The following is a 51,444-nucleotide window of genomic DNA, read 5'->3' on the forward strand; positions in this document are numbered from 1 at the left end:
CTTTAAGAAAATATAAATTACCCGAAGGACTATACCGTCGTCATGGTGACCCATAATATGCAACAGGCTACCCGCGTTTTCGATAGGACCGCCTTTGACCCGACAGAGCCATAAGTGGGAGAAATAGGCTTGCTTCTAGCAGAAGGTCACGGTGATTTCCGTGCCTACGCCTATGGCGGATTGTAACGAAATCTCTGCATGGTGTACTTCGGCGATATGCTTAACAATGGCAAGGCCCAATCCCGTGCCACCTGTAGCCTTGGAGCGACTCTTGTCCACACGGTAAAACCGTTCAAAAATGCGTGGCTGATTTTCTTCGGGAATGCCAATCCCAGTATCCTTCACAGCAATGGATTTTTGTTGCACTAGAATACTCACGGAACCGCCCGTTTCTGTATAGCGAATGGAATTGTCGACCAAGTTGTAAAGCATCTCGAATAGGAGCCGACGATTGCCGTAAACCTCTGCGGTTTTACAACCTTCCAGCGCCACACGAACACCCTTCTTTTCGGCGTTAAAGGAGAGTTCGTCAATACAGTTTGAAGCCAGTGTCCACAAATTCACGGATTCGTCCAGTCCAATCGCAGATTCTCCCGAGGAGTCAAGTTTGGAAAGGGTCATAATATCGTTGGCGATAGAAAGGAGACGGCCAGCTTCTTTGTGAATTTTTCCAGCAAAGCGCTTTACGTCTTCGGGTTTCGCCATACCATTTTCGATGAGTTCCGCATATCCAGAAATGGATGTCAATGGCGTTTTGAGTTCATGGGAGGCGTTAGCCGTAAACTCATCTCGCATCTTGGCAGTTTTCTTTTTTTCTTCAGAAAGTTGTTCAATGGTGAGTTGAAGTTCCCGATTCTGCTTACGGATAGTTTTGACTAATGGTGCAATTTCCTTGTATATCCCTTCGTCATCCATAAGTTCTGGCTGTCCTAAGTTTTCAGCCAATTTTTGCACAGGTCGCACAAAAGCGCGGCTCAAGCCAAAAGCAATTAAAACAGCCACAACAACAATACCTGTCAACAGCGCTAATAGGTAAGGCATGGTCTTAGATACGGATTCGTGAAGACTCGCTTGACGACGACTTAAACGCAGAATTTTGCCGTCTGACAGTCGTTCTGCAAAATAGAACACTTGGGCGTTCAAAGTCACTGAATAGCGGAGGTTTTCACCTATTCCTTTGGAATTTGCGTCCATGATTTCGGGACGACTCCTATGATTTTCCATTTTGCCAGCTTTTGCGTCACTTTCGTAGAGGACCATTCCGTCCCGGTCCACCAGAGTTACGCGCAAACGTTTGCTGGCAATGGAATCCAGATTTTTTCGGAAGTTCTCAGAAGGAATCTGTCCATAGAAATTTTTGATAAGGGAGGCTGTTTCCCTCAAATCTCGCTTCTGCTGTTCGGACATTTCATTTTCAAAAACGCGAGCCGTAAAATACACTGCAAAGAGGGCGGCGAGTACTCCGACATAAATCAAGCTGAAACGGAGACTGTTTTTCATTGAACTTTGTACCCCACGTTTCGCACGGTCTGTATGATAGAGGCTTGTACCCCTAACTTCTGCCGAAGCGTTTTTATGTGCATATCCACGGTGCGTGTATCCATATCAAAATCCACACCCCAAATCTTTTCTAGAATCTGTTGCCTAGAGAAAACAGTTCCCGGTCGGGACATCAGGAGTTTCAAAAGTTCATATTCCTTAAAAGTGAGTTCTACAGCGATTCCGCCAACAGTTACCGAACGACGCTGGTCATCGAGTGTCACTCCTCCTAGAGCCAGGTTCAACGCTTCCGTACTTTCGGATGAGCTTCGTTCAGAACGGCGTAGCACGGCTCGCACACGTGAAATGAATTCTAGAACGCCAAATGGTTTTGCTATGTAGTCGTCCGCTCCCAAGTCAAGTCCCTTCACTTTGTCAAGTTCAGTTCCTTTCGCCGTAAGCATGATGACAGGGATGTCCTTTGTGTTTTCTTGCACTCGCAAGCGTTTGAGAATGTTTAAACCATCTTCGCCAGGGAGCATAATATCCAAAATAAACAAGTCTGGCACCCTAGTCTTAACTTGTTCGTCCATAACTTTACCGCATTCGAAAGCCATCACGTCAAAACCGCTGCTTTTTAAAGCATAAGTTTCCATTTCCCGAACTTCGATATCGTCTTCCACAATATAAATCATAGGACCACACACAAATTATTGTTTTACAGTTAGGAATTTTCTGCTGGCTTTGGCTACAGAACTGACCGCATCCAACAATGCCCAGGACTCATAAAGAATAGTTAAATAAAGGATCTCCGCGCGGATGTTTTCGGAAACCCCCTTCATCATTTCCGTTTTACGCGCGTCAAATATCCTCGTCCCTTCTTCCCGCAATTGTTCGCGGACCTCGCTATAGTTCCTGAAATCCATGGTTTCTATCATCGAGGCAGTCTTTTCAATCCGTATCTTCACACGGGATACCGTACGCAAAAGCTCTTTTCTTTTTTCGTAGTCCAAGGGACTGAAAGCGTTATCCACGTGGTTCTTGCATGGCGAAGAAATCTGTTCCAGACTAAACAATGCATCTCCCATAAAATCATTTGCCTGGTACAAAAAGAAATTCTTTACCACCATATCCTCCTGGGCAAGTCTTTCCGTACATAAGGTTCCATGGCGACGGTTCCTCTGGATATGTTTTTTCAGAATTTTAATTTGTTTGTTCACGGAGCGTAGTTTACCCAAGTTTTCTCGCAAAAGTCCCACAATTATCTTTTCGTAGCAGTCAGCGCACCAACGGAGTATTTCGCTCCACTCACCTCGACTGTATTCCTGTATAAGGGGGTATACCTTTGTCTCGGGGGGAGCCGTCAGGATGTTATCAAACAATTCCTCCGCCTTACCCTTCTTGTTTTCTCGGTATTTCAGGTTGGAACGGACCAGCACGAAAATAACCACGGCAAACAGGGCAAATATCACCGGGAGCCCGCCAAAGTGAAGCACCATAGCCACCACCGAGGCACTGGCAAAAGCCGCAAAAGCTGTCAGGAACCAGCCTCCAATAACCGAAAGAACCCCTGTGATGCGGTACACCGCAGTTTCACGGTTCCACGCCCTGTCGGCAAGGCTTGTACCCATGGCCACCATGAAGGTCACGTAGGTGGTAGAAAGGGGAAGTTTCAGTGAAGTTCCGAGGGCTATGAGAGAACTGGCAAGCATCAGGTTCACGCAGGCCCGCAACAAATCAAAGGCTGCCCCATCCTCTTCCAGAATCATTTCCTTGGTATTAAAGCGGGTGTTAATTTTATCCGAAATTTTCTTTGGAACAAATTCTGTTACAAATTTTACGACACCATTAGAACTGCGAACTAAGGCGCGAGCTACCGGATTTGTACCAAAGATTTCTTCAGAAGAATTTTGGGCCGCTAGGGATACGGAAGTCTTCACCACATTCCGGGCCTTCTTGGAAAACACAAGGGAGAATACCATGGTAAGCCCAGCAACCATCAGCAAGTACCACTGTCCTGGTTCCGACTCCAACAAGAAGGACATATTGAAATCCTGAGGATTGCCCCCAGCAGCCATCAAATGCTGCACCGAAGAAAGGCTGGTGAGGGGTACCCCCACAAAATTCACAAGGTCGTTTCCGGCAAAGGCAAGAGCCAGAGAAAAAGTCCCAAAAGCAATGATTACCTTGAGCACGTTTACTTTTACCGCATGGAGCAAGTGACAAAGGATGAAAAATCCGACGAACATGCCAGCCATAAGAACGGTCTCATTTTCCGCGAGAAAAGTCTTGTAGCCTGCTCCCACAAAACTCATATTTTTGAGGCCCTTGATGAGGATAAAATAAAATATGGACGTCAGGGAAACGCTTCCAAAAACACCAATAAAGTATCGAATATTTTTCTTGTAGCCAAAGGAGAAAACCAGGCGCGTCACATACTGCACCGCAAGGCCAACTACAAAAGCGATGGCCACCGAAAGGAAAATGCCCAAAATCACCGTCAGAGCCTTAGAGGTGTTGATGAGGTCTCCCAGTTCCAGGGTATCGTCAGAAAGAATCTTGATACTGGCGATAGCCACAGAGGCGCCCAAAAGTTCAAAGACCATTGATACCGTAGTTGATGTCGGCATACCGTAGGAATTGAATATGTCAAGGAGGATCACATCGGTAAACATCACCGCCGCATATACGCACATAAGTTCTGCAAAGGTGTAATACTGGGGCGTATAAATGCCATGCCGTGCGATATCCATCATGCCACTACTGAATGTGGCGCCACAAAAGACTCCTGCTGCAGCAAAAAACATCAGTGTTTTGTATTTAAAGGCCTTGCTCCCGACAGCAGAACTCAAGAAATTCACGGCATCGTTACTGACACCCACGAACAAGTCCATCAAGGCGAGCAGAAGCAGCATTGCCACAAGGATGATATAAAACGTAGTCATAAAATCTCCTAGGCGACAAACTAAAAAGCCTTGCGACAATACGCAAGGCGATGGAATGAAGTTTTCCAAAGGTTTTATTAGGACTTTACAAAGGCTTTACGCCGCTTTACACAGATTTTACTTTTGGCGGTGTAATAAGTTATAAAGGCCCAAAAGGAAGTCGACAAGTGGGTGAAGTAGGCTTGCGCCTTACTTAGAATCGCCAGTCTGCTTCTTTTTCAATTCAATCAAATCGAAATACATCAGACGGCTATTCAATGGCCTGTCAGGACCGAGGCAACGGAATTCGCGTTCTTGTTCTTCGGTGCTGAACAGGAACTTGAACTCATTGTTCTGGTAGAACTTGAGGTTTCGTTCCTTGTTGTAGGAATCTACCAGCAGAAACCGGCAACCAGTCTTGTTGAGCGGATCGACGAACCAGGCCTTTATAAAACTGAGAACGTCACTCCCCAGATGTTTGCTCTGAAAACCAAGGCTTATGCCGAGTCTGCCTATCATGACTGCCGGATAACTGCTGTATATCTTTTCGCGGGGGATGTTTTTCTCAACTTTCTTCTTGCGTGACCCCGGAATTTTTTTGATGCTGTCATTGGAAAGAGTGAAAACCGCCACCAGTTGTGCCGGGTCATCGACAAGGGAAAAACAATAATTCTTGCAAAGCAACTCTTCACTCTGCAAAAAGGCGTCCTTTGTGAAGAAATCATCCAAATCGTTGTCCCCGCACTTGAATGATTTGCATAGGGCGGCCTTGCCTTGGGTGTAGAACCCAAAGCGGCATTTTTGTTGGAGAAAGTTCATTACTTAAATTCTCTAAAATCGGCCTTGGAGAGAATGTCTCTGGCCTGTTCAATTTGCTTGGAGAAATCAATGGAACCGCGACGCTTTTCGCTTTCTTCCATCATGAGGTCAAACCTGTCCGACGCTTCGCCGGTCAGTATCGGTACCGATGCGATTGCTAGTGCCATGATGACCTCCATTGTTGAATTGAACTATAGTCAATATACATTTTTCCTCGTGCTGGTGCAAGTGGTGAAACTTGGGCCAAAAGGCTTATTTGAAGAAAAAGAAGCCTTTTGACCGTGCTAGAGCAAAAATATAATTTTAGCATGTCATAAAATGACAAAATGGAAAAGAAACGAGTTTTTTATAAAGGCCCAGAAAGAAGTCGATAAGTGGGTGAAGTAGGCTTGTGCCTTATGGGCGGAACTGGCTTATTGTTTCCACTCTTCGGTGATGGCACAGAAAAAGCTCTCGCTCCAGAGATTCAGTTTGTCGCTGTCGGCAATGAACGGGCGGACATCCCTTTTCGCCTCCTCGAAATCGACGGAGTGGAAACGTTCCTTTAGTAGATCCTTGAGTCCATCAAAAGTCAAGGTGTCCGAACTTTTCCAGTGCCCGGTCTGTTCCATTCTTTTTTGCAGGTGCGGCAAGTTTACGCCCGTGTTCTGCGAGATATACCATACAAAGTCGTAGAAATCGCGACCCTTGACCCTGCTTTTCCATCCGCGACAAAGTAACGCGTGGAGTTTGCCCGCAAAAAGCGAGGGCCTGTCGTAGAGGCGAACCATGAAAGGTGATGGCAGCAGCCGATACTTGCTTTCGTAGGTGGCTGACTCTGGCGGATTCGTGTCCACCTCGAATTTGATTTTCAGGATTTCGTTCCCGGGAACAGGCAAGGGAGAGTGCTTTGCGGGAACAATTTTAAGCAAGTGCTTGAGCGTGTTGCCCTTGAGAAAGGCCGACTGCACCGGAGATCCGTGCGGCTTGCTTTTCGCTTCGACAGACATCTCCAGGCCGACAGAGTAGAGTTCTTCTTCAAGCACGCCAAAATAACGTGAAAGCTCGAAACCTTCGTCTGGCTTAATCAACGAAAAGTCCAGGTCCTCCGAAAAACGGTCCAGCCCATAGAATATGCGGAGCGCCGTGCCGCCATAGAAGGCTGCCTTGTCAAAGAACCCTCCACGTGAAAGTCCGCACAGGGCGACTTCCTGCGAAATTTCCTTGAGGGCGTTCCTGTAGTCCGAAACGTTTTTGCAATTATATTTCGCAAGCATTGAATCAAGTACGTGAGCCATGCCTACCTCATCTTGGACAGTATTTGTAGATTCTTCTTTCTGTACAGGGGGGCAACCTTTTCGATGAAGTCGAAATCCAGGTTCCGAAAATCACCGACTTCGATGCGCAAGTTTTCGAACAGGAACGTTTCCATGGCGCGCTTGCCTGCAATCGGATGCTCCTTGTAGAGCTTGTCGCAAAGGGCCTTTTCGCAGGTGGCCATTGCGTAGGGCCTGTCTTCTGCGTTTTCGATATTGACTCCGTGCGGAAAGACGTCGGGCGGGACATCGGAATACGAAAACTCGCCGAAGGGCGTCTTGTACAGTTTGGTCTTGTTCTTCTTGAACGATGCGGAAGTAAAGAGATGGACGGCCTCGGGAATGAGCCCGTGCCTTGAAAGGGCATAATCGAAGGAAAGATACGATGGGCCGTAAATCGCCCCTGCAAGGGCTTCGCCCGGGGTGTTCTTGTCGGTCTCGTACAGCCCGCGGATAACTTGCGTTATTTCGCCGCGCAGGGTCATTTGACGCAACTTCATTTGGGGCTGCCTGTATTTTTGACCAAGGTCTGAAAGGATTTCTGATACGGTTCTTATCACGATTTCCTCCAATAACTATAAAAATAATATATTAACTGGAGAAAATCAAGTGGTTTTTTGAAAAATATGTTTTTTACGCTTCTCTTATGACATACAGACGTATTTGGTGTGGACGATGGTTGAAACGATTTTTCACTATGCGTTTCGTGCATACTGAGCATGAAAATTTGGTATTTTGCGGGCTAAACGCATTTATTTATATTAAAGGCGTAGATAAAAAAGGAACAAACCATGAAACTAGGGACGATTATGACGATGCTTGGTATGGGTGCGGTGCTTGCCGCATGTGACTGCTGCCCGCAGGGCGGGGCGAAGGCGCTTTCGCAGGACAAGGAACTGCGTGCCGTGATGGACAACTTCACGCAGAACGAGGTTCCGGCGGCGACTCCGCTTGTGGAAAAGCGCGAGGTGGAATTGATTCGCCTGGTGTCGCTTGTGACGCAGCAGTCGGGCGCTCTTTTGCAAGAAGAAGTGGCGACGGCGCTTGCGCAGGGGCTTGCTCCCGAAGAGATTCTCGAGGCGATTTACCAGTGTGCCCCCTACACCGGGTTCCCGCGGACGGTGGATGCGGTTGAATTTGCCCGCAGCGTGTTCAAGGCGAAGAACGTGAAGGTGGATGAAAACCGTGGGACGGTGACGGCGCAGTCCCGCTTGGAGACGGGTGCCGACGCGCAGGGAACGCTGTTCGGCCAGACCTTCCGCGACATGGCGAAGAATGGAAAGGACGGGATGCCGACCATCAATTACTTCTTGGCGAGCAACTGCTTTGGGGATTACTACACCCGCAAGGGGCTCGACCTGAATACCCGCGAACTCCTGACGATGGCGATTCTCGTGAACTTGGGAACGGAGCCGCAACTCAAGGCGCATATCGGCGCGAACCTGAAGATTCGCACGGCCGACTACGTGGAACAGGCGATTTACAACTGCTTGCCGTATTGCGGTTACCCGCGCACGCTGAATGCGCTGCGACTGCTCAAGGAAGCGGTGGCGGAGGCGAAGGTCGCGGCGGACGCAAAAACCATGCCAAACAAGGACTGGAGTGTGTTCCCGGTGGGCAAGCCGAACGACGCCTATGCCAAGTATTTCGTGGGCAAGAGCTATCTCGACATGATCAGCAAGGAACAGGTGGGCGTCGGGAACGTGACTTTTGAACCGGCGTGCCGCAACAACTGGCACATCCATCATGCAAAGAAGGGCGGTGGCCAGATTCTCATTGCGACGGCGGGCCGCGGCTACTACCAGGAATGGGGCAAGCCGGCGGTGGAACTGAAGCCCGGCGACGTGGTGAACATTCCGGCTGGCGTCAAGCATTGGCACGGGGCGGCTCCGGATTCCTGGTTCCAGCATTTGGCGATTGAAGTTCCCGGCGAAGGAACGAGCAACGAATGGCTCGAGCCCGTGAGCGACGAAGACTACGGGAAGTTGAAATAATGTTTGCCAGAATTCTCGCTTGCGCATTTATTGGCCTTATGACGGTAGGAACTTTTGCGGCGGCACCTGCGCCCGAGGGCTTCGTGCTTATCAAGGGCGGGACCTTCGACATGGGAAGCCCCGCAAACGAGGACTGGCGCGTCAACGACGAGACGCTCCACAAGGTGAAGGTCTCCGATTTTTACCTGGGCAAATACGAGGTGACGCAAAAGCTTTACCGCGAGGTAATGGGCGAGAACCCCTCCAGTTTCAAGGGTGACGACTTGCCCGTCGAAAACATCACCTGGCTTGATGCGGCTCGAGAAAAACGGCGTGAAGACGAAATAATGTATATTCCTTGATATGACTATTTCCGCCAAAATCCGTATGCCGCTTGACATCGCGATGACGGTCGCGACGCTTGTGCTGATGGGCGGCAATTACTTCTTTGAATCGACTGTCGTTCACGAGATTCTGGGCGTGGTGCTGCTCGCTTTGTGGGCGGTGCACATCACGCTGAACCGACGATTTTTCCTTTCGCTGTTCAAGGGCCGCTACAACGCATTCCGCATCTTGCAGGCAGTCGTGAATTGCGGGATTCTTTTGTGCGCGATTTTCCTGATGGTGAGCGGAATCATGCTTTCGAACCATGTGTTCGCCTGGCTCGGGATTGAATCGGGTGCAAACTTCGCCCGCACGGCGCACCTGCTTGCAAGCCACTGGTATTACGTGTTCATGTCGCTCCACATCGGGCTGCATGTGAGCCTGATTGCAAACCGCTTGGGACTTGCGGGCGCTTTCAAGTCAAAAGTTGGACTTGTCGCAACCCGCGTGATTGCCGCTCTCGTGGCATGCTACGGAATATACGCCTTCGCCATTCGCGGGCTTTGGAAATACATGTTCCTGCAGCAGCCGTTTTTCTTCTTTGACGCGGAACGCGGTTACGCACTATTTTTCGCAGACTATATCGCCATCGTCGTGTTGTTCGCCGTCGCGGTGCATCTTTTTAATGCAATAATTTCAACCCGACAATCCCGGATAAAATAAGCAAAACGCAAATGGCTTTCGGGATAGAGAAATGCTCCTGAAATAGATGAACGCCCGGGGAGCGGTTCAAATTATGGAATAAAGATAGTTATTCCGCAAAAAAAAATTCTATCTTATTCAGCGATGAGGTCCGTTAAACAAAATGTTTCTTCGATGATTGCGGTCGCGTTGTTCGCGATTCTTGCTGCCGTTGTCGAGGGTTCTTTTGTTTACGATTACGGAACCGAAATGGGGCGGGCTTCGGAATATGGCAAGGTCTCCGCCGACAATGTGCATGCCGAAAGTCTGCTGTTCCTGTTGCGGGAATCGACTGCCGAGGCCATGCAGTTTACACGCAGGTCGGGCCAGCAGGTGTCCTTGCGTGCATCGCGCGGCAACGGCCTTCAAGGGGACGGCGGACGCAGTTCGGTAACGTTCAAGCAGGCTACGCCATTTTCGACTAAGATCGCGCGGCCAACTGTTTGCGCCCAATGCGGCTTCCCTTTGCCGCTAGTTTATCGGAAATCAAAAGAGTATTACGTTTATACGCTAGAGCGAATGCTCTGTTAGCAAGTTCTTTCTCCGAAAACTCAGTCACAGGTAAATTGCCGCGGCCCCTGCCGGGGTGCGCGATAGCATTCATTTTAAAAAAGAGAAAGAACATGGAAAACATTTCCAAGATGGAGATGGCTAACGCCCTCTTCAATAAGCCCTATATCAAGACCGAAAAGAAGTTTTTCGGATTCAAGACCAACGTCACCTACACCAGGACGAATTCACCCGTTGTGGGAACTTGTCTGGACTACAGCCCTACGGAGGGCCAAAAGGTCAAGGAAATTGTCGAGGCTTCTCCAAGCGCCCTGGATGCGGTCGTTCAAAAAAATGGCCATCCGAAAACAGGCGACAACGGGAACTTCCGCCTGAATCTCTGCTATTCGCAGGACCGCGAATTTGCGGCACTGCACCTGCAGCAGTTCTCGGGATTCGAGTACCATACCGTAGGTGAAATCCGTTTTGCCGAAGGCGACGAGGCGCATAAACTTCTCGCCGTTTTCGTGAAATAAACGGACATATCGTCAAAAAGGCTCCCTCGGAAAAACGAGGGGGGCTTGATGCAGCACCCGACCCGGCCCTTGGCCGACGCTGGGAGATCCCCGCCTTCGCGGGGATGACAAGTTGGGGCCGGGGAACGCCCAATAAATGGCTAAATTTCGAAAATTATTTAGTAGGAAAATTATTTTTCTGCTAAATAATTTGTTATATTAGGGGTATGGAATTCCTAGATCGTGAAGAAGAATCGAAAAGGCTGAAGGCGGAACTCTCCCGGAAGGGGGCGTCTTTTGTCGTTGTCTATGGCCGTCGCAGGTTGGGCAAGTCCACCTTGTTAAAGCGCGTCTTGAAGGAAAACGATATCTATTTTATGGCGGACCGTTCGGAAGAATCCGCCCAGCGCCGTTTCCTGGCCATGGCGATTGCAGTCCGGTATGAGGGTTTCGATTCCGTTGCTTACCCCGACTGGGAGTCGCTTTTCAGGGCTTTCAACTACAGGTGCGCGAAGGGTTCTACGCTCTGCCTGGACGAGTTCCCGTATCTTGTGAAGTCGTGCGAGATGTTGCCCTCTACACTGCAGAAACTGCTGGACGAAAAGTCCTTGAACTTCAACCTGGTGATTTGCGGCTCGTCGCAACAGATGATGTTCGATGTCGCTCTTGACGAAAAATCGCCATTGTATGGGCGTGCCCATGAAATTCTCCGGTTGAAGCCTATTCCGGTTTCTTACTTGCCTTCTGCGTTGAAAATTACGGCAAAGGAGGCAGTTTCTGAATATGCCGTTTGGGGCGGGGTGCCCCGCTATTGGGAATTGCGTGAACGGTATCGGAATTTCAAGTCGGCCCTGAGGGAATTGGCCCTTTCTCCCATGGGCGTCCTTCATGACGAGCCTGTGCATATTTTGCGCGACGACATGCGCGACCTGGTGCAGGCTTCCACACTTCTTGGAATCATCGGGAATGGCGCAAACCGAATTTCGGAGATTGCGGCGCGTGCCGAAAAGAATGCGGCGACTTTGAGCGCCCCTTTAAAAAGGCTCGTGACCATGCAGCTTGTGGACCGGGAAATCCCTTTCGGTGAAAATCCAAAAAACAGCAAGCACGGCATTTACCACTTGTCCGACCCGTTCATTAATTTCTATTACCGGTTTATTAGCCCGTATCGCTCGCTGTTGGAACTGGGGCGTATTGATTACGTGGAAGAAATTGTCCAACAGCATTTCCCTGAATTTGAAGGATTTTGCTGGGAACGCCTTTGCCGGCAGGCGGTTAGCGGGCAGGTTGTCGGTGGCGAGATGTTCAATGTAGCTTCCAGGTGGTGGGGCAATGTCGGCAAGTCAGAACGGATCGAAATCGATGTCGTTGCCGAAAGCATGGACAAGAAAACGCTACTTGTCGGGGAATGCAAATGGACGAATGGCGAAAATGCGGGGCGCCTGTTAGCCCATCTGAATGAGCAGGTCCAGAAATTGCCGTTCGTCCACAAGTATAAAAAAATCGTCCCGGTTCTTTTTTTGAAAGAAAGACCTCGCGACAAGACGGATGGAATTGTCTTTTTGCCGGAAGATGTCCTTAAAATTATTTAGTAGAAAAATTATTTTTCTACTAAATAATTTATTTTGCCCAAATCTACCATAAAATGCCTACATTTGGCAAGTTATGACTCCTATATGTCCCAGGTTGAGTCATATAGGAAATTTTTGACGGAAAACCTTGAAAAAAAGTTGTTTTTCTGCGTTATTCTGGACTTTTGTCTTGTTTCCTAAATTTTACAATGGGGGGGGGTATGGACTTTGGCAGGGGCATTACCTATATTTAACAGGATAAACTATAGACGGGGATGTTTTATGAAAAATTTCATTGCTCCAAGGTCCCTGAGCTTGCCGAAGGGCCGGCTCATAACCATCTTTATGTTGGCGGCATTCTTTGCCCTTTCCGCCTGTGACGATTCTTCGTCGGCGGGTGACGATGACAATAACGTCATTCTGAGCGGCGATAGCCGCGAAGAATCCAGTGATTCTCGTTCCAACGATAAGGACGAAGCAATCTCCAGTAGTGGCAAGTCCAACGATCCCGCCGAAGTGACCGACGACTCCAGCGACAGCAAGGACAATCTTTCTTCGGCAGGAACATCGACCAAGTCCAGCAATTCGAATACATCTGGAAATGACGCAAAGTCAAGCAGCTCTGCGGGCAAGGAGGTGTCTTCGTCTAGCGAAGAAATGAAAACCGCCTGGGATTACTTGAATCCGGACATCGATTATGGAGAGTTTACCGATGAACGTGATGGACAAGTCTATAAGACGGTTAAAATCGGTGGCCAGGTGTGGATGGCGGAGAACTTGAACTACGCCTACACCGGCGTTCCCTTTGATAACGACTACTATACCTCCGATTCCACCAGTTGGTGCTACGACAACGACCCTGCCAATTGCGACAAATACGGTCGTCTTTATACCTGGGCTGCGGCCATGGACAGCGTGGGTGAGTGGAGCACGAGTGGCAAGGGCTGCGGCTATGGCGAGAATTGTAGCGTCGCTTTGGCGGGCTCAGCGACCTTGGTGCGGGGCGTCTGCCCCAAGGGCTGGCACTTGCCAAGCAATGATGAATGGAAAGCCCTGTTCACGGCGGTGGAAGGCTCTTCTACGGCGGGTGCCATGCTCAAGTCCGCGACAGGCTGGAGACGTAGCGGCAAAGATAGCGGCAACGGAATAGATACCTTCGGGTTCTCGGCGCTTCCTGCCGGCATCAGGTACAGCCTTGGGGATTACAACAGCGAGGGCTACGGCGCGTACTTCTGGAGTTCTACTGAGGACGACAGCGACGACGCGTACGTCATGAATTTGTACTACAGCGGCGCCGGTGCGGGCCTGGGCGGCTACAGCAAGGACCGTGGTTTCTCCGTCCGTTGCGTCAAGGACTCTGACTAACCCGCCGACGGATTATCAAATCCGAATGGCAATGCTGCCTTAAAACCGCGTTATCTTGCCAAATCTATCATAAAAAAGATGCTTTTGGTGAATTATGCCGTATAACTTGCCAAATCCATGTGTTTTTATATATATTTGGTAAAGTATAGGGAGGTCCTATGTCCGAAAAACTGATTGTTGGCAGAAAACGCGAAATATCCCTGTTGAACAGGTTCATCGATAGCGACGAAGCTGAATTTGTCGCTGTCTATGGTCGTAGGCGAGTCGGCAAGACTTATCTCGTGAAGGGCCTTTTCCATAAAAACTTTTCTTTTTACATGACGGGGTTGGCCAATTCCGATCTCAAAAAGCAATTGCAGAATTTTACGGATGCCTTTTCGCAATATTTTTCAAAGAAGGCAACCGTCAAAAATTGGTTTGACGCGTTCAATCTCTTGCGCGACGAACTATCGAAATTGCGTAAAACCAAGAAAATCATTTTCATTGATGAACTGCCGTGGTTCGATACCGCACGGTCTGACTTTGTAAGCGCCCTGGAACATTTCTGGAATTCGTGGGCCTCCGATGACCCGACCATAAAGTTGATTGTCTGTGGTTCTGCCACGTCGTGGATGATGAACAAGCTCATCAACAACAAGGGTGGTCTGCATAACCGCGTAACGCACCAGATAAAACTTTCTCCGTTCACCCTTGGCGAATGCGAAGAATTTTTGAAGGCAAAAAATTTCACCATGGACCGTTTTGAAATCGCTCAGTTCTACATGGTTTTTGGGGGGATTCCGTATTACTTGAAACTCCTGGACAAAGGCGAAAGCCTTGCACAGAATGTGGACAGACTTTTGTTCAGCGAAGATGGCGAACTCCGCAACGAATTTCACAACTTGTATCACGCGTTGTTCCGCAATTCCGAAAAATACATTGCCATCGTAGAAGTTCTTGCTCAAAAGAAAAAGGGGATAACCAGGAACACGTTAATCAAGGAACTTTCAGTCGAAAGTAGCGGGGGCGTGTCCAAGGCCTTGGACGATCTTGAAAATTGCGGATTCATTAGGCGTTATAGTCCCTTTGGCAAGAAGACCAAAGACGAACTGATTCAACTCGTCGATTTCTACACGCTTTTCTATTTCAGGTTCCTCGCGAAACGGGCGAAGGGTCGCCGCAACCAATGGCTGCAAATCCAGGGTAAGCCTGAATACAACAGTTGGTGCGGCTACGCATTCGAAATGCTGTGCCTTCAGCATTATCCGCAAATCCTGAACGCACTCGGAATCTCTGGAATAGAAAGTGCCCCATGTAGCTGGATATATACGGGGAAAGACGGCGCACAATTCGACCTTCTGATCGACCGCATCGACAACGTCATCAACATCTGTGAAATGAAGTTTTCGACCAGCCCCTACGAAGTCACGCAGCATTACTTGACGGAACTCCTCGAAAAAGTCAAGCTGTTCAAGGAATCCACTAAGACCCGCAAGTCACCGATGCTTACCTTCGTGACATCGCTCGGTCTAAAACCCAATTCCTGCGCCAGGCAGATTCCAAAATCAATCTCTTTGGATGTCTTATATAATTCGCCAAATCTACCATAAAATGCCTACATTTGGCAAGTTATGACTCCTATATGTCCTAAGTTGAGTCATATAGGAAATTTTTGACGGAAAACCTTGAAAAAAGTTGTTTTTCTGCGTTATTCTGGACTTTTGTCTTGTTTCCTAAACTTTACAATGGGGGGGGGTATGGACTTTGGCAGGGGCATTACCTATATTTAATAGGATAAACTATAGACGGGGATGTTTTATGAAAAATTTCATTGCTCCAAGGTCCCTGAGCTTGCCGAAGGGCCGGCTCATAACCATCTTCTTGTTGGCGGCATTCTTCGCCCTTTCCGCCTGCGACGATTCGTCGTCGGCGGGTGACGATGAAACAGGTGTTTCCAGTTCGTCTGTAGAGTCGCCTGATTCGAGTGTCACCCTGAGCGGAGCGTCAGCGGAGTCGAATGGGTCTAGTAACGAAAATATGGAAAAAGACAAGTCTTCCAGTAGTGTCAAGGGTTCCGAGCCCGCCGAAGTGTCCAGCAGTTCCGCAAAAGAAATAAAGAACTCGTCCGACTCCAAGAGTTCAAGTTCTGTGAAGACTGGTGGTTCTTCCAGCAGTAATAAGGATAAATCTAGTTCGTCGGTGAGTTCGTCTTCGAGTGAAAAGCAAAGTAGTAGTTCTGTAGGATCGTCTAGTTCTTCTGTGAAGCGTTCTTCGTCATCAGTCGCTTCGAGTAGTAGCTTCGTAAAACAGGACTATACTAGTCCAAATCTTTCGTATGGTGTATTTGAATATGAACAACGCAAATACAAGTATTTGACTGTGACAGGAAAAGATACTAATAATAAAGCTGCAACAATCGATGTTATGGCGGAAAACCTGAATGTTGGTATAATGATTGATGGTTCTGAGAATCAATCAGACAACTCTAAAGTTGAACGCTATTGCTATGACAATGATACCACAAAATGTGCAAATTACGGTGGACTTTACCAATGGGCAGAAATGATGGGCTTCAACGATAGTTGTAATACCAAGAGTTGTGCTCACTTGATTCAAAAAAACCACCAAGGGATTTGCCCAGATGGTTGGCGTTTGCTTACATACAATGACTTCAATATTGTCATGAAGGCTGAAAATAATGATGCTGGTTGGAAAGGGGTAAATACCACTGCGTTTGGAGGATTAAATTATACGGGATATAGTTTGGTTGGCGCGGGATATAATTGGAGACACACTTTTACAGGACTAAAAGAAGGAACATACTGGTTTTATCCTGAAGAATCTAAAACATATACTAAAGAAGCTGCATATTGTGGTTATGCGATAAAAGGTGATGGTGGAACGAGAATTGAACAATACAAAACGGAAGGATTTTCCGTCCGTTGCGCTCGAAATTAACTTTTTACTGAAATCACTTTACATTGGGTAAAAAATGGATAAACGAAATTGTAAAAAAGGCTCTAGCCGTAATAATTTCAAAATCGAACAACTCGAACCCCGCATGATGATGAATGCGGATGTTGTTTTAGATGACTTTGGGGACAATATATCCAATGTTTCAACTACAGTTGAAAGTGCCTTGAATGAAGTTGATGATTTGCGGTTGTCTGGACTTGGCTTGAATGAGTCTCTTGATTCTGCTTCTGCATATTTTTCTGGTGTCGGCTCAAATATACGGTCTTTGGTATCTACGGCATTCGAGAACTATAGAGATGCATTGCCCGATGGGACAACATCTGTCCCCTTGGCTGCACTTGTTTCTGGATTGAACACGAATCTCCCAGATCAGTTACCGTCAAATATTGGAAATCCCGTTTTTAGTGCCCCAAATAATGATACACTCAAGCTAGATTTTGATGTTCTTGCCGCCTAGCGGGATAATTCCACACCCCACACTACACATTGCTTCTGCCTGTTGATTCTGGGTAAAAAAATTTATATATTGACGGTATGGCGCAGCCTTTGTCGAAAATCAGCATCCTTGAACCCCTTTGCTGGGATTCAAGCGTGAGTGCCGAGACGCTCCTTCCCCTGGTGGACGGGACGGTGTCTTCGGTTGGGGGCATATCCCGTGAAGCCCTGTTCCTGCGTTCGCTGGAGCGGGTGCCGTGGCACAACCTGGTAGTGCTGTGGGGCGGGGCGGAAAACTGTGCAAAACTTTATACGGAAAAGGTCCGAAGGGGGCTTCGCAATGGCGACTTCAGACAAAAATACGATTTCGCTTTCGGAATTCTACGAGGAGAACCTGTACAGGCTCCAAGATGGGGTTCTGAATATTGTGAAAAACTGCGGCACACCTTTGTATCTGACCGGTGGAACCGCGCTTAGCAGGGCGTATTACCGCCACCGCTATTCAGACGACCTGGATTTCTTTGTCAACAACGACAATTCCTTCAATCAGTATGTCGACGCCGTTCTAGATGGTCTTCGAAAGGCCGGCTATGACTGGAGTGTCGAAACGGGATTTGTCAAGTCTCCCGATTTCAGGACCCTTGTCTTAAGACATCCCGATTTCCAGATGGGGCTGAAACTCGATTTCGTAAACGATGTCGCCGCACACTATGGCGAGATAACCGAAACGGACCTGTTCTACAGGACGGATTCTGTCAGGAACATTCTTTCGAATAAGGTGACCGCGATTTTCAGGATGTCGGCAAAGGACATTGTGGATATCCATCGGATATGCCTGAACGAAAAATTCGAATGGCGGGAAGTCTTTGAAGAAGTCAGGGAAAAGGAACTGGGCGTAGAACCATTAGATGTTTCCCAGGTCATGCAGGGAATAACGCAGGCTGCGTTTGAGAGTATCAAGTGGAAATGCGGATTGACCTTTGCCGAGTTCAAGCGGGACATCGATATGATTGCCGCCGACATGCTTTGCCTGAAGGACAACGGCTTGAACGACAGGAGTATGAAATGAAAACGATAAAGAAAATTGGCTTGGTGAGTGCTGTCGCGGTTGCGATGCTTGCGTTCTCGGCTTGCGATGACTCTTCGTCGGCGGGTGGCGACGAAACGGGTGTTTCCAGTTCGTCTGTAGAGTCGCCTGATTCGAGTGTCACCCTGAGTCCTTCGACAAGTTCAGGACAGGCTCCGGAGTCAGCGGAGTCGAATGGGTCTAGTGACGAAAATATGGAAAAAGACAAGTCATCGAGTAGTGAGAATAAGTCTAGCAGTTCCGCAAAAGAAACAAAAGTATCTTCTGATTCCAAGAGTTCCAGTTCCGTAAAGTCAGGAGATTCTTCAAGCAGTAAGAAGGACAACTCTAGTTCGTCGGTGAATTCATCTTCTAGCGAAAAGCAAAATAGCTCTTCTTCTACAAAGCAATCATCATCGTCAGTTGTTTCTAGCAGTAGCGGAGAGTATGTTCCATATGATCATTGGGCTGTTCTTGGTCCCCGTCGTGCTGACAGTGTGTTTAAACAATTTGTGGACACAAGGAATAATCGGTCCTACTATTATTTAACCATTTACAACAAGGTTCATTCAGATTCGTTGACTGTGTTTGCGGAAAATCTGAATATTGGTGAAATGGTTGATGGGGCAAAGGACCAATCGGATAACGATAAAATAGAACGCTACTGTTATGACAACGATACGACGAATTGCGACCGATACGGGGGGCTTTACCAGTGGGCGGAAATGATGGGCTTCAATGATAGTTGTAATACCAAAAGTTGCGCTCATTTGATTGATGAAAATCATCAGGGAATTTGTCCGCAAGATTGGCGAATAATGACATATGATGATTTCCAATTTATTTTGAAATCAGAAAATGTTACACATGGCATTGATGACCTAAAAACGCAAAATGGTTTTGGGGGGTATAATACCACTGGATTTAGTGTAGTCGGACCGGGATATAACTGGGATCATACATTTAGGGGTTTCCAAGAGTCAACTTACTTCTTCTATCCCCAGGAACGTGATGATTCGACGACAATTCCTTCTGGTATGTCGCGAGGAACAACATCAACTTCTCATACATGGAAATTGAAAACACATGGTTTTTCTGTTCGTTGCGTGATGATTTATAAGAAGTCTGAAAATAATTAAAAAAATAAAGGTTTCATATGTTTAAAGCAAATAACAAAAAGAATAGAAACAATAAGAATCGCATGAACAACTACCGCATTGAATCTCTTGAACCGAGATTCATGATGGATTTTGCGGTATAAATTCCACATTCCATATTTCACATTGCTTGGTTTGTGGGTGGTGAAAATTTTTACAGGAGATAATGGTATGAAGTGTGTCAAGGGTCTTGGTTTCTTGTGGGTGGCGGTGCTCGCGGCATTCTTCGCCCTTTCCGCCTGCGATGACTCTTCGTCGGCTAGTTCCGATGAAACAAGTGTTTCCAGTTCGTCTGTAGAGTCGCCTGATTCGAGTGTCACCCTGAGCGGAGCGTCAGCGGAGTCGAATGGGTCTAGTAACGAAAATATGGAAAAAGACAAGTCGTCTAGTAGTTTCAAGGGATCTGAACCTGTCGAAGTATCAAGCAGTTCCGCGAAAGAATCAAAGAACTCGTCCGACTCCAAGAGTTCAAGTTCCGTAAAGACTGGTGATTCTTCAAGCAGTAAGAAGGACAACTCCAGTTCGTCGGTGAATTCGTCTTCGAGTGAAATAACCGACTATGTTGGGTTGCCCTGTGAAGGCATACTTTCAGATGGAAATACGGGAAAAATATATTTGTGCGTAGATGGACGATATGTGCTCTACGTGCCTACGGAAAGTTCCAGTTCTGGGCCCTATGAACCGTTCGATCAAACACTGCCTTTGAGGGGGCTATTATCCGATAAATATAAGACCTTTACTGACACGCGTAACGGACGTGTTTATAATTACTTGACGATTGTCGGCCGTGATACGAATAATGTCAAGGACTCCATACAAGTCATGGCTCAGAACTTGAATATCGCCGATGTCACCTTGAAGGTTGGTGAAAACATGACCAATGATGATAAAATTGAGCGCTATTGCTACGATGATGATACCACAAACTGTGACCGTTACGGAGGACTTTACCAGTGGGCGGAGGCTTTACAGTTGCCGAGTCGTTGCAATACCGAAAGCTGTGCAAGCCTTATACAGCCCAACCACCAGGGCATTTGCCCCGATGGTTGGCGCATGATGAATGCAAATGATTTTCGAATCGCTCTGACGAGTACCGATGACTTTGCGAATGGCCTTCGTTCCGGTTATTATTTCTCCGGCAGCAACAAAAGTGGACTTTCGCTTACTGGGTCGGGCAGGTATTTTCACCAAAAAGGATATGAAGATTTAGATGAAGCTTTTTATATGTATTACCCTGTGGAATATGTATTTGGAGATGTTATTCGAGGTTCAATGCAGTACGTGACTCGTTATGAGAATAATGTAGGACCTGGTGGGCTTGAAAAATACTGCGCCCTTTCCGTCCGTTGTGTCAAATTAAAATAAATTTCAACAAAGACATCCAAGATGAAAAACATATCTAAGAAATCTTCCAAGAAGAACTCTCAAAATAATTTCAATATTGAACCCCTTGAACCGCGCCTGCTTATGGCTGCCGTCGAATAATCACTCCACACCCCACACTACACACTTCACATTTCACACTTCACATTTCACATTGCTTCTGCGTTAGGGGGCGTCGCACCGCCGTGCGGTGGCGAGACGCGCAAGCGGCTCGATGAGCCGACCCCGGATCAGGTCCGGGGTGACGAGAGGCGAGCAGCACCCGCCCCGGCCCCTGGCCGGGGAACGCCCAATAGTGGGCTATACTTACTTTTACTGCTTTAGGTTATTTACTTGTTCTCGCCGAAGAATCCGTGTTCCGAATGCTGAGACCACATTTCGAACATCGTCAAGTAGTTGTTCTTGATGTATTTCTGGATGGTCAGAAGATCCTTGTCGGAAAGAGAGCCGCGTTTCTGGACAACGGTGTCGCCGTTTGATTTGATGAAAAGTTTTGCGGAACCGGCTTCAGTCAATTTTGAGTCGCTCGCGTGTGCGTGGATGCATTCGACTATGCAGGCCATGGTAAAATACAGATAGTAACCGGCGATCTTGAATGGAAAATATTTCGGCATTAGTCGTTCCCGATCAAATCTTTGTTTTTCAGGTAGTAGGCCTGGACGAGGGCTAACTGTGCGTCGCACATGGAGGACTTGATCATGTCTCCGTCCTTGTTCAGGACGCAGGCTTGCTCCGGGTTGCTTAAATAGAGGATCTTGACATCGCCGTTGTCTGTAACGGTGAAACTGTAGTTGGCGATAATCATGTCGGCCTTGTCGGCGATTTCATTAAGCTGTTGCTCGGACATTGTCCACCTCGACGGATGTTATCGGTTGCAAGAAAATTTTCGGGTCGATGTAAAGGTCTTCAAGGATAGGGACCAGGTCGATATAGTCTTCGACGAGTTTGTCCTTGTTCTGGCTATATACGGCATCGACCACCAGGTAGCCGTTGTCCCATTCCTTCACCTTTGCAATCTTGACAAGGCTATACGGCCCCTTGAACCGTATAGTCCGCCCGTTAAAGGAGAAGGATATGTAACATCCATCATTTGACAGGATTGCCTTAGAATTGACCATGTCCACAATATACATTATTCTGTCGCCAAAGGCAACCTGGGCTGGCTCGGTTTTACAGGGGGAACGCCCATGAAAAAAAAACAGGCTTTCAAAAAAGCCCTATTCGTCAGACAAGTTTGGCCAATCAGAACCCCTTTTCCGCAACGACATTTTTTTGTTTTTGCTGCAAGATGATGTCGAAAGCCTTGGCGAAGAATTCCGCTTCTTCTGCCGATGCCGCGCTTTCGATAACATCGGAAGTTTCCGAAAGACCGATGTGCTTGCATTCTTCGTAAAGTTCGTGCATTCTTTTCGCTTGCTGAGTCATATCATAAATATACAAACATTTTTGAAAAAAAACACTTCGAATAATCACCCCACACTTCACATTTCACATTGCTTCTGCGTTAGGGGGCGTCGCACCGCAATTTGTATATTTTAGTACAATGAAGCGTATTAAACAAAATATTCTGTCGATGATTGCGGTCGCGTTGTTCGCGATTCTTGCTGCCGTTGTCGAAGGTTCTTTTGTTTACGATTACGGAACCGAAATGGGGCGGGCTTCGGAATATGGCAAGGTCTCCGCCGACAATGTGCATGCCGAAAGTCCGCTGTTCCTGTTGCGGGAATCGACTGCCGAGGCCATGCAGTTTACACGCAGGTCGGGCCAGCAGGTGTCCTTGCGTGCATCGCGCGGCAACGGCCTTCAAGGGGACGGCGGACGCAGTTCGGCAACGTTCAAGCAGGCTACGCCATTTCCGACTAAGATCGCGCGGCCAACTGTTTGCGCCCAATGCGGCTTTCCTTTGCCGCTAGTTTATCAGAAATCAAAAGAGTATTACGTTTATACGCTAGAGCGAATGCTCTGTTAGCAAGTTCTTTCTCCAAGCCTTAAACACTAGTAAATGGCCGCGGCCCCTACCGGGTGCGTGACATCATTCATTTTAAAAAAGAGAAAGAACATGGAAAACATTTCTAAGATGGAGATGGCTAACGCCCTCTTCAACAAGCCCTATATCAAGACCGAAAAGAAGTTTTTCGGATTCAAGACCAACGTCACCTACACCAGGACGAATTCGCCCGTTGTGGGAATATGCCTGGACTACAGCCCTACGGAGGGCCAAAAGGTCAAGGAAATTGTCGAGGCTTCTCCAAGCGCCCTGGACGCGGTCGTTCAAAAAAATGGCCATCCGAAAACAGGCGACAACGGGAACTTTCGCCTGAATCTCTGCTATTCGCAGGACCGCGAATTTGCGGCACTGCATCTGCAGCAGTTCTCGGGATTCGAGTACCATACCGTAGGTGAAATCCGTTTTGCCGAAGGCGACGAGGCGCATAAACTTCTCGCCGTTTTCGTGAAATAAACGGACATATCGTCAAAAAGGCTCCCTCGGAAAAACGAGGGGGCCTCGTTGCAGCTCCCGCCCCGGCCCTTCGGCAGGCTCAGGGACCTGGCCGGGGAACGCCCAAGGAAGGGCTAAATTTCAAAAATTATTTAGTAGGAAAATTATTTTTCTGCTGGATAATTTTCGTAACATCCGTTTTTGTAATTGGTTTGGCTCGATGAGCCGGGGAACGCCCATGGAAGCGTCTGGCCGCCAAGAGTCCTGCTTCAAAGAGCAGGTAAGTCGGTGCGCCCAGAAGTAGTTGGCTTATGATGTCGGGTGGAGTAAGGAATGCGGCGAACAGCAGGATTGCCACCACCACGTAGGGGCGCTTGCTGCATACGGTCTCGTAGCTCACGATATCCGCACGGATAAGCGCGTAGGTCACCAGCGGGAACTGGAACATGCATCCGAACGCAAGGGAAAGCCAGAGCGCGAGTGTTACCAGGTTAGAGATGCCAAATACGGGCTGTAGGGTCGTGCTTGCAAAACTCATGCCGAACTGCACAATCAGCGGGAAGCAGACGATTAGGCAGAACGCGACGCCCGCGATAAAGAGCATGCTGGTCAGCGCAACGATGGAACGGATGAAGCGTTTCTCGTTGTCGTATAGGGCGGGAAGCACGAACTGCCACATGTTCCAGGCGATGTAGGGCGAAAACAGCACGCAGTCCAGCAGTGCAGAAATCTTGAGCTGCAGCAGGAACACTTCCATCGGGGAAAAGTAATGGAGCGTGACGCCGCCCTGCAGGGCAATTTGTTCACAGAACCAGTCCAGAACGTAGGGCGAAACAAGGAAAAGGGGCACGATGCCGATGGCAAGGGCGACAATAGAACGCAAAAGCGCCCGTCGGAGCGCTTCCAAATGCGAAATCAGCGTAGCCTCTTGATCCTGTTTGGAGGACATTAGCCTTTCTTTTCTTCTGCCTCGGCGGCTTTTTCCACCGTCTTCTGCAGGTCTTCGGCTTCTTCCTTCAGGGCGTCTTTCGCCTTCTTGTACTCGTTCTGGGCGCGTCCCAGGGAACGCGCAAGTTCAGGAATGCGCTTTGCTCCGAACAAAAGGAGCACCACGACCACAATCAGGATTATTTCTGGAATTCCAATGGACATTTTTTACCTGCCTTTTCGTAGAAATATAACATAATTTCTTTGTATATTTTAGGCAAAAGACAAAGGAGTTTATGATGAAGGTCGTTTTATTTAACGGTAGCCGTCGCGAAAAGGGCTGCACTTATACGGCGCTGAACCTGGTGGCTGGCGAACTCAAGGCCGCGGGCATCGAGACGGAAATTTTCTTTGTGGGTGGTCGCGTGCTGAAGGGCGAAATTGACGCCGTGGTTCACGAGGCCAAGGAAAGCCTTAAAACGGCCGACGCCGTCGTCTATGGCTCCCCGGTTTATTATGCATCTCCCAGCGGTGAAATGCTGATGTTCCTGGACAGGCTTTACGGCATTGCCGAAGCGGAACTGCTCTTTAAGCCCGCCGCAACGGTTGCTTCTGCCCGCCGCGCAGGGACTAGCGCTACTCTTGATGCTCTGAATAAGTATCCGGCGTTTGCACAGCAGCCTATGGTGGCGTCGCGCTACTGGAACATGGTCCACGGTTCTAGTCCCGAAGATGTGCTGAAGGACGAGGAAGGCGTGCAGATTATGAAGGAACTGGGCCGCAACATGGCTTGGATTCTGAAGAGCATCGAAGCGGGCAAGAAGGCGGGTGTCGTGCAGCCTGTTGCCGAAAAGAAAATCTTCACGAACTTTATCCGCTAGAATAGGAACGATGCGCTTGCGTTTTGCAAAGAACAAAAAACTCATGATTACGGCGATTATCTTATCTGTACTTTTTATTTTAGGAGATGTGGGCGTGTTGTTCTTATCGCAGGCGAGCTTCGGCCATATTCCACAAGGCAAGCGCCTTGAACGCATCAAGCAGTCGCCGAATTACGACGGCAAGCAGTTCGTAAACGAGGTCGAGACCGTCACCATGACGGGAGACAGGAGCGTGTTTGCCGTGTGGAAGGATTTCCTGTTCGGCGACAAGAGTCAGACCGTTCCCGATACCGCATTGAGCGTGCTCAAGACCGACCTGAAGTCGCTACCGCAGGGCCGCGATTGGATTGTATGGTTCGGACATTCCTCGTACCTGCTTAATTTATCTGGAAAGAAGGTACTGGTGGACCCGGTTTTTTACCAGGGCTCGCCGGTGAGTTTCGTGAACAAGATGTTCAAGGGAACGGACATCTACAAGCCCGTCGACATGCCGGATATTGACTACCTGGTGATTTCGCACGACCACTGGGACCACTTGGATTACCGGGTGGTTACGGAACTGGAACCTCGCGTAAAGCGCGTGGTGACTGGCCTTGGCGTGGGCGAGCATTTTGAATACTGGAAGTATCCCGTTGAAAAACTTACGGAACTTGACTGGTGGGAATCTGTTGATCTGGGCGAAGGATTTTATGTGACAGCGACTCCGGCAAGGCATTTTTCGGGCCGCGATTTGCACCAGAATAAGACCCTGTGGGCGTCGTTCGCGTTCAAGTCTCCTAAGCGCACTATATGGATTGGCGGTGATTCGGGTTACGGTCCGCACTTCGAAAAAATCGGAAAGAAATTTGCCGACATCGATTTGGCGATTCTTGAAAACGGGCAGTACAATAAGGACTGGTCGCTTATCCACACCATGCCGGAATACCTGGGCAAGGAAATGGTGGAACTGGATGCAAACCGCTACATGACGGTTCACCATTCCAAGTTCTGCCTGAGCAAGCATTCGTACACGGAACCGCTGGAAAATGCGAAACGTGCCGCCCAGGAATCGGGCAAGCCCGTGCTTATGCCGCAAATGGGCGAAGTCGTGTATTTGGAATAATACGGTTGTTTTTACACACTTCCTAAACGGATATTTTAAGCAAGCACCCGCAAAAAGGTGCTTTTTTTGACGTTTTTATCTAATTATGTGGGTGCGGGGTTGGTGTTCCAAGAGGTTTGTGTATGGATTGTTTGGCACGGAGGCTTGCTCCGGTTGTTTTTGCGAGCGTGCTTGTTGCATGCGGTGAGAGTTCCGTCAGTGTTGATGCTGGCGTTGGCGTCGAATCGAGTGACGCGATGTTTTCTGAACCTGTTTATTTCGCTTCGTCTTCAAGCACTGGAGAAGCGCCTGCGGGAACGCCGAAGTATTCTTTTGCGGAACCGCCTGAAGGAGGCGCTTCTTCAATTGCACAAGAATCCAAGTATTCTTTTGCGGAAATGCCGGCGGTTGGCGTTTCGAGTAGCAGTTATTCTGCGGATCCCATGCCAAATAACGGCGTGCCTTATATTCGCATTGTCGCGGAAGATGCGACAGTACTTACGCGGACGGACAGTCTGGAAAAACCCGAGTACATCGGGTGCACCATTGAGGTCGCGGGGAACGGAAAGTATACCGATATTCCACTACGCGCCGCAAAAATAAAGCAACGCGGGAACTCTACACGGCTCTGGTATGACAAGAAGCCTTACCGCATCAAGTTTCAGGAAAAGACCGAAATGCTCGGGCTTGCCGCGAACAAGGACTGGGTGCTGTTGGCAAATTTTCGCGACCCGACGAACCTGATGAATGCGCTTGCTTTCGATATCGCGCGGGAGATGGGTAATTTCAATTTTGTGAATGCGAACCGCTTTGTGGAAGTTGAAATCAACGGCGATTACAAGGGGTTGTACCAGCTGACGGAACAGATTGAACAGGCGGAAAACCGCGTGAATGTTGCCGCAGACGGGGTCCTCCTGAGTTTGGACCAGGATGACGGTCCGGAACTTTCCCCCGATGCGGCGGACAACTTCTGGAGCGCTACATACAAATTGCCTGTTGCCGTAAAATACCCGAAGACGCTTGCAGAAGGTGACTTGGAACGAATCCGGACGGATTTTAAACGACTGGAAGATGCGATTGCTACTGCCGATTACGATGCGGTGCAGGCGTTACTTGACGTGCGCACGTTTATGGATTTCTTGATTCTGCAAGAAATCACACGCAACGTGGAACTCGAGGCCCCGCGTAGCATGTACCTGCACAAGGCATCTGCGGAAGGCAAGTACGTATTTGGGCCCGTGTGGGATTTTGATGGCGGTTTTGGTTACAGCTGGAACGAAGAGACGAAGGAATACTTTGGCAGTCAATCGTGGATTCTCGGGAGTACGAACCCGAGCGGAAGCCCGTTCAACTGCACGGCCGACAAGAAGAATGACTGGGGAATGTGCACTGCGGGAACATCCGGAGGCCGAGGCGGGTTTGGCGGCTTTGGTGCTAATGCCTGGGACGGTTCGGGAGCATCTGGTTTTTTCACGAACCTTTTCTCTAATGCGCAATTCCTTGCAGATTACAAGGCGCGCTGGGCGGAACTTGCACCGAAACTCTCTGCGCTTGTTTCGGAGCGCCTGAACGTGTACCTTACAGAAAATGCGGTGGCGATGGCGAATGATGCCGCCCGCTGGCCCTGGCCCGAAAGCAAGAATAATACGGGGAAAAATTCTGCTGCTGCGGCCCAAGATTTGGAAATGTGGATGCAGAAGCGAATTTCGGACTACGGTGCCGTGGTGGATGGATATTATTAGTTATATTGACTTTTTGGAATGAGAAAGTCTATTGTATTTTTGCTTGTCCTTTTGCTTGCGGTGGCTGCCCCGGCGGCTGTCAAGAAGAAACGTTTTGACGTGGGCGGGGGCGATGCGCCTGCCGCGACGGAAGTGGTGACGCCTGCTGAAGAATCTGCTTCTGCTGTGCCGGAGACTGCCGCGGAACCTGCTGTTGAAAAAACTGCGGCTGTTGTGCCTGCGGTGGGGCCTGAAAAACCAGCGGAAAAAACGCGGTCTCTCTATACGGTAATTGCGGAGGAACAAAAGGTCCTTCGCGAAAAGTTGACGGCGGCAATTTCGGCCATGAAAAGCGGCGAGTGGGATGCCATCTGGAAGTTCCTTTTCATCTGCCTTGTGTACGGCATGCTGCACGCGCTTGGCCCCGGACATGGCAAGTCGATTGTTGTGGGTTACTTTATTGCGCGTCGGGGTCGCTGGCGGCAGGGTGTTGCGCTTGGTGCAGGCATTACCGTAACGCATACGATGAGTGCTGTTCTGCTGTTGCTTATTTTGTATGCAATTTTCAAGGCGACCGTGTTTAATGCGTTTGAGACTGGTCGCATCGGAATTGAACGGGCGAGTTACGCGCTGATTATGCTCACGGGTGTATTGCTGGTGGTGCTTGGAATTCGCGATGTGATTAAGTCGCGCAGGGGCTGTGAATGTGCCGCTCGGATTGAAACCGCGGAAGGTTCTGCTGCAGGGGCTGCCTGTGTGACGGGAACCGCGCAAAACGTGATGCTCCCGCCGATTGCTCGCTGGCGTGAAATCATCGGTGTCGCTGCGATTACGGGAATTGTGCCTTGCCCGGCCGTGGCGCTGATTGTGCTTTTCTGCCTGCTGAATTCTATGGTAGCGTTGTCGCTATTGGGAGCGCTTGTCATTTGCATCGGCATGACGATTACGAATGTGGCCTTCGGTATAGCCGCAGTCGCTTTCCGCAAGGGAATCGACACGGGGAGTGCCCACACGCGTATCGCTACAAAATTATACACCGTCGCGACTCTCGCTGGCGGTATCATTATCTTTATTTCGGGGCTCTTGCTATTTACAAACCAGTTCGCGGGAAGAGTGTAGGTAACATCTACAACCGTTAAAAATTACCCTTTCTGCGGTTCGCGATTTTCGTAGTCTTCCAGGAACGAATGCAGTTCGCCGCCGGCCTTGTAGCCGGGAAATGTTTCGATGCAAACGGAGTGCAGGCTGTTGAAAATGCTCTTTTCGATGTTCGGGTTTTCGCGCTTGAGACGCTTGATAAGCGTCTTGATTTCTTGGCGCTTGCTTATGTGTTCGTCTTCGTTTTCGGCGCACTTTTCGGTAAAGCGGCAGGCGCACTGGATAAACTGTAACCCGTTGTATTTTACCCAGTTGATGATGTCCTGTTCGTTGATGCAATACATGGGGCGGATGAGCTCCATACCGCCGAAATTCAGGCTGTGGAGTTTGGGCATCATGCCTTGCAGTTGCGAACCGTAGAACATCGCCATGACGGTGGTCTCGATGACATCGGAGAGGTGGTGGCCTAATGCAATCTTGTTGCAGCCCAGGTCCTTTGCCTTGTGGTAGAGGTGGCCGCGACGCATCTTGGCGCAAACGTAGCAGGGGGAACGTTCGGTGTTGTTCGCCACGTCGAAAATGTTCGTCTCGAAAACAGTGATGGGGATTTCCAGGAGTTTTGCGTTGCTTTCGATTTTCTGGCGGTTGATTTCGTTGTAACCGGGGTCCATCACCAGGTATTCCACGTCGAATTTCACGTCGCTGTGGCGGTGGAGCATCTGGATGAGCTTCGCCATAAGCATGGAATCCTTGCCGCCGGAAATGCAGACAGCGATTTTGTCGCCTTCTTCGATGAGCTTGTAGTTCTTGATGGCAGTAATGAACGGAGTCCAGAGCCTTTCACGGTATGTCTTCGAAATGCTCCGTTCTACGCTTTGGACAAATGAAAGTTCTCGTGCCATTTCCATTACCTTTTTTTGCTGTTACTTGCAAGCATGCCGGGGTGTTTGCCGTGTAGTCGAAATAGGGCATAGCGAGATAAAGATAGAAAATAAGGTATGAAAAGTTTATTCCGCGCTTTCCATCTCGTTAATCAGCTGGATATTGTACAGTTTTTGCACCTGTAAAATATCGAGGATGACGGCCCAGAATCCGACCGTCGCCGGGATGAAAGCGAGTTTGCCCATCGATTCGCTCGCGCTGATTGCGGGCAAAAGCAAGCTCCAGACGGAAGCCGCCACCATGACTCCCGCCGCAAACGAGAGTAGCCCCCGCTTGAGGTTTTGGCTCATCTGCTTGCGCATAAAGAACACGCATGCGGCCCCCAAGACGGTCCCTAAAAACGGGATGGCAAGACCTTGCGCAATTTGTATAACCGGCTCGTTCATACATTAAAAGATAGCGTAATGCGTATCAGTGTGTCGAGATTAGCTCTGTACAAATGTACACTATTTTTGCGTGGCTGTCAATAGGCTTCTTTAATTTTTTCCAATAAAGAAGCCCTGGAACGGTTGTTTCAGGGCGAAAAAAGCGATTTGTCTTTCATTCGTTAGTTTTTCTCTACCTTTTTCTCGATGCTTTTAATCGAGTCAAGGAAAGCTTTTTCTACCGAGGAAAGGGTCTTCTGTTGATACTTGCGATATTCGCCTGTAGCCTTGTCGACTGCTTGCTCGTGGGAAATGGAGCCGTTGCCTTGTAGAAGTTTTTCTCCGCCGGCGGTGAGTATTTGGTCCAGATGCTTGGACCAGTCGGACATGGTCATCGGCTCGTGCCGTTCTGCCTTGCGTTCGGCGAAGTCCAGGTAACCGGATACAATCTGCCCCATGGCCCGGAGCTCACGCTCGTCTAGATAGTTTTTGGCAATCAGCGCATCTTGAAGGCTTGGCTTGTCGCCGGAAAATGTTGTGAGTCCCATGAACGCCTTTTCTGCGTCAGCTCGGCTATAGATGACCTCCGCCGCAGTCTGCCCGTGCACGGCAAAATGCATCTTGTTCTGCACCTTCTTGAAAAACATGATGGAAGTGTCGGCGTGCGGATCGTAGTCGATGCTTGTTGCGTAAATGTCGAGAACCTGACGGTAGAATACCTTTTCGCTGGCGCGGATGTCGCGAATCCGTGCCATGAGTTCTTGCCAGTAATTGCCTCCGCCCAACTTTTTTAGGCGATCGTCGTCCATCGTGAAGCCCTTGACAATATACTCCTTGAGGCGTTTCGTGGCCCACTGCCTGAACTGGGTGCCACGCAGGGACTTTACGCGGTAACCGACAGAAATAATGACGTCAAGGTTGTAGAAATTCACCTCGTGAGACTGCGTTTTGCCCTCAATCGCCCCATGCGGAGTGGTTATTCGGAATTTCCGAACAACCTCTTTTTCGTCTAGTTCTCCCTCTTTGAATACATTCTTTATATGCTCGTTTATGGTCGATTTGGACTTGCCGAAAAGGGTTGACATCTGGTCCTGCGTGAGCCAGGCGGTCTCGTCCTCAAAACGGACCTCAACGTTGATTGTTTCGTCGTCTGTCCTGAATATGACAATTTCGTTTTCCATTTCGTTTTTCATACTACACAAATGTATACTATTTTGACGCGGATGTCAATAGGTTCCTTAAAAAATTTCCAATAAAGAAGCCCTGGAACGGTTGTTTCAGGGCGATGAGGAAAGTTCCCTTAGGCGACCTCTATGTCAAGTTTTCCTTCCGTGTACCGCTTGACAACGGAATTGAGTAATGTCTGGTAGGGTATGCCCACGCGTTCGGCTTTTGCCTTGAATGCCTCCAGGACGCCGGGGTCGAAGCTTGTACCGACCTTGGACTTTCTCGCTTTTTTTGCTGCACGTTGCTTTGAGGCCGCAATGGCCTTAGTCAGTGCGCCCGGTCCGCTAAACGAAAGACCGTTCTTCTCGGCCCACTTGTGATCCGCTAGTTCTTGGGCTTCGGTGCGGTTCTCGAAGTATGCGGCCTTTTTGGCTGCGTCTTGTTCGATTTCGTCAATTTTTCCCATTGTTTGTCCCTCAACTTGAAAGCGGTTGTCTACAATATATGATATTATCTAGATAATATCAAGATTTATTTTAAGAAAAGACCTTGTCCGAGCCCGGTGCTGGAGCGTCCTGTCGTGGCCCCACCCCGTCGGATGTCCAGAATTCTGCCGCCTTGCATGTATTTTTGTTGCCCAAAGTCGCGTCACCCCGCCGGGACGTTTATCTTGAACTTCTCCATTTCGCGGTCGATGACCTTGTTGGAGTAGTTCGCGTAAATGAGCGTCGTCTGTATGTTGGCGTGGCCGAGCACCTTCGATATCACCTCGATGGGCACCCCGAAGGAGACGCACGAGGTGGCGAAGGTGTGGCGTGCGATGTGCGCGTGCAGGTGGCTGTGGAAGTCCAGCTTCTTGGCGGCGGCGCGGAGGTTCTTGTTGAACGTGGAGTTGTCCACCACGTGCAGGGCCGTCTCGCCCGTGCCCTCGAGGAGGGCTAGCGCCTGGGCGGGGATCGGGATGTAGACCTGCGCGCCGGTTTTCTGCGTGAAGATGCGTATCTTGCCGTTGTGGATGTCGTGCGGGGTGAGCGCCCGGAGATCCGAGAAGCGCAGGCCCGTGAAGCACGAGAAGAGGAATGCCCGCAGCGCCTCGCGCTCGGAGAAGTTGAGTTGCTCGGAGCGTTCCTTGAAGCCGGAGTACAGCTTTTCGAGCTCGTCTATTTCCAGGAACTCGCGGCGGTTGCGGACCTTCTTGAGCGGAAAGTCCCGCATGGGGTCGCGGCGCATCTTGCGCCTGCGGAGCAGTTCCCTGATGAACATCCGGAGTATGGAAAGCGAGCGGTAGATGCAGCCGGCGCTGTTCTTGCGCGCGTGCATGAAGTCGATGTAGCCGAAGACGAACGCCTCGGTGATGTCGCTGCATTCTGCCGTGGGCCTGTACATCTGCAGCTTGCGCAGGTGGGAGAGGTATGTGTCGTAGGTGTATTTCGACAGCGTGCTCGCCTTGGATTCCACAATCGCACGCGTCTCGGCGTAAAAGTCGCTCATTGGTTGCCCCCTATGGCTTACATGCGTTCAAAAGCCATCGTTTAGATTATCTCTGTACAAATGTATACTAATTTTGCGGCTCTGTCAAGTCATTCCGTATTTTTTTACAAGGCTGCGTGGTCATTGCGTTCCGACTGCGTTCTGGCTGCGGTTTCGGACGGGCTGACGGATTGGCCTAGCAGAGCCATTTTTGTGCGATTGTCAATAGGTCTTGTGATTTTTTCTAGAATTTTTGCGTGGCGGTTTCAGAGAGCTTCTTGATTTCCTTGTCAAAGTCCGAAAGGTAATCTCTGTCTTGCACCAGCTTGAACTTGTCGTATTCGGCAAAAGCCTTCTGCTTCGCGTCTTCTGCCGAGACCGTTCCCGCGTTTTGCAGAATGTCGAAATTGTACACGGATAGGAACTTTTCTAGTTGCTGCTGCCAATCTGCCATGTTCATCACGATATGGTTTTCTGCCTGGGTTTCTGCAAAATCCAGGAATGCCGTTGAAAGACGATTGAGCTTCAAGATTTCTTTTTCTGAAAGGTAGTTCTTGGCGACAATTGTGTCGGATCTTTGTACACGGCCGTCGGGAGCCTTTTTCCATGTGGTCAGCCCCATATGCGGTTGCTCGGCATTTGCCCGTGAATAAATGATTTCGGCTGCGGTCTGGTGCGTGACTGCCCGGTGCATCATGTTCTGCACGATTTTGAAGAATAGCAGTGTCGCTTCCGATTTTGGGTCGTAGTCGGCGCTGCATTCCGCATAGATATCCGTAATCTTCTGGTAATACCTGCGTTCTGAGGCACGGATTTCGCGGATACGTTCCAGCAAGTCGTCGAAGTAGTCCTTGCCGAAATGCGTCCCCTGCTTGAGCCGCTCGTCGTCAAGGACAAAACCCTTGACAATCATCTCCTTGAGCACCGTTGTCGCCCAGATGCGGAACTGCGTGGCCTGATAACTGTTCACGCGGTAGCCCACGGCGATAATGGCGTCGAGGTTGTAAACGTTGGTATCGTACACCTTTCCATCGGCGGCAGTTATCCCAATTTTTCGGAGAACTGATTTCTCGGCAAGTTCCCCGCTTTGGAATATTTCGCCTAAATGGTAACTGATCGTCCGCACGTCCACCCCGTACAACTCGGCCATCCGCTTTTGCGGCATCCAGAACGTGTCGCTGTTGAAAATTACCTCGATGCGGGATTCTCCCTGGCTTGTCTTATACAACAAAATGCTCGAAATTTCGCTATTTTGGACGGTTCCGACGGCAGAATCGTTTTGCGAGAAATATCTTAGCGCCATCTGCACCTGGGGCTTTTTTCGGTCTGCGTTTTCGGCAACCAGTAGGCAAGCCTCGCGCGAAAGATGGCAGTTTTCGACTTTGCGGAAGGAGCCCGATCCGAGCCGGGCCATTTCAACCGTCTGGTTAAAATGGTTTGCCTCACCTAGACCTTTGGCGCTTGCGGTCTCTTGTGCTTTTTTGAGGATCCTTTCGAATTTCTGGTACGTGCTGTATCCCATAGCCGTACAGAGGTCCCTGGCGCTCCAGAACGCGCTGCCATTGTCGGCGACCTGCTTGATCCGTTCGAAATCGGATACCAATGGCTGTATTTCGTCATTTACTTTCATACTACACAAATGTATACTATTTTGACGCGGGTGTCAATAGGTTCCTTAAAAAATTTCCAATAAAGAAGCCCTGGAAGTGGTCGGTTCAGGGCGAAAAAAGCGATTTGTCTTTCATTCGTTAGTTTTTCTCTACCTTTTTCTCGATGCTTTTAATCGAGTCAAGGAAAGCTTTTTCTACCGAGGAAAGGGTCTTCTGTTGATACTTGCGATATTCGCCTGTAGCCTTGTCGACTGCTTGCTCGTGGGAAATGGAGCCGTTGCCTTGTAGAAGTTTTTCTCCGCCGGCGGTGAGTATTTGGTCCAGATGCTTGGACCAGTCGGACATGGTCATCGGCTCGTGCCGTTCTGCCTTGCGTTCGGCGAAGTCCAGGTAACCGGATACAATCTGCCCCATGGCCCGGAGCTCACGCTCGTCTAGATAGTTTTTGGCAATCAGCGCATCTTGAAGGCTTGGCTTGTCGCCGGAAAATGTTGTGAGCCCCATGAACGCCTTTTCTGCGTCAGCTCGGCTGTAGATGACTTCTGCCGCAGTCTGTCCGTGTACAGCGAAGTGCATCTTGTTCTGCACCTTCTTGAAAAACATGATGGAAGTGTCGGCGTGCGGATCGTAGTCGATGCTTGTTGCGTAAATGTCGAGAACCTGACGGTAGAATACCTTTTCGCTGGCGCGGATGTCCCGAATCCGTGCCATGAGTTCTTGCCAGTAGTTCCCGCCGCCTAGGTTCTTGAGTCGCTCGTCGTCTAGGGTGAAGCCCTTGCGGATGTACTCATTTAGGCGTTTTGTCGCCCATTGCCGGAACTGTGTGCCCCGGAGGGATTTTACGCGGTATCCGACCGAAATGATGACGTCAAGGTTGTAAAAATTGGTCAATTTAGTCAAATTTCCCGTAAATTCGGAATTTCCGAATTTTCTCATCACTTGTGACTCAATGAGTTCGCCTTCCACGAAGATGTTCTTGATGTGCTCGTTGATGGTCGATTTGGACTTGCCGAAAAGGGTTGACATCTGGTCCTGCGTGAGCCAGGCGGTCTCGTCCTCAAAATGGACCTCAACGTTGATTGTTTCGTCGTCTGTCCTGAATATGACAATTTCGTTTTCCATTTCGTTTTTCATACTACACAAATGTATACTAATCTTAATCAAATGTCAATAGGTAATTCGAAATTTTTCCATTTCCCCGCCATATAATATGTAACCCCCTTGTAGCAATTCCGTAATTTTCTAAATTTATACGCAATTACGCAATTTGTGGTAACGGACATCACGGATTGCCGCACATTGAACGGACGAGACCCTCGCGATGACGTTGACTAGTGACTTTTTGTTTGCCGGACCGCACCCCGCAGTTCCCCGTAGACTGGGGAAGGGGCGTCTCGCACGCCAATTTACCGCGTGGGAATAAGGCTAAAGAGGAGCGTCCTTAAGGGAATGGTATAAAGCAAAGGTTTTCTATGAAAATACTAGTTACAGGTGCAAACGGTTATTTGGGACAAGGCATCGTAAAAGCCATACTTGACAATAGTCATTCGGTAATTGCAGCGGATTTCAAGACACAAAATGTCGATGATCGTGCGAAGAAGGTTGAGTGCAATCTTTTTGATGAAGAGTCTCCTTATGAACTCTTCGATGAACCTGATGTACTATTGCATTTGGCCTGGCGTGATGGCTTTGTTCATAATTCCAATGCGCATATTGATGACTTTCCGAAGCATTACAATTTCATCAAGAAAATGGTGGAATCTGGTGTGAAGAAAATAGCCGTGATGGGCTCTATGCACGAAATAGGCTTCTTCGAAGGCAGCATCAATGAAAATACTCCGTGCAATCCGATGAGCCTGTATGGTATTGCCAAAAACGCCTTGCGTAGCATTACCCAGTTACTGGCTTCGCAGCATTCGATTCCCTTCCAATGGTTAAGGGGCTACTATATCGTTGGCAATTCTCAGTTTGGCTGCTCGATTTTCTCAAAGATAACTGCCGCTGAGAAGGAAGGGAAGACGGAATTCCCGTTCACGATGGGGCAAAACCAGTGGGATTTTGTCGATTACGAAGTATTCTGCGAACAAGTGGCTGCTGCGGTCAGCCAAAACGAAATCAACGGAATCATAAATATTTGCTCTGGCCATCCAGAAAAACTTGCAGACCGAGTTGAGCGTTTTATCAAAGAAAACAATTATTCCATAAAGCTTAAGTATGGTGCTTTCCCGGATAGGCCTTACGATTCTAAGGCTGTTTGGGGAAATGACGAGAAAATCCAGAAGATCTTACTTCAATCCAAATAGGACTCGCAATGAAAATTCTGCTAATTACGCCTAATTTTTTCGATTATCCCAAACAAATATGTGGGGAAATTCGAGATATGGGGCATGAGGTTGATTGGTATGATGATAGGCCATCAACCAATTGCTTTGTGAAAGCGGCTATTAGAATAAAGAAAGATTTTGTTCACGTAATCATTGCTCGGTATTTTAGAAAAATTTTCAAGTCTATCAAGCAAAAAAAATACGATGTTGTGCTTCTCATTTCGGGGCAGTCTCTTTCTTTTTCGGAAGGAATGATAAAGAAAATCAAACAGTCCCAACCCCAGGCAAAATTTGTCTTGTATCAGTGGGATTCTGTCGCAAACTTTGGTTATATCGTTTCGTTGCAAAAGTATTTTGATCGATGCTATTCCTTTGATCGATTGGATGTGGCGAACAATCCCAAATTAAAATTCCTGCCGTTGTTTTTTACGAAGAGATACGAAACAATTGGAAATAACGATATCTCAAGTTATAAGTACGATTTTATGTTTGTTGGAACGGCGCGTCCCAAGAAGTATAAATACATCAAGAAGATGAGCGCCGACTTGAAATCCGTATTCAAAAATCAGTTCATATATTTCTTTTTCCCTTCAAGGATTGTCTTCCTGTATAGAAAATGGAAGAATAGCGAATTCAAGAAAGCCAAGTATTCTGAGTTTAATTTTAAACCCATCAATGGACCTCAGATGACCGAATTGTTGACGCAATCGAATTGCGTCCTTGATTCCGCTCAGGCAGGGCAAAACGGCTTGACGATTCGCGTTTTTGAGGCTTTGGGGGCGAAACGGAAAATCATTACGACTAATGCGGATGTCGTTAACTACGATTTCTATCGTGCGGAAAACATTTACGTATATGATGGAAAATTTGACTTTGAGTCGCCGTTCTTTACAAAACCCTATTGTGAATTGCCGAAAGATGTTTATGAAAAATATTCTTTAAGAAATTGGCTTAAGACTGTTTTTAGTTGCTTGTGACTAAATTGTTGCAGAAGTTAGAAAGTGTTGTTCGGATAAAAAAATGAATATTGCAATTGTTGGAACCGGATATGTTGGACTCGTGAGTGGTACTTGCTTTGCCGAGATGGGCGTCAACGTCACTTGCGTAGATGTGAACCAAGCTAAGATTGAATCCCTGCAGAAGGGCGAAATCCCCATTTACGAACCCGGTCTCGACGAGATGGTGCTCCGCAATCAGCGCGAAGGCCGCCTAAAGTTTACGACCGACCTCGCAAGCATCCTTGACGAAGTCGAGATGGTCTTCAGCGCCGTGGGTACGCCCCCGGACGAAGACGGTTCCGCCGACCTGCAGTATGTGCTTGCCGTGGCACGCACCTTCGGCCAGAACATCAAGAAGTACACCGTTCTCGTGACCAAGTCTACCGTCCCGGTCGGCACCGCCAAGAAGGTCAAGGCCGCCATCCAGGAAGAACTCGACAAGCGTGGCGTGAACGTCCCGTTCGACGTGGCCAGCAACCCGGAATTTTTGAAGGAAGGCTCCGCCATCACGGACTTCATGAAACCCGACCGCGTTGTCGTGGGTGTCGAAAGCGAACAGGCCAAGGAACTCATGACCCGCCTCTACCGCCCGATGATGCTCAACAACTTCCGCGTGATCTTCACGGACATCCCGAGCGCCGAAATGATCAAGTACGCCGCGAACTCCATGCTTGCGACCCGCATCAGCTTCATGAACGACATTGCAAACCTCTGCGAACTCGTAGGTGCCGACGTGAACATGGTCCGTAAGGGCATCGGTAGCGATACCCGCATCGGCTCCAAGTTCCTTTACCCCGGATGCGGCTATGGTGGAAGTTGCTTCCCCAAGGACGTGAAGGCTCTCATCAAGACGGCAGAGAAGAACGGCTACAAGATGGGTGTGCTGAAGGCTGTCGAAGACGTGAACGAATACCAGAAGACTGTGCTCTTCCACAAGCTCGCCAAGCGCTTTGGCGGTGAAGCGAATCTCAAGGGCAAGACTATCGCCATGTGGGGCCTCGCATTCAAGCCCGAGACCGACGACATGCGCGAAGCGACCGCACTTGTGCTGATTGACTTGCTCACTAAGGCCGGTGCCACCGTTCGCGTGTATGACCCGGTCGCCATGAACGAGTGCAAGCGCCGCATAGGCGACATCGTGACCTACTGCAACGACATGTACGAGGCGTTGCTCGATGCCGATGCCCTGCTGCTCGTGACTGAATGGAAACAGTTCCGCATGCCGAGCTTCGGCGTGATGAAGAAGTCCATGAAGAACTCCCTCATCATCGACGGCCGCAATATCTACGATGCTAAGGAACTCGCCGAAACTGGATTTGTATATGATGCAATAGGATGTTGATTATGTATATTAACTATCGATCAATTTCTGATTTGAATGAAACCATTATTCGGAATTTGCATAAGTTCCCCCATGATGTTGACTTTGTGGTGGGCGTTCCGCGAAGTGGAATGATGCCGGCAAATTTGATTGCTTTGTATCTGAACAAGCCTTTAACAGATGTTGATTCTTTTGTTGAGGGTAGGATATATTCAAGTGGGGAACGTGGAAATTTTGCCGTAACAACGGGCTCTCGTAAGGTCCTTATTGTTGATGACAGTATTAACAGTGGGTCCGCTTTGATGAAATTAAAGCAAAAACTTTCTGAAAATGAAGAAAGGGTAAAAAATTTCAACATTTGTTTTGCCGTTGTTTTTGCCACGAAAAAATCAAAGGACTTTGTGGATGTTTATTGTGAGGAAGTGGAAACCCCTCGTTTATTCCAATGGAACATATTTCATCACAAGCATATACTTCCTCATTCATGTTTTGATATAGATGGCGTTTTATGCCCAAATCCACCTTATGATGATGATGGACCTGTTTATACTGAGTATATAAAAAACGCACCGGCCCTTTTTATTCCCTCAGTTGAAATTGACACGTTGGTTTCTTGCCGCTTGGAAAAATATAGAACTGACACAGAAACATGGCTGAAGCAAAAGGGTGTTCGATATAATAAGCTGATTATGCTTGATTTCCCTGACAAGCAAAGCCGAGTGGCCTGGGGAAAACATGGATTATATAAAGGTGAAGTATACAAACAGTCTGCGAACATTCTGTTTGTTGAGAGTTCTATAAATGAAGCACTAGATATTTATGCGGTGTCTAAGAAACCAGTTTTCTGTACGGAGACGATGCAGATGATAAATAACGAATCGTCATATAACAAGATTAAATCCCGTCTTGGAAAAAAAAGAAACGATTTGAAGGCGTTTCTTAGAAAGATAAAAAAAATGGTGATTCATGAGTGATATTAGAAAGGATTTTACGTGGGGGCTTTTTTGGAGTGCTGTTGAAAAGTATTCCGGCCTCATAATGGGTGTTGTCATATCAATGATATTGGCAAGACTTTTGTCTCCGTCTGAATATGGAATCGTCGCCATCGCCTCTGTAATGGTTAGTTTTTTTTCAATGTTTTCTACAATGGGAATAGGTCCTGCGATTATTCAGAGAAATGATTTGACAAAGGAGAATTTAGACGATATCTTTACATTTTCTGCAATTTTAGGAATGGCGTTGTCGCTACTTTTTTTTGGTGGGGCTTCGCTACTTTCCCGTGCTTATGGGATGGGTGATTTGATTCCGGTGTGCAGAATTTTGTCAATTACTTTATTATTTGGTTCCCTTAATATGGTCCCGAATGCGTTGATGGCGAAAAATAAAAAGTTTAAGCAGATTGCTGTCAGAACTTTTTTTTTGCAGTTTTTTTCTGGTGTGGTTAGTGTGTTTGCCGCTTGGTATGGAGCAGGTGTATATGCTTTGCTGATTTCGCCAATCATCACATCTATAGGAATTTTTCTGTATAATAAGCATTATTTTTCCGTGCATTTTAGGCGGAATTTTTCGATTGAGCCTATAAGACGAATTTTTAGCTATTCTTCATATCAATTTCTTTTTGAGTTGTCAAATTTTTTCTCCAGGAATTTAGATAAACTTATTGTAGGCAAATCTTTCTCGCCAGATGCGTTGGGCTTTTATGAAAAATCCTATCGATTGATGCAGATGCCTTTAAATAATGTTACGTCGGTGATTAGTCCTGTTCTACAGCCGATTCTTGCTCAAATTCAAAATGATAAAAAAGACATTGCAAAAAAGAATACAAAACTGATTTATTGCGTGTCTGTAATCAGTTTCCCATTGGGTGCCTATCTTTATATGAGTGGTGCTGAAGTTATAAAACTGATGTATGGTATAAAATGGGTTCCTGCAATTAAGCCATTTGAGATTTTGGCTCTTTCGATTCCGTTACAACTTATTTTATCGACGTCAGGAAGCGTATTTCAAGCTAGTAATGCGACAAAAAGTTTGTTTAAGGTTGGATTGAAAAATTCTATTAAAACTATTGCTGCCTTCGTGATTGGATCTTGCTATTTTAGAACAATAGATGCTGTCGCATGGGGATGGACAATAGCTTCAATAGCGAATTTTGTGGAAACCTATCTAGAAATGTACCATAAAACATTTGGAGTATCTTTTGTTAAAATGATTTTTAAATTGACTATTCCTTTTATGAATTTCGTATGCGTAATCTTGGGTTTGCATCTGATATCTATTTTTGTTTGTGCGGAAAATTATGTTTTGTCACTTATGTTAAAAACTATGCTTGCGGGGATTATAACATTTGTTTTTATTTTCTTTTTCTCGCCATTTGGGGAAAAAATCAAAAAAACAATATGTCATGGTTGATTTTAAGAATGTGAAAACGGAAGATAATTTAGGCTGATTTAATTTTTATGATGTTGTCCGGAAAGAATGCAAGGAGTGTGTAAACAATGATTTCGGTTTGTATGGCCACCTACAATGGTGAAAATTTCATTGCGGAACAATTGCAGTCCATCCTTTCTCAGTTGTCAAGGGATGATGAAGTTGTTATTTCCGACGATGGTTCAAGTGATCAGACTTTAGATGTGATTAACTCGTTGAAGGATGATCGCATCAAAGTGTTTTTGAATCAAGGACCGCATGGCTTTACGCATAATTTTGAAAATGCCCTAAAACATGCCTGCGGAGATTATATCTTTCTTTCCGATCAGGATGATGTTTGGAAACCGAGAAAAGTTGCAATTGTAATGGAGGCTTTGCAACGAGTAGATTTTGTAATTACCGATAACACTACTGTTGATGGTGATTTTAATGAAATTCAAAAATCGCGCATAGACGCGTTTAATCTGCAATTGGGGTTTTGGAGGCACCTTTTAAAATCACGTTTTTTGGGTTGTTGTATGGCTTTTAGGAGAAATGTTTTAGAAGCGTCGCTACCCTTTCCCGAAAATGATTTTCTTGTAGAACATGATATTTGGTTGGCTGCAGTCGCGTTTCTCTATTTTAAATCAGAGTTAATTGCGGATTCCTTGATTTATTATCGACGTCATGGAAAAAATGCTTCTGAAGGAGGATTTACTAAAGGGAGTTCGTTAAAAGTTAAGATTCAGAAAAGAATATATCGTCTGTATCATTTATTAGCGATAAGAAAAAAAGTAAAAAAAATTATGTCAAATGAAAAATAATCATAATTTTTTTACGAGTGCATGTGTGATTATGAGCATAAAAGAGGAATGCCTTGACAATTAATCAGATGTTGATATTGTGCTTGTGTATGGGTGTGTGCGTGTGATGCCTAAATTTGCTGTGAAAATACATTTGTCGTCTTTGGCCATATTCATCTTGGTGGTGTGGGCTCTTTTGAGATCGACTTTTTTCGAGTATGTAGGAGTTATTCCTTATAAAGACTTGATTGGATCCGTAAATAAAATTTTTACATTTTTCGTTGTGCTCCTTTGTGTGAAAAAAATAAATTTTAGGGAACACAAAATTCCTTCTTTATTATTTGTTGGATGTGTCGCTTCTTTTCTTTGTAATGAACTTGTGTGGAATTCTCCTTTTATAGAAGAATTTTTTGCGTATGCTAAAATACTAGGTTTTTTTTCGTATTTCCTTTTGTTGAGGTTTTGCGTCAAAGAAAGTGCTGCAGAACTTTTTTTAATTGTATTCGCTGTTATATATTTCTTTTGCTGGGTTATTGGTATTGTTTCTATTCCCGACTTGGTCTTTGGTGCTGATAGAGATAGTTGGCTGACAAATACAGATCGTGGATTCTATAGGCTCTTCATTCCTAATAAGGAACATTTTACTATTTTGTTATTCTTTTTCCTAGGAAAATTTTTTAATAACAAAAAAAGCATTTTCCTTATTTTGAGTATGCTGTCATTTGTCGTTATCGTTCTCCATGTTGGTCGACAATGGATCTTTTGGGCTGCATTTTTTGTGGCGCTTATGATAGGCTTCGGAAATAATTGGAAAAAATGGAAGATCTTATTAATATTAGTAATAGTATCTGTTGCATGTTATGCGTTCTTTGAAGCCAATCCGCAGTTTGGAGCGATGGTTGATGTAACGCAAAAACAAATGGATAATGCCAATGATGATATTCGAATGCAAGCGATAGATCATTATTTATGGGAATATCCTCATAATTTACCTACTATGATATGGGGGAATGGACCTGCAACAAGTGGTACTGAATTGCGAACGGTGGCAAATGTCGCTTTTAACCGAGGATTTTATAAAGAAGATATTGGGTTTGTTGCTATGTATGTCGATTATGGTTTATGGATGGTCTTTTTGATGATTGCTTTAGCACTGCGTGTTGTTAGAATAAAAGTTGAGCCGAAGTATGTTTACTTGAAGTTTTATATTTTTACGATATATGGAATGTATTTGTTTGCGCATTCTTTAACTACAAATATTTTTTATGTAATGATTGCTTATTTTATTTTAGAAAAATCAGCCTTGAATTTGAGGGGGAGAAATGAATACTAAATTTGTCTATGTCCTTGCTAGTTCTGACAAGGATGTTTATTTAGAACAAACTTTGATATCGTTATATTCGCTGAAAAAATATAATGAGTGGGCGAATGTTGTTTTGATTGTTGATAAAGAAACGAATCGCAGCCTTGAAGGAACAAGAGCTGGAATAAAAAAATATGTAAATCAAATCGTGACTGTTGATACACCGATATCATTTGACAATCAAAGAAAATCTCGTTATATTAAAACTAGTGTAAGGAATGTAATTGATGGCGATTTTTTATTTATTGATTCTGATACAGTGATTGCTCGGGATTTGTCAGACGTTGATGAAATTCCATATGATATTGCGGCTGTCGCGGATAAACATGTACTTGTGAAAGATCATCCTACCAAGGATATTATAAAAAAACAAATTGGATTAACTGGTTTGGAATTTGATGAAAATTTGCCGTATATAAATAGCGGCGTTGTATTTGTTCGAGATAATGCGTTTACACGAAAATTTTATGCGATATGGCATAAAAAATGGCTCGAAATAGAGAAAAAAGGTCAAACGTTGGATCAGCCACCTTTGGCTTGGACTGATAACGAATTGTCTCATCCAGTTAAATTTTTGGATGACTCATGGAATTGTCAGATAATGGACAATGGCCTCCGGTTTTTATTAGGGGCGCGGATTATTCATTATTTTGCTTCGTCAAAAAATAGTGATGGCCAAGCACCGTATGCTGTTTATGACAAGCGTATTTATAATGCAATAAAGAAAAATGGAGATGTTACGCCGGACGTGGAAAGGATGGTTGAAAATCCGTATTCGTGTTTTATTCCTGTTTGTCGTATTATTGCGGGGGATGACATGAAAATATTGGACTGCGAGTGGTATAGAATTGTTTATAAGCAATATCCAAAATTTTTTAAGATTACAGAACGATTGTCTGTTTTTGTGATGAAAGTTTTGAGAAAATTAAAAGTTGCGAAATTTTTTATGAAAGTTGGGTGAAATGGAAAAAAAATTATTATTTGATTTACAGGTTACTCAACCTCAGAGAAAAGCCAGATTTCATGGAGCCGGCAAGTATGGAATTGCTATTTTTAAAAGACTAATGCAAATGGCTCCCGATAAGCTTGCTGTGTATTATGACGAAAATGCTTATCTTGATGAAGATGCTGTAGAACTCATAAAGAAGAATAATAATACTATTTACAAGAGTGGAAAAATCTCAGTTTTTGATGCTGCTAGAAGGGAAGGTGGCGTTTTGTATGTGCCAATGATCGGTGCTCATATATACCCATATCCTCCAAAGGACATTCAGTTCATAACAACTCAGCATGATTTAAGGCATTTTATCTTGAAAAGAGATTTATACTATCCAGTAATGGATGATCGTAAATTTGCTTTTTTACGTTTCTTTGCTTACAAGGTGAAAGATGCATTATTGGGCTATTATCAAAGAAAAAAAATTTTTTCTAGAATTGAAAATTTTTTGAATCGTGATAATGTGCACTTTGTTACTGTTTCGGAGTATTCAAAAAAGTGTTTCCTGAAAAATTGTCCAAACATTCAGAGTGGAAAGGTGAAAGTATGTTGGGCTCCATCTACAATAGATACAGCGCTGAACATAGATGAGTTAAAAAATGAGTATGGGAAATATTGGCTTTTGGTTGGGGTTAATAGATATGAAAAAAATGGTGCTAGGGCTATTAAAACATTTGATAAAATTTTTTCAGAATATCCAGAGATTTCTGGTCGAGTGATTGTAACTGGATTGGCTCGCTGGAATCAAATTCGGATGAATGTAAAAAATAAGAATAGGTTTTCTTTGTTGGGGTATGTTGATGAGCGTAAATTAAAGGCGCTATATCATTTTGCGTATGCTTTTGTTTATCCCACGCTAAGCGAAGGTTTTGGGTATCCGCCTGTTGAAGCGATGCATGAAGGGTGCCCGGTAATTACATCTGCTGTAGCATCTGTTCCTGAAGTGTGTGGTCAGTCTGTTATTTACTTTAATCCGTATTCGATAAATGACATGAAAAAAAAGATTCTGATGATGGAAAATGCTATGGTTCGACAAGAGTATGCGAAAAAATCAAAAATGCAGTATAACACTATTCGTTCTAGACAAGATGATGATTTGACCCTTTTCTGTAATTACATTCTTGCTTTTTTGGAGTAATTTTACATCTATGAAAAAAATTAATTTGGTCGTTTTTAATGAGCCCTATTGGGACAAAGGCCTGATTTATTCTCAAAACATCTTGCCTTTAGTGAGGTTGTCTCGTGCGAGATCCTGTAAAATAACAGTTCTTTCTTTTACCTCTATTTTCAAATTTTTTGAAAATAGGAACGAACGAAAAAAAGCAAAGAAAGAACTGGGCCAATTAGGTGTTGATGTTGTTGATTTTCCGGTGCTTTTTTATCCGACACGATACATGCATCTTCAGTGGTACTTGATTCCGTATTACTTTTTTAATGTGTTTTTGTATCTATTCTATTTAAGTGCACGAGATTGTATTTCTAAGGAAAAACCGATTTACAACATCCGTTCATACGAGGCTGCATTAGGTTTTTTGAAAATTTATCCGTATAAAAATAATTTGGTGTTTGATCCAAGAACGGATTGGATTAAAGAAAAGATAAATATTGGATTGTTTAAAAAAAATGGATTGACGGTCAGGTATTGGAATAGAAGGGAAAAGGAAATCTTGCTGTTTTTTAAAAAAACGATTTTTATTTCTGATTTATTTAAAGAAGAATTGTTGAAGAAACATTTCATTGACGATAACTCTGAAAAGTATAGAATAGTATATAATCCTATAAATTATAGTTTGTTTGAAAACTGCAAAAAAAAGAAAGAGAATAATTTTCTTTATACGGGAAGTTTGGGACATTGGAATAATTTAGATGTATATATGGATTTTTTTGCGTCAATACTTCCGTATACTCCAGATTCAAAGCTGATTGTTTGCACGAATACGCCGTCGAGGAAAATAATGCCTATATATAATTCCCCCAAATACGATTCGGTTCGCTCTAATGTGGAATTGTATTTTAATGTGCCAATGGATAGGCTTCCTGATTATTATGCTCGTTGCAGGTATGGTTTGCAACTGATGAGAAAGCGAGATTCTCGTGTGGGCGTTAAATTCATTGAATATGTTGCTGCAGGTGTAACACCTATAGTCAATTCTAATGTGGAAGGTGCATGTTTTCTTGCGCGCAAATATAAATTGGGAATTGTTGTTGATAATGATGATGTTGATTATGCGAAAATTTATGAGTCGTTGCACGAAGATTTAATAGATGAAAAAAGTGAATTGTATAAACAGTTTAGGAACTTGACAGATCTGAATTCGATTGAAAAAGTGATTGAACCAATTTTTTTCTAGATAGGTAATGATGAAAGTCGCTTTTTATCTAACAAATAGGAATATTGCGGATAAAGATTGTCGTAATGTTCTTGATGGGAACCCTGGAATTGGGGGAACCTATTATGCAATGCTATTGCTTGCACAATTAATATCATTGCGTCCAGAAACTGATGTTGAATTGGTTGTTTTTGCGGAATCTTTGGGAAAGCTGCCTGCGGGTGTACCTTGCGAACAAACAGAAAATTTACAGGAATTGTCAAAAAAAATTGAAACGAAAAAAATAGATATTTTGGTTGTAAATAAGATTGGAAAAAACACCTTAGATAAAAGTTTTTTTCATGCAATAAGAAATAATAATGTAAAAGTTGTAATTTGGGCGCATTGCTTTATTTCTTATCCTGATCTCGTTCGCTATGCGAAAAATAAAAAGATTTTTCGAATTGTTGCGGTTGGTAAAGAGCAATTGATGACTTTTTGTGACCATTCTGCATTTAAAAAATCTACTTACATATACAACATTTGTAATTATCCGATTGTAAAATCTGTGCCATTTAGAGAACGGAGTAACAATGTCGTTTATATTGGCAGTATCGTCTCCCTTAAGGGACTCCATTTGTTAACTAAAGCGTGGCCAATGATTTTAAAAGAGTTTCCGGATGCGAATCTTTTTGTAATTGGAAGTGGCAAGTTGTATAATAAAAATGCAAAATTGGGTAAGTATGGAATTGCTGAATATTTTTATGAAAAAAAATTGTTGAAACCAATTCTCGATGCGAAAGGATCTATTATCCCATCAGTGCACTTTTGTGGGATAATGGGAAGGGAAAAGTATGATATATTGAAAACAGCCAAGGTGGGAGTCCCAAATCCTAGTGGGTTGACAGAAACATTTGGATTTACTGCTATTGAAATGCAATTGGCTGGTTGCTCTGTAACCACAATAAAATGTCCTGGATACTTGGATACAATATATGATAAAAAAGCTCTTTATTCTGATCCGTCTCAATTGGCAGATTTTGTAATCGCTCGTTTAAAACAAAAAAAATATGATGCAGATTCTGCTATTCAATTTGTTGAATCTGAATTTTCGGCAGAAAAGATTCTTCCGCAGTGGTATGCTCTTTTTAGAGAAGTTTACGAAGGAAAATCTTGCGAAACCAAAATATATAACACATTGCTTGAATCTAGTATAAGGAAAATAAAGAATAGAAAACTTCAACTTTTTTGTTCGTTTTTGCCATCACTGATGTTTTATGAGTGGATTTTTGGAAATATATTTTATTTTTTCTCTAGAATGGTGCACATTTATGATACGATTCATAAAATAATAAGACGATATATCTGGACTTGAAAAACATTTTGACAGAGTTGTTCAATTCTTAATTATGTCTTTGTATGACATGCTTGACAAGATATTTGAACGAAAATAGGAGAACAACACCATGGGAAAGTTCAATTTCATCAAAACATCTATCGAGGGCGTGACGATTATCGAGCCGACCGTTTACGGCGATGCTCGCGGTTACTTCATGGAAACCTACAACAAGGGCGAATTCGATGCCGCTAGCTTGAACATGGTCTTCGTGCAGGACAACGAATCCCGCAGCAAGAAGGGTGTGCTCCGCGGCCTGCACTTCCAGAAGAAGAATCCGCAGGGAAAGCTCGTGCGCGTCATCGAGGGCGAAGTTTTTGACGTGGCGGTGGATCTGCGCAGGGGAAGCCCGACTTTTGGTAAGTGGGAGGGCGTCACGCTCTCTGCCGAGAACAAGAAGCAGTTCTACATTCCCGAAGGCTTTGCGCATGGTTTCGTGGTGCTCAGCGAAACGGCGACTTTCGTGTACAAGTGCACCCGCCTTTATGACCCGAAGGACGAAGGCGGTTTGATGTGGAACGACCCCGCGATTGGCATCAAGTGGCCGGTGGGCAACGGCTTCGAACTGCTCCTTTCCGAGAAAGACACAAAGAACCCTGCCCTTAAGGATTTGGGCTTCGCATTTGAACTGTAAGGAGTTTCTATGAAGAATATCGTCATTACCGGCGGCGCTGGCTTTATCGGAAGCCACGTGGTTCGCCTGTTCGTGAACAAGTACCCGGAATACAAGATTATCAACCTCGATAAGCTTACCTATGCGGGCAACCTCGCGAACCTCAAGGATATCGAGAACAAGCCGAACTACAAGTTCGTGAAGATGGACATCTGCGACTTTGACGCGTTCTACAAACTCATGCAGGACGAGCATGTCGACGGCATCATCCACCTGGCGGCAGAAAGCCACGTGGACCGTTCCATCAAGGATCCGTTCACCTTTGCAAAGACAAACGTGATGGGGACTCTCGCGCTTCTCCAGGCTGCCAAGCTCTACTGGGAATCCTTGCCCGAAAAGTACGAGGGCAAGCGCTTCTACCACATCTCTACCGATGAAGTCTATGGCGCCCTCAAGATGAACCACCCGGAAGGCATCACGCCTCCGTTTACCACGACGGCCTCGAGCTCTGAGCACCATTTGGCCTACGGCGACGACTTCTTCTACGAGACCACGAAGTACACGCCACATAGCCCGTATTCTGCGTCGAAGGCCGGCTCCGACCATTTTGTGCGCGCGTTCCACGACACCTACGGCATGCCGACGATTGTCACGAACTGCTCTAACAACTACGGTCCGTACCAGTTCCCCGAAAAGCTGATCCCGCTGTTCATCAACAACATCTGCCACAAAAAGCCGCTTCCGGTTTACGGCAAGGGCGAGAATGTGCGTGACTGGCTCTTCGTGGAAGACCATGCCCGCGCTATCGACGTGATTTTCCATAACGGCAAGATCGCCGAAACCTACAACATCGGCGGCTTCAACGAGTGGAAGAACATCGACATCATCAAGGTCGTCATCAAGACTGTTGACAGGCTCCTTGGCCGCGCCGAAGGCGAGAACATGAACCTGATTACCTACGTCACCGACCGTCTGGGTCATGACGCGCGTTACGCGATTGACTCCACCAAGCTCCAGAAGGAACTTGGCTGGGAGCCAAGCCTGCAGTTCGAGGAAGGCATCGAGAAGACGGTGCGCTGGTACCTCGACAACCAGGAATGGCTCGACAACATCACGAGCGGTGATTACGAAAAGTATTACGAAAAAATGTATGGGAACCGTTAAATGAAGATTCTGGTGACAGGTGCAGCGGGCTTTATCGCCTCGAAAATCATGGCGATGCTTTCGGCCCGCGGGGACGAGGTTGTCGGGCTCGACAACATCAACGACTATTACGATGTGCGCCTCAAGTACGGGCGCCTGTGGGAAAACGGCTTCCGTTCTGCGAACGGAGGCGTGCTTGCCGAAATCCCCTTCGGGCAGATGCTCGCAAGTTCGACGCTCGCAGGTGCGCGCTTCGTGCGCATGGACCTCGCCGACAAGGAATCTATCGACAAACTCTTTGCCGAGGAAAAATTCGACAAGGTGGTGAACCTTGCTGCCCAGGCGGGCGTGCGCTACTCCATCACGAACCCGTATGCCTACATGCAGAGCAACATGGTCGGGTTCCTGAACATTCTCGAGGCATGCCGTCACAACCAGGTAAAGCACCTGCTCTATGCTTCTTCCAGTTCTGTTTATGGCCTGAACAGCAAGGTCCCGTACAGCGAAGACGACAAGGTCGACAATCCGGTTAGTTTGTATGCGGCGAGCAAGAAGAGCAACGAACTGATGGCGCATTCCTACGCGAAGCTTTACGGCATCCCGATGACGGGACTGCGCTACTTTACGGTTTACGGCCCGTGGGGCCGCCCCGACATGAGCCCGATGCTCTTTGCCCGCGCTATCTCGAAGGGCGAGCCTATCAAGGTGTTCAATAACGGCGACATGATTCGCGACTTCACCTACATCGACGACATCGCGGAAGGCAGCGTGCATGCGCTCGACCACATGCCTGTCGCTGCGGAATGCCCGAATGGCGTGCCCTACAAGGTGTACAACATCGGCTGCAGCCACCCGGTGAAACTGATGGACTTTATCGCCGAAATCGAGAACGCCTACGGCGAGCCCGCAAAGAAGGAATTCTTGCCGATGCAGCCGGGCGACGTTTACCAGACGAACGCCGACACCGCGAAACTCGAGGCCGAATGCGGCTACAAGCCCCACTGGAGCCTGCACGACGGCATCGCCGAGTTCATGAAGTGGTACAAGAGCGACAAGAACCCGCTGCGATAGTTTTATTTAATGTGAAAATCTGATAACCTGGCTCTTTTCGACGATTTCGGGCAGGGCGTCGATGGCGTCCACCGCCTTCGAGGCCTTGCAGTCCTGCGTCTTTTCGGTAATGACCACGATAGAGACCTTGCCCGGGTCCTTCACGTTCTTCTGGATAATCGTCTCGATGGAGATGTTATTTTCGGCCAAGACGCTCGTAATCTTCGCGAGCACGCCGCAGGCGTCACGGGACGTGAAGCGCAGGTAGTAGCGGGCGCTCGTCTCGGAGATAGGCACGAGAGTTGCCGAATTGTCAACGTTGAACCAGCCCATCGGGAGGGCCTTGCGGGAACCCTGATCCACGGAGCGGGCCAGGGAAACGAGGTCGGCTACGACGGCGGATGCGGTCGGGAGGCGGCCAGCACCGGCGCCAGTCTGGACCGTTTCGCCCAGGTTGTCGCACTTGAGGTAAACCGCGTTGATTACGCCGTTCACGTTCGAAAGCAGGTTCTCGTTAGAGACAAAGCA

56 protein-coding genes (1 of these 56 running past the window's edge) are annotated in these 51,444 nt (G+C 46.7%); 35 read left to right on the plus strand and 21 right to left on the minus strand.

The window, feature by feature from the left end:
* Positions 1–6: the end of a hypothetical protein gene (locus BUA44_RS13510; RefSeq protein ID WP_014546373.1), read on the plus strand. The gene continues 219 nt to the left of window position 1, outside the view; the window shows 6 of its 225 coding nt (coding positions 220–225); its start codon lies beyond the left edge, outside the window; it ends in the stop codon at positions 4–6.
* 129 nt (positions 7–135) lie between these two features.
* On the opposite strand, the gene BUA44_RS13515 is transcribed toward BUA44_RS13510, so the two are convergent.
* The 7 genes from BUA44_RS13515 to BUA44_RS13545 form a co-directional block, all read right to left on the minus strand.
* On the minus strand, positions 136–1,500 hold the full coding sequence (locus tag BUA44_RS13515) for a sensor histidine kinase (protein WP_072813059.1): 1,365 nt from the start codon (positions 1,498–1,500) through the stop codon (positions 136–138).
* Positions 1,497–2,174, minus strand: a complete 678-nt coding sequence (locus BUA44_RS13520; protein WP_072813062.1) for a response regulator transcription factor — start codon at positions 2,172–2,174, stop codon at positions 1,497–1,499. Before BUA44_RS13520 ends, BUA44_RS13515 begins: the two co-directional genes overlap by 4 nt.
* A 15-nt stretch (positions 2,175–2,189) precedes the next feature.
* The gene (locus BUA44_RS13525; RefSeq protein ID WP_072813065.1) at positions 2,190–4,424 is read right to left on the minus strand and encodes an inorganic phosphate transporter; all 2,235 of its coding nucleotides are present in this window, start codon (positions 4,422–4,424) and stop codon (positions 2,190–2,192) included.
* Positions 4,425–4,613: 189 nt separating this feature from the next.
* On the minus strand, positions 4,614–5,222 hold the full coding sequence (locus BUA44_RS13530; RefSeq protein WP_072813067.1) for a hypothetical protein: 609 nt from the start codon (positions 5,220–5,222) through the stop codon (positions 4,614–4,616).
* A complete protein-coding gene (locus BUA44_RS15760) occupies positions 5,222–5,389 on the minus strand; it encodes a hypothetical protein (RefSeq protein ID WP_173319863.1) in 168 nt (55 codons plus the stop codon). Before BUA44_RS15760 ends, BUA44_RS13530 begins: the two co-directional genes overlap by 1 nt.
* Positions 5,390–5,635: 246 nt before the next feature.
* A complete protein-coding gene (locus BUA44_RS13540; RefSeq protein WP_072813072.1) occupies positions 5,636–6,499 on the minus strand; it encodes a nucleotidyl transferase AbiEii/AbiGii toxin family protein in 864 nt (287 codons plus the stop codon).
* 2 nt (positions 6,500–6,501) lie between these two features.
* Positions 6,502–7,017, minus strand: coding sequence for a type IV toxin-antitoxin system AbiEi family antitoxin domain-containing protein (locus BUA44_RS13545; RefSeq protein WP_254793998.1), 516 nt, complete (start codon positions 7,015–7,017; stop codon positions 6,502–6,504).
* A 291-nt stretch (positions 7,018–7,308) separates the two neighbouring features.
* On the opposite strand from BUA44_RS13545, the gene BUA44_RS13550 reads away from it, so the two are divergent.
* The 14 genes from BUA44_RS13550 to BUA44_RS15125 all read left to right on the plus strand — a co-directional run bounded on the left by BUA44_RS13550 (position 7,309) and on the right by BUA44_RS15125 (position 20,593).
* Positions 7,309–8,511, plus strand: coding sequence for a carboxymuconolactone decarboxylase family protein (locus BUA44_RS13550; RefSeq protein WP_072813082.1), 1,203 nt, complete (start codon positions 7,309–7,311; stop codon positions 8,509–8,511).
* 38 nt (positions 8,512–8,549) lie between these two features.
* Positions 8,550–8,852, plus strand: a complete 303-nt coding sequence (locus BUA44_RS13555; RefSeq protein ID WP_255370569.1) for a formylglycine-generating enzyme family protein — start codon at positions 8,550–8,552, stop codon at positions 8,850–8,852.
* A 1-nt stretch (position 8,853) separates the two neighbouring features.
* Positions 8,854–9,537, plus strand: coding sequence for a DUF4405 domain-containing protein (locus BUA44_RS13560; RefSeq protein WP_072813086.1), 684 nt, complete (start codon positions 8,854–8,856; stop codon positions 9,535–9,537).
* Between the two features lie 123 nt (positions 9,538–9,660).
* Positions 9,661–10,086 carry a hypothetical protein gene (locus BUA44_RS13565; RefSeq protein WP_143152011.1) on the plus strand — a complete coding sequence of 142 codons (426 nt, stop codon included), beginning with the start codon at positions 9,661–9,663 and terminating at the stop codon, positions 10,084–10,086.
* Positions 10,087–10,178: 92 nt separating this feature from the next.
* Positions 10,179–10,580 (plus strand): hypothetical protein, encoded by a 402-nt coding sequence (locus BUA44_RS13570; RefSeq protein ID WP_072813090.1) that lies wholly within the window; start codon positions 10,179–10,181, stop codon positions 10,578–10,580.
* A gap of 206 nt (positions 10,581–10,786) precedes the next feature.
* The gene (locus tag BUA44_RS13575) at positions 10,787–12,151 is read left to right on the plus strand and encodes an ATP-binding protein (protein ID WP_072813091.1); all 1,365 of its coding nucleotides are present in this window, start codon (positions 10,787–10,789) and stop codon (positions 12,149–12,151) included.
* A 261-nt stretch (positions 12,152–12,412) separates the two neighbouring features.
* Entirely contained in the window at positions 12,413–13,495 is a 1,083-nt protein-coding gene (locus BUA44_RS13580) for a fibrobacter succinogenes major paralogous domain-containing protein (protein ID WP_255370570.1), read from the plus strand.
* A 158-nt stretch (positions 13,496–13,653) separates the two neighbouring features.
* Complete coding sequence (locus BUA44_RS13585) at positions 13,654–15,084, plus strand: AAA family ATPase (RefSeq protein WP_072813099.1); 1,431 nt, start codon at positions 13,654–13,656, stop codon at positions 15,082–15,084.
* Positions 15,085–15,292: 208 nt separating this feature from the next.
* A complete protein-coding gene (locus tag BUA44_RS15105) occupies positions 15,293–16,432 on the plus strand; it encodes an FISUMP domain-containing protein (protein ID WP_083579632.1) in 1,140 nt (379 codons plus the stop codon).
* Between the two features lie 34 nt (positions 16,433–16,466).
* Positions 16,467–16,907: an LEPR-XLL domain-containing protein gene (locus BUA44_RS15110; RefSeq protein WP_083579633.1), complete on the plus strand. Its 441-nt coding sequence runs from the start codon at positions 16,467–16,469 to the stop codon at positions 16,905–16,907.
* A gap of 318 nt (positions 16,908–17,225) precedes the next feature.
* Positions 17,226–17,954, plus strand: coding sequence for a nucleotidyl transferase AbiEii/AbiGii toxin family protein (locus tag BUA44_RS13600; protein WP_072813105.1), 729 nt, complete (start codon positions 17,226–17,228; stop codon positions 17,952–17,954).
* On the plus strand, positions 17,951–19,090 hold the full coding sequence (locus BUA44_RS15115) for an FISUMP domain-containing protein (protein WP_178348804.1): 1,140 nt from the start codon (positions 17,951–17,953) through the stop codon (positions 19,088–19,090). Before BUA44_RS13600 ends, BUA44_RS15115 begins: the two co-directional genes overlap by 4 nt.
* Before the next feature lie 189 nt (positions 19,091–19,279).
* Positions 19,280–20,473 carry an FISUMP domain-containing protein gene (locus BUA44_RS15120; RefSeq protein ID WP_083579635.1) on the plus strand — a complete coding sequence of 398 codons (1,194 nt, stop codon included), beginning with the start codon at positions 19,280–19,282 and terminating at the stop codon, positions 20,471–20,473.
* 21 nt (positions 20,474–20,494) lie between these two features.
* A complete protein-coding gene (locus tag BUA44_RS15125) occupies positions 20,495–20,593 on the plus strand; it encodes an LEPR-XLL domain-containing protein (protein ID WP_083579636.1) in 99 nt (32 codons plus the stop codon).
* 227 nt (positions 20,594–20,820) lie between these two features.
* On the opposite strand, the gene BUA44_RS13620 is transcribed toward BUA44_RS15125, so the two are convergent.
* The 4 genes from BUA44_RS13620 to BUA44_RS15430 form a co-directional block, all read right to left on the minus strand.
* Entirely contained in the window at positions 20,821–21,105 is a 285-nt protein-coding gene (locus BUA44_RS13620; protein WP_072813115.1) for a DUF4160 domain-containing protein, read from the minus strand.
* Positions 21,105–21,338: a DUF7723 family protein gene (locus BUA44_RS13625; protein ID WP_072813118.1), complete on the minus strand. Its 234-nt coding sequence runs from the start codon at positions 21,336–21,338 to the stop codon at positions 21,105–21,107. The genes BUA44_RS13620 and BUA44_RS13625 overlap by 1 nt, the downstream gene beginning before the upstream one ends.
* On the minus strand, positions 21,319–21,609 hold the full coding sequence (locus BUA44_RS13630) for a DUF7724 family protein (RefSeq protein ID WP_072813196.1): 291 nt from the start codon (positions 21,607–21,609) through the stop codon (positions 21,319–21,321). Before BUA44_RS13630 ends, BUA44_RS13625 begins: the two co-directional genes overlap by 20 nt.
* 124 nt (positions 21,610–21,733) lie before the next feature.
* Positions 21,734–21,916: a hypothetical protein gene (locus BUA44_RS15430; protein ID WP_072813120.1), complete on the minus strand. Its 183-nt coding sequence runs from the start codon at positions 21,914–21,916 to the stop codon at positions 21,734–21,736.
* A gap of 118 nt (positions 21,917–22,034) precedes the next feature.
* Between BUA44_RS15430 and BUA44_RS13640 the strand changes: the two genes are divergently transcribed.
* Both BUA44_RS13640 and BUA44_RS13645 read left to right on the plus strand, forming a co-directional pair.
* A complete protein-coding gene (locus BUA44_RS13640) occupies positions 22,035–22,460 on the plus strand; it encodes a hypothetical protein (protein WP_072813123.1) in 426 nt (141 codons plus the stop codon).
* Between the two features lie 90 nt (positions 22,461–22,550).
* Positions 22,551–22,952 carry a hypothetical protein gene (locus BUA44_RS13645; RefSeq protein ID WP_072813126.1) on the plus strand — a complete coding sequence of 134 codons (402 nt, stop codon included), beginning with the start codon at positions 22,551–22,553 and terminating at the stop codon, positions 22,950–22,952.
* A gap of 127 nt (positions 22,953–23,079) precedes the next feature.
* Here BUA44_RS13645 and tatC read toward each other — a convergent pair whose 3' ends face one another.
* Both tatC and tatA read right to left on the minus strand, forming a co-directional pair.
* Positions 23,080–23,880 (minus strand): twin-arginine translocase subunit TatC, encoded by an 801-nt coding sequence (gene tatC, locus BUA44_RS13650; protein WP_072813129.1) that lies wholly within the window; start codon positions 23,878–23,880, stop codon positions 23,080–23,082.
* Positions 23,880–24,083 carry a twin-arginine translocase TatA/TatE family subunit gene (tatA, locus tag BUA44_RS13655; RefSeq protein WP_072813132.1) on the minus strand — a complete coding sequence of 68 codons (204 nt, stop codon included), beginning with the start codon at positions 24,081–24,083 and terminating at the stop codon, positions 23,880–23,882. The genes tatC and tatA overlap by 1 nt, the downstream gene beginning before the upstream one ends.
* 74 nt (positions 24,084–24,157) lie before the next feature.
* Here tatA and BUA44_RS13660 point away from each other — a divergent pair, with 74 nt between their 5' ends.
* The 4 genes from BUA44_RS13660 to BUA44_RS13675 all read left to right on the plus strand — a co-directional run bounded on the left by BUA44_RS13660 (position 24,158) and on the right by BUA44_RS13675 (position 28,660).
* Positions 24,158–24,739, plus strand: coding sequence for a flavodoxin family protein (locus BUA44_RS13660; protein WP_072813198.1), 582 nt, complete (start codon positions 24,158–24,160; stop codon positions 24,737–24,739).
* A 43-nt stretch (positions 24,740–24,782) separates the two neighbouring features.
* The gene (locus tag BUA44_RS13665; RefSeq protein ID WP_072813200.1) at positions 24,783–25,841 is read left to right on the plus strand and encodes an MBL fold metallo-hydrolase; all 1,059 of its coding nucleotides are present in this window, start codon (positions 24,783–24,785) and stop codon (positions 25,839–25,841) included.
* 122 nt (positions 25,842–25,963) lie between these two features.
* Positions 25,964–27,562 (plus strand): CotH kinase family protein, encoded by a 1,599-nt coding sequence (locus BUA44_RS13670; RefSeq protein ID WP_083579637.1) that lies wholly within the window; start codon positions 25,964–25,966, stop codon positions 27,560–27,562.
* Positions 27,563–27,580: 18 nt separating this feature from the next.
* Entirely contained in the window at positions 27,581–28,660 is a 1,080-nt protein-coding gene (locus tag BUA44_RS13675; protein WP_083579638.1) for a nickel/cobalt transporter, read from the plus strand.
* Between the two features lie 23 nt (positions 28,661–28,683).
* Here BUA44_RS13675 and BUA44_RS13680 read toward each other — a convergent pair whose 3' ends face one another.
* The 7 genes from BUA44_RS13680 to BUA44_RS13710 all read right to left on the minus strand — a co-directional run bounded on the left by BUA44_RS13680 (position 28,684) and on the right by BUA44_RS13710 (position 35,327).
* Positions 28,684–29,541, minus strand: a complete 858-nt coding sequence (locus tag BUA44_RS13680) for a tRNA 2-thiocytidine biosynthesis TtcA family protein (protein WP_072813202.1) — start codon at positions 29,539–29,541, stop codon at positions 28,684–28,686.
* 105 nt (positions 29,542–29,646) lie between these two features.
* Complete coding sequence (locus BUA44_RS13685) at positions 29,647–29,967, minus strand: ZIP family metal transporter (RefSeq protein ID WP_255370573.1); 321 nt, start codon at positions 29,965–29,967, stop codon at positions 29,647–29,649.
* Positions 29,968–30,128: 161 nt separating this feature from the next.
* Positions 30,129–31,139, minus strand: coding sequence for a virulence RhuM family protein (locus tag BUA44_RS13690; RefSeq protein ID WP_218587618.1), 1,011 nt, complete (start codon positions 31,137–31,139; stop codon positions 30,129–30,131).
* A gap of 107 nt (positions 31,140–31,246) precedes the next feature.
* Positions 31,247–31,579 (minus strand): BrnA antitoxin family protein, encoded by a 333-nt coding sequence (locus BUA44_RS13695; protein WP_072813140.1) that lies wholly within the window; start codon positions 31,577–31,579, stop codon positions 31,247–31,249.
* Positions 31,580–31,761: 182 nt separating this feature from the next.
* Positions 31,762–32,604 carry a tyrosine-type recombinase/integrase gene (locus tag BUA44_RS13700; RefSeq protein WP_072813144.1) on the minus strand — a complete coding sequence of 281 codons (843 nt, stop codon included), beginning with the start codon at positions 32,602–32,604 and terminating at the stop codon, positions 31,762–31,764.
* 223 nt (positions 32,605–32,827) lie between these two features.
* The gene (rhuM, locus tag BUA44_RS13705; RefSeq protein ID WP_072813146.1) at positions 32,828–34,213 is read right to left on the minus strand and encodes a RhuM family protein; all 1,386 of its coding nucleotides are present in this window, start codon (positions 34,211–34,213) and stop codon (positions 32,828–32,830) included.
* A gap of 118 nt (positions 34,214–34,331) precedes the next feature.
* Positions 34,332–35,327 (minus strand): virulence RhuM family protein, encoded by a 996-nt coding sequence (locus BUA44_RS13710; protein ID WP_218587619.1) that lies wholly within the window; start codon positions 35,325–35,327, stop codon positions 34,332–34,334.
* A 338-nt stretch (positions 35,328–35,665) separates the two neighbouring features.
* Here BUA44_RS13710 and BUA44_RS13715 point away from each other — a divergent pair, with 338 nt between their 5' ends.
* The 14 genes from BUA44_RS13715 to BUA44_RS13780 all read left to right on the plus strand — a co-directional run bounded on the left by BUA44_RS13715 (position 35,666) and on the right by BUA44_RS13780 (position 50,937).
* The gene (locus tag BUA44_RS13715; RefSeq protein WP_072813149.1) at positions 35,666–36,496 is read left to right on the plus strand and encodes an NAD-dependent epimerase/dehydratase family protein; all 831 of its coding nucleotides are present in this window, start codon (positions 35,666–35,668) and stop codon (positions 36,494–36,496) included.
* Between the two features lie 8 nt (positions 36,497–36,504).
* On the plus strand, positions 36,505–37,494 hold the full coding sequence (locus BUA44_RS13720) for a WaaS/CpsH family glycosyltransferase (RefSeq protein WP_072813152.1): 990 nt from the start codon (positions 36,505–36,507) through the stop codon (positions 37,492–37,494).
* A 43-nt stretch (positions 37,495–37,537) separates the two neighbouring features.
* The gene (locus BUA44_RS13725) at positions 37,538–38,857 is read left to right on the plus strand and encodes a UDP-glucose dehydrogenase family protein (protein WP_072813154.1); all 1,320 of its coding nucleotides are present in this window, start codon (positions 37,538–37,540) and stop codon (positions 38,855–38,857) included.
* A gap of 2 nt (positions 38,858–38,859) precedes the next feature.
* The gene (locus tag BUA44_RS13730) at positions 38,860–39,810 is read left to right on the plus strand and encodes a phosphoribosyltransferase family protein (RefSeq protein ID WP_178348805.1); all 951 of its coding nucleotides are present in this window, start codon (positions 38,860–38,862) and stop codon (positions 39,808–39,810) included.
* Positions 39,803–41,245, plus strand: a complete 1,443-nt coding sequence (locus BUA44_RS13735) for a lipopolysaccharide biosynthesis protein (protein ID WP_072813157.1) — start codon at positions 39,803–39,805, stop codon at positions 41,243–41,245. The genes BUA44_RS13730 and BUA44_RS13735 overlap by 8 nt, the downstream gene beginning before the upstream one ends.
* 101 nt (positions 41,246–41,346) lie before the next feature.
* On the plus strand, positions 41,347–42,066 hold the full coding sequence (locus tag BUA44_RS13740) for a glycosyltransferase family 2 protein (RefSeq protein ID WP_083579640.1): 720 nt from the start codon (positions 41,347–41,349) through the stop codon (positions 42,064–42,066).
* A 142-nt stretch (positions 42,067–42,208) separates the two neighbouring features.
* On the plus strand, positions 42,209–43,378 hold the full coding sequence (locus BUA44_RS13745; protein WP_072813162.1) for a hypothetical protein: 1,170 nt from the start codon (positions 42,209–42,211) through the stop codon (positions 43,376–43,378).
* Positions 43,368–44,369, plus strand: coding sequence for a glycosyltransferase (locus BUA44_RS13750; RefSeq protein WP_072813166.1), 1,002 nt, complete (start codon positions 43,368–43,370; stop codon positions 44,367–44,369). The genes BUA44_RS13745 and BUA44_RS13750 overlap by 11 nt, the downstream gene beginning before the upstream one ends.
* 1 nt (position 44,370) lies before the next feature.
* On the plus strand, positions 44,371–45,543 hold the full coding sequence (locus BUA44_RS13755) for a glycosyltransferase (protein WP_072813168.1): 1,173 nt from the start codon (positions 44,371–44,373) through the stop codon (positions 45,541–45,543).
* 10 nt (positions 45,544–45,553) lie between these two features.
* Positions 45,554–46,756 carry a glycosyltransferase gene (locus BUA44_RS13760; RefSeq protein ID WP_143152014.1) on the plus strand — a complete coding sequence of 401 codons (1,203 nt, stop codon included), beginning with the start codon at positions 45,554–45,556 and terminating at the stop codon, positions 46,754–46,756.
* A gap of 7 nt (positions 46,757–46,763) precedes the next feature.
* Positions 46,764–48,089, plus strand: a complete 1,326-nt coding sequence (locus BUA44_RS13765; RefSeq protein ID WP_072813173.1) for a glycosyltransferase family 4 protein — start codon at positions 46,764–46,766, stop codon at positions 48,087–48,089.
* 91 nt (positions 48,090–48,180) lie between these two features.
* Positions 48,181–48,744 (plus strand): dTDP-4-dehydrorhamnose 3,5-epimerase, encoded by a 564-nt coding sequence (gene rfbC, locus BUA44_RS13770; protein ID WP_072813175.1) that lies wholly within the window; start codon positions 48,181–48,183, stop codon positions 48,742–48,744.
* A 9-nt stretch (positions 48,745–48,753) separates the two neighbouring features.
* Complete coding sequence (locus BUA44_RS13775) at positions 48,754–49,887, plus strand: dTDP-glucose 4,6-dehydratase (RefSeq protein ID WP_072813177.1); 1,134 nt, start codon at positions 48,754–48,756, stop codon at positions 49,885–49,887.
* A complete protein-coding gene (locus tag BUA44_RS13780) occupies positions 49,888–50,937 on the plus strand; it encodes an NAD-dependent epimerase/dehydratase family protein (protein ID WP_072813180.1) in 1,050 nt (349 codons plus the stop codon).
* Positions 50,938–50,943: 6 nt separating this feature from the next.
* On the opposite strand, the gene BUA44_RS13785 is transcribed toward BUA44_RS13780, so the two are convergent.
* Positions 50,944–51,444, minus strand: a 501-nt coding sequence (locus tag BUA44_RS13785; RefSeq protein WP_143152015.1) for an ACT domain-containing protein, incomplete at its 5' end; no start/stop codon positions are given.

It is taken from the genome of Fibrobacter sp. UWR3 (genome assembly GCF_900143055.1).
Classification (GTDB): domain Bacteria; phylum Fibrobacterota; class Fibrobacteria; order Fibrobacterales; family Fibrobacteraceae; genus Fibrobacter.

Bases quoted from the DNA above. Each gene is read 5' to 3' on its own strand.
- BUA44_RS13515 (WP_072813059.1), bottom strand. From the start codon at position 1,500: ATGAAAAACAGTCTCCGTTTCAGCTTGATTTATGTCGGAGTACTCGCC.
- BUA44_RS13520 (WP_072813062.1), bottom strand. From the start codon at position 2,174: ATGATTTATATTGTGGAAGACGATATCGAAGTTCGGGAAATGGAAACT.
- BUA44_RS13525 (WP_072813065.1), bottom strand. From the start codon at position 4,424: ATGACTACGTTTTATATCATCCTTGTGGCAATGCTGCTTCTGCTCGCC.
- BUA44_RS13530 (WP_072813067.1), bottom strand. From the start codon at position 5,222: ATGAACTTTCTCCAACAAAAATGCCGCTTTGGGTTCTACACCCAAGGC.
- BUA44_RS15760 (WP_173319863.1), bottom strand. From the start codon at position 5,389: ATGGCACTAGCAATCGCATCGGTACCGATACTGACCGGCGAAGCGTCG.
- BUA44_RS13540 (WP_072813072.1), bottom strand. From the start codon at position 6,499: ATGGCTCACGTACTTGATTCAATGCTTGCGAAATATAATTGCAAAAAC.
- BUA44_RS13545 (WP_254793998.1), bottom strand. From the start codon at position 7,017: ATGAAGTTGCGTCAAATGACCCTGCGCGGCGAAATAACGCAAGTTATC.
- BUA44_RS13550 (WP_072813082.1), top strand. From the start codon at position 7,309: ATGAAACTAGGGACGATTATGACGATGCTTGGTATGGGTGCGGTGCTT.
- BUA44_RS13555 (WP_255370569.1), top strand. From the start codon at position 8,550: ATGACGGTAGGAACTTTTGCGGCGGCACCTGCGCCCGAGGGCTTCGTG.
- BUA44_RS13560 (WP_072813086.1), top strand. From the start codon at position 8,854: ATGACTATTTCCGCCAAAATCCGTATGCCGCTTGACATCGCGATGACG.
- BUA44_RS13565 (WP_143152011.1), top strand. From the start codon at position 9,661: ATGAGGTCCGTTAAACAAAATGTTTCTTCGATGATTGCGGTCGCGTTG.
- BUA44_RS13570 (WP_072813090.1), top strand. From the start codon at position 10,179: ATGGAAAACATTTCCAAGATGGAGATGGCTAACGCCCTCTTCAATAAG.
- BUA44_RS13575 (WP_072813091.1), top strand. From the start codon at position 10,787: ATGGAATTCCTAGATCGTGAAGAAGAATCGAAAAGGCTGAAGGCGGAA.
- BUA44_RS13580 (WP_255370570.1), top strand. From the start codon at position 12,413: ATGAAAAATTTCATTGCTCCAAGGTCCCTGAGCTTGCCGAAGGGCCGG.
- BUA44_RS13585 (WP_072813099.1), top strand. From the start codon at position 13,654: ATGTCCGAAAAACTGATTGTTGGCAGAAAACGCGAAATATCCCTGTTG.
- BUA44_RS15105 (WP_083579632.1), top strand. From the start codon at position 15,293: ATGAAAAATTTCATTGCTCCAAGGTCCCTGAGCTTGCCGAAGGGCCGG.
- BUA44_RS15110 (WP_083579633.1), top strand. From the start codon at position 16,467: ATGGATAAACGAAATTGTAAAAAAGGCTCTAGCCGTAATAATTTCAAA.
- BUA44_RS13600 (WP_072813105.1), top strand. From the start codon at position 17,226: ATGGCGACTTCAGACAAAAATACGATTTCGCTTTCGGAATTCTACGAG.
- BUA44_RS15115 (WP_178348804.1), top strand. From the start codon at position 17,951: ATGAAAACGATAAAGAAAATTGGCTTGGTGAGTGCTGTCGCGGTTGCG.
- BUA44_RS15120 (WP_083579635.1), top strand. From the start codon at position 19,280: ATGAAGTGTGTCAAGGGTCTTGGTTTCTTGTGGGTGGCGGTGCTCGCG.
- BUA44_RS15125 (WP_083579636.1), top strand. From the start codon at position 20,495: ATGAAAAACATATCTAAGAAATCTTCCAAGAAGAACTCTCAAAATAAT.
- BUA44_RS13620 (WP_072813115.1), bottom strand. From the start codon at position 21,105: ATGCCGAAATATTTTCCATTCAAGATCGCCGGTTACTATCTGTATTTT.
- BUA44_RS13625 (WP_072813118.1), bottom strand. From the start codon at position 21,338: ATGTCCGAGCAACAGCTTAATGAAATCGCCGACAAGGCCGACATGATT.
- BUA44_RS13630 (WP_072813196.1), bottom strand. From the start codon at position 21,609: ATGGTCAATTCTAAGGCAATCCTGTCAAATGATGGATGTTACATATCC.
- BUA44_RS15430 (WP_072813120.1), bottom strand. From the start codon at position 21,916: ATGACTCAGCAAGCGAAAAGAATGCACGAACTTTACGAAGAATGCAAG.
- BUA44_RS13640 (WP_072813123.1), top strand. From the start codon at position 22,035: ATGAAGCGTATTAAACAAAATATTCTGTCGATGATTGCGGTCGCGTTG.
- BUA44_RS13645 (WP_072813126.1), top strand. From the start codon at position 22,551: ATGGAAAACATTTCTAAGATGGAGATGGCTAACGCCCTCTTCAACAAG.
- tatC (WP_072813129.1), bottom strand. From the start codon at position 23,880: ATGTCCTCCAAACAGGATCAAGAGGCTACGCTGATTTCGCATTTGGAA.
- tatA (WP_072813132.1), bottom strand. From the start codon at position 24,083: ATGTCCATTGGAATTCCAGAAATAATCCTGATTGTGGTCGTGGTGCTC.
- BUA44_RS13660 (WP_072813198.1), top strand. From the start codon at position 24,158: ATGAAGGTCGTTTTATTTAACGGTAGCCGTCGCGAAAAGGGCTGCACT.
- BUA44_RS13665 (WP_072813200.1), top strand. From the start codon at position 24,783: ATGATTACGGCGATTATCTTATCTGTACTTTTTATTTTAGGAGATGTG.
- BUA44_RS13670 (WP_083579637.1), top strand. From the start codon at position 25,964: ATGGATTGTTTGGCACGGAGGCTTGCTCCGGTTGTTTTTGCGAGCGTG.
- BUA44_RS13675 (WP_083579638.1), top strand. From the start codon at position 27,581: ATGAGAAAGTCTATTGTATTTTTGCTTGTCCTTTTGCTTGCGGTGGCT.
- BUA44_RS13680 (WP_072813202.1), bottom strand. From the start codon at position 29,541: ATGGCACGAGAACTTTCATTTGTCCAAAGCGTAGAACGGAGCATTTCG.
- BUA44_RS13685 (WP_255370573.1), bottom strand. From the start codon at position 29,967: ATGAACGAGCCGGTTATACAAATTGCGCAAGGTCTTGCCATCCCGTTT.
- BUA44_RS13690 (WP_218587618.1), bottom strand. From the start codon at position 31,139: ATGAAAAACGAAATGGAAAACGAAATTGTCATATTCAGGACAGACGAC.
- BUA44_RS13695 (WP_072813140.1), bottom strand. From the start codon at position 31,579: ATGGGAAAAATTGACGAAATCGAACAAGACGCAGCCAAAAAGGCCGCA.
- BUA44_RS13700 (WP_072813144.1), bottom strand. From the start codon at position 32,604: ATGAGCGACTTTTACGCCGAGACGCGTGCGATTGTGGAATCCAAGGCG.
- rhuM (WP_072813146.1), bottom strand. From the start codon at position 34,213: ATGAAAGTAAATGACGAAATACAGCCATTGGTATCCGATTTCGAACGG.
- BUA44_RS13710 (WP_218587619.1), bottom strand. From the start codon at position 35,327: ATGAAAAACGAAATGGAAAACGAAATTGTCATATTCAGGACAGACGAC.
- BUA44_RS13715 (WP_072813149.1), top strand. From the start codon at position 35,666: ATGAAAATACTAGTTACAGGTGCAAACGGTTATTTGGGACAAGGCATC.
- BUA44_RS13720 (WP_072813152.1), top strand. From the start codon at position 36,505: ATGAAAATTCTGCTAATTACGCCTAATTTTTTCGATTATCCCAAACAA.
- BUA44_RS13725 (WP_072813154.1), top strand. From the start codon at position 37,538: ATGAATATTGCAATTGTTGGAACCGGATATGTTGGACTCGTGAGTGGT.
- BUA44_RS13730 (WP_178348805.1), top strand. From the start codon at position 38,860: ATGTATATTAACTATCGATCAATTTCTGATTTGAATGAAACCATTATT.
- BUA44_RS13735 (WP_072813157.1), top strand. From the start codon at position 39,803: ATGAGTGATATTAGAAAGGATTTTACGTGGGGGCTTTTTTGGAGTGCT.
- BUA44_RS13740 (WP_083579640.1), top strand. From the start codon at position 41,347: ATGGCCACCTACAATGGTGAAAATTTCATTGCGGAACAATTGCAGTCC.
- BUA44_RS13750 (WP_072813166.1), top strand. From the start codon at position 43,368: ATGAATACTAAATTTGTCTATGTCCTTGCTAGTTCTGACAAGGATGTT.
- BUA44_RS13755 (WP_072813168.1), top strand. From the start codon at position 44,371: ATGGAAAAAAAATTATTATTTGATTTACAGGTTACTCAACCTCAGAGA.
- BUA44_RS13760 (WP_143152014.1), top strand. From the start codon at position 45,554: ATGAAAAAAATTAATTTGGTCGTTTTTAATGAGCCCTATTGGGACAAA.
- BUA44_RS13765 (WP_072813173.1), top strand. From the start codon at position 46,764: ATGATGAAAGTCGCTTTTTATCTAACAAATAGGAATATTGCGGATAAA.
- rfbC (WP_072813175.1), top strand. From the start codon at position 48,181: ATGGGAAAGTTCAATTTCATCAAAACATCTATCGAGGGCGTGACGATT.
- BUA44_RS13775 (WP_072813177.1), top strand. From the start codon at position 48,754: ATGAAGAATATCGTCATTACCGGCGGCGCTGGCTTTATCGGAAGCCAC.
- BUA44_RS13780 (WP_072813180.1), top strand. From the start codon at position 49,888: ATGAAGATTCTGGTGACAGGTGCAGCGGGCTTTATCGCCTCGAAAATC.